Annotated in this window: 44 protein-coding genes and 1 pseudogene (1 of these 45 running past the window's edge); 24 read left to right on the forward strand and 21 right to left on the reverse strand. The window is 69.9% G+C overall.

Annotated elements, in window-relative coordinates; all coding sequences use genetic code 11:
- From YWW_RS0104695 to lpdA, 7 genes are all read right to left on the reverse strand, one after another.
- Positions 1 to 273 carry the start of an alpha/beta fold hydrolase gene (locus YWW_RS0104695; RefSeq protein ID WP_035697057.1) on the reverse strand. Its footprint begins 594 nt before the window's first position, so only the first 273 of its 867 coding nucleotides appear in the window; the start codon lies at positions 271 to 273; its stop codon lies off the left edge, out of view.
- 19 nt (positions 274 to 292) lie between these two features.
- Entirely contained in the window at positions 293 to 862 is a 570-nt protein-coding gene (locus YWW_RS0104700; RefSeq protein WP_026929194.1) for a TetR-like C-terminal domain-containing protein, read from the reverse strand.
- A 76-nt stretch (positions 863 to 938) separates the two neighbouring features.
- Positions 939 to 1754 carry a methyltransferase domain-containing protein gene (locus tag YWW_RS0104705; RefSeq protein WP_026929195.1) on the reverse strand — a complete coding sequence of 272 codons (816 nt, stop codon included), beginning with the start codon at positions 1752 to 1754 and terminating at the stop codon, positions 939 to 941.
- A gap of 62 nt (positions 1755 to 1816) precedes the next feature.
- Positions 1817 to 2785 (reverse strand): phosphotransferase family protein, encoded by a 969-nt coding sequence (locus tag YWW_RS0104710; RefSeq protein ID WP_026929196.1) that lies wholly within the window; start codon positions 2783 to 2785, stop codon positions 1817 to 1819.
- Between the two features lie 141 nt (positions 2786 to 2926).
- The gene (locus YWW_RS0104715; protein ID WP_026929197.1) at positions 2927 to 3358 is read right to left on the reverse strand and encodes a hypothetical protein; all 432 of its coding nucleotides are present in this window, start codon (positions 3356 to 3358) and stop codon (positions 2927 to 2929) included.
- A gap of 214 nt (positions 3359 to 3572) precedes the next feature.
- Positions 3573 to 5297 (reverse strand): 2-oxoglutarate dehydrogenase, E2 component, dihydrolipoamide succinyltransferase, encoded by a 1725-nt coding sequence (gene sucB, locus YWW_RS0104720; RefSeq protein ID WP_026929198.1) that lies wholly within the window; start codon positions 5295 to 5297, stop codon positions 3573 to 3575.
- 27 nt (positions 5298 to 5324) lie between these two features.
- Positions 5325 to 6713: a dihydrolipoyl dehydrogenase gene (gene lpdA, locus YWW_RS0104725; protein ID WP_035697056.1), complete on the reverse strand. Its 1389-nt coding sequence runs from the start codon at positions 6711 to 6713 to the stop codon at positions 5325 to 5327.
- A gap of 224 nt (positions 6714 to 6937) precedes the next feature.
- Between lpdA and YWW_RS0104730 the strand changes: the two genes are divergently transcribed.
- Positions 6938 to 7270: a hypothetical protein gene (locus tag YWW_RS0104730; RefSeq protein WP_026929200.1), complete on the forward strand. Its 333-nt coding sequence runs from the start codon at positions 6938 to 6940 to the stop codon at positions 7268 to 7270.
- 87 nt (positions 7271 to 7357) lie between these two features.
- Here YWW_RS0104730 and YWW_RS0104735 read toward each other — a convergent pair whose 3' ends face one another.
- Complete coding sequence (locus YWW_RS0104735) at positions 7358 to 8818, reverse strand: leucyl aminopeptidase (RefSeq protein ID WP_026929201.1); 1461 nt, start codon at positions 8816 to 8818, stop codon at positions 7358 to 7360.
- A gap of 74 nt (positions 8819 to 8892) precedes the next feature.
- Between YWW_RS0104735 and gcvT the strand changes: the two genes are divergently transcribed.
- The 8 genes from gcvT (at position 8893) to YWW_RS28365 (ending at position 18395) form a co-directional block, all read left to right on the forward strand.
- Complete coding sequence (gcvT, locus tag YWW_RS0104740) at positions 8893 to 9984, forward strand: glycine cleavage system aminomethyltransferase GcvT (protein ID WP_026929202.1); 1092 nt, start codon at positions 8893 to 8895, stop codon at positions 9982 to 9984.
- Between the two features lie 105 nt (positions 9985 to 10089).
- Complete coding sequence (locus YWW_RS0104745; RefSeq protein ID WP_026929203.1) at positions 10090 to 11400, forward strand: Gfo/Idh/MocA family oxidoreductase; 1311 nt, start codon at positions 10090 to 10092, stop codon at positions 11398 to 11400.
- A gap of 57 nt (positions 11401 to 11457) precedes the next feature.
- Entirely contained in the window at positions 11458 to 12891 is a 1434-nt protein-coding gene (uxaC, locus tag YWW_RS0104750) for a glucuronate isomerase (RefSeq protein ID WP_026929204.1), read from the forward strand.
- Positions 12891 to 14183, forward strand: a complete 1293-nt coding sequence (locus tag YWW_RS0104755) for an enolase C-terminal domain-like protein (protein ID WP_026929205.1) — start codon at positions 12891 to 12893, stop codon at positions 14181 to 14183. The genes uxaC and YWW_RS0104755 overlap by 1 nt, the downstream gene beginning before the upstream one ends.
- A gap of 20 nt (positions 14184 to 14203) precedes the next feature.
- On the forward strand, positions 14204 to 15529 hold the full coding sequence (locus YWW_RS0104760) for a mannitol dehydrogenase family protein (protein ID WP_162145918.1): 1326 nt from the start codon (positions 14204 to 14206) through the stop codon (positions 15527 to 15529).
- Positions 15529 to 16644: a Gfo/Idh/MocA family protein gene (locus YWW_RS0104765; RefSeq protein ID WP_026929207.1), complete on the forward strand. Its 1116-nt coding sequence runs from the start codon at positions 15529 to 15531 to the stop codon at positions 16642 to 16644. The genes YWW_RS0104760 and YWW_RS0104765 overlap by 1 nt, the downstream gene beginning before the upstream one ends.
- Before the next feature lie 269 nt (positions 16645 to 16913).
- Entirely contained in the window at positions 16914 to 17522 is a 609-nt protein-coding gene (locus YWW_RS0104770) for a gamma carbonic anhydrase family protein (RefSeq protein WP_026929208.1), read from the forward strand.
- Positions 17523 to 17576: 54 nt separating this feature from the next.
- Positions 17577 to 18395, forward strand: coding sequence for an alpha/beta fold hydrolase (locus YWW_RS28365; protein WP_051325377.1), 819 nt, complete (start codon positions 17577 to 17579; stop codon positions 18393 to 18395).
- Positions 18396 to 18670: 275 nt separating this feature from the next.
- Here YWW_RS28365 and YWW_RS28370 read toward each other — a convergent pair whose 3' ends face one another.
- Together YWW_RS28370 and YWW_RS28375 are read right to left on the reverse strand one after the other, a co-directional pair.
- Positions 18671 to 20092, reverse strand: a complete 1422-nt coding sequence (locus YWW_RS28370; RefSeq protein WP_081687190.1) for a pectate lyase family protein — start codon at positions 20090 to 20092, stop codon at positions 18671 to 18673.
- A 299-nt stretch (positions 20093 to 20391) separates the two neighbouring features.
- Positions 20392 to 21390: a pectate lyase family protein gene (locus YWW_RS28375; RefSeq protein WP_035697228.1), complete on the reverse strand. Its 999-nt coding sequence runs from the start codon at positions 21388 to 21390 to the stop codon at positions 20392 to 20394.
- Between the two features lie 461 nt (positions 21391 to 21851).
- Here YWW_RS28375 and YWW_RS0104790 point away from each other — a divergent pair, with 461 nt between their 5' ends.
- Positions 21852 to 22817, forward strand: coding sequence for an acetylxylan esterase (locus YWW_RS0104790; RefSeq protein ID WP_026929210.1), 966 nt, complete (start codon positions 21852 to 21854; stop codon positions 22815 to 22817).
- A gap of 18 nt (positions 22818 to 22835) precedes the next feature.
- Here the strand turns inward: YWW_RS0104790 and hisN are convergent, their stop codons facing one another.
- Genes hisN through aroA form a run of 3 tightly spaced genes read right to left on the reverse strand, consistent with a single transcriptional unit; the run spans position 22836 to position 25998 of the window.
- Positions 22836 to 23630: a histidinol-phosphatase gene (hisN, locus tag YWW_RS0104795; RefSeq protein ID WP_026929211.1), complete on the reverse strand. Its 795-nt coding sequence runs from the start codon at positions 23628 to 23630 to the stop codon at positions 22836 to 22838.
- Between the two features lie 53 nt (positions 23631 to 23683).
- Positions 23684 to 24676 (reverse strand): ribosome small subunit-dependent GTPase A, encoded by a 993-nt coding sequence (rsgA, locus tag YWW_RS0104800; protein WP_026929212.1) that lies wholly within the window; start codon positions 24674 to 24676, stop codon positions 23684 to 23686.
- Positions 24676 to 25998: a 3-phosphoshikimate 1-carboxyvinyltransferase gene (aroA, locus tag YWW_RS36790; RefSeq protein WP_026929213.1), complete on the reverse strand. Its 1323-nt coding sequence runs from the start codon at positions 25996 to 25998 to the stop codon at positions 24676 to 24678. The genes rsgA and aroA overlap by 1 nt, the downstream gene beginning before the upstream one ends.
- Positions 25999 to 26305: 307 nt before the next feature.
- Between aroA and YWW_RS0104810 the strand changes: the two genes are divergently transcribed.
- From YWW_RS0104810 to rsrA, 4 genes are all read left to right on the forward strand, one after another.
- A complete protein-coding gene (locus YWW_RS0104810; RefSeq protein ID WP_026929214.1) occupies positions 26306 to 27013 on the forward strand; it encodes an SOS response-associated peptidase in 708 nt (235 codons plus the stop codon).
- A 121-nt stretch (positions 27014 to 27134) separates the two neighbouring features.
- Positions 27135 to 27485 carry a WhiB family transcriptional regulator gene (locus YWW_RS0104815; RefSeq protein WP_026929215.1) on the forward strand — a complete coding sequence of 117 codons (351 nt, stop codon included), beginning with the start codon at positions 27135 to 27137 and terminating at the stop codon, positions 27483 to 27485.
- 677 nt (positions 27486 to 28162) lie between these two features.
- Complete coding sequence (locus tag YWW_RS0104820) at positions 28163 to 28990, forward strand: sigma-70 family RNA polymerase sigma factor (protein WP_281170975.1); 828 nt, start codon at positions 28163 to 28165, stop codon at positions 28988 to 28990.
- A complete protein-coding gene (gene rsrA, locus YWW_RS28380; RefSeq protein ID WP_035697048.1) occupies positions 28987 to 29286 on the forward strand; it encodes a mycothiol system anti-sigma-R factor in 300 nt (99 codons plus the stop codon). The genes YWW_RS0104820 and rsrA overlap by 4 nt, the downstream gene beginning before the upstream one ends.
- Before the next feature lie 202 nt (positions 29287 to 29488).
- Here the strand turns inward: rsrA and YWW_RS37685 are convergent, their stop codons facing one another.
- Both YWW_RS37685 and YWW_RS38200 read right to left on the reverse strand, forming a co-directional pair.
- Complete coding sequence (locus tag YWW_RS37685; RefSeq protein ID WP_035697047.1) at positions 29489 to 30097, reverse strand: TetR/AcrR family transcriptional regulator; 609 nt, start codon at positions 30095 to 30097, stop codon at positions 29489 to 29491.
- A 272-nt stretch (positions 30098 to 30369) separates the two neighbouring features.
- Positions 30370 to 30444 carry a 50S ribosomal protein bL37 gene (locus YWW_RS38200; protein ID WP_373897052.1) on the reverse strand — a complete coding sequence of 25 codons (75 nt, stop codon included), beginning with the start codon at positions 30442 to 30444 and terminating at the stop codon, positions 30370 to 30372.
- Positions 30445 to 30734: 290 nt separating this feature from the next.
- On the opposite strand from YWW_RS38200, the gene YWW_RS0104835 reads away from it, so the two are divergent.
- The gene (locus YWW_RS0104835) at positions 30735 to 31766 is read left to right on the forward strand and encodes an SIS domain-containing protein (protein WP_026929217.1); all 1032 of its coding nucleotides are present in this window, start codon (positions 30735 to 30737) and stop codon (positions 31764 to 31766) included.
- A gap of 251 nt (positions 31767 to 32017) precedes the next feature.
- Complete coding sequence (locus tag YWW_RS0104840) at positions 32018 to 33079, forward strand: hypothetical protein (RefSeq protein ID WP_155829910.1); 1062 nt, start codon at positions 32018 to 32020, stop codon at positions 33077 to 33079.
- Positions 33080 to 33252: 173 nt separating this feature from the next.
- On the opposite strand, the gene dprA is transcribed toward YWW_RS0104840, so the two are convergent.
- The 5 genes and pseudogenes from dprA to YWW_RS35725 all read right to left on the reverse strand — a co-directional run bounded on the left by dprA (position 33253) and on the right by YWW_RS35725 (position 37430).
- Complete coding sequence (gene dprA / locus YWW_RS0104845) at positions 33253 to 34416, reverse strand: DNA-processing protein DprA (RefSeq protein WP_051325379.1); 1164 nt, start codon at positions 34414 to 34416, stop codon at positions 33253 to 33255.
- A 196-nt stretch (positions 34417 to 34612) separates the two neighbouring features.
- The gene (locus YWW_RS0104850; protein ID WP_026929220.1) at positions 34613 to 36154 is read right to left on the reverse strand and encodes a YifB family Mg chelatase-like AAA ATPase; all 1542 of its coding nucleotides are present in this window, start codon (positions 36152 to 36154) and stop codon (positions 34613 to 34615) included.
- A gap of 64 nt (positions 36155 to 36218) precedes the next feature.
- Positions 36219 to 36440, reverse strand: a pseudogene (locus tag YWW_RS37940) (YraN family protein); the annotation flags it as partial.
- Positions 36441 to 36517: 77 nt separating this feature from the next.
- A complete protein-coding gene (locus YWW_RS28390; RefSeq protein ID WP_155829912.1) occupies positions 36518 to 37117 on the reverse strand; it encodes a M23 family metallopeptidase in 600 nt (199 codons plus the stop codon).
- A gap of 100 nt (positions 37118 to 37217) precedes the next feature.
- Entirely contained in the window at positions 37218 to 37430 is a 213-nt protein-coding gene (locus YWW_RS35725) for a hypothetical protein (RefSeq protein ID WP_155829914.1), read from the reverse strand.
- A 122-nt stretch (positions 37431 to 37552) separates the two neighbouring features.
- Between YWW_RS35725 and rpsB the strand changes: the two genes are divergently transcribed.
- The 7 genes from rpsB (at position 37553) to YWW_RS36795 (ending at position 44760) form a co-directional block, all read left to right on the forward strand.
- A complete protein-coding gene (rpsB, locus tag YWW_RS0104865) occupies positions 37553 to 38386 on the forward strand; it encodes a 30S ribosomal protein S2 (protein ID WP_026929222.1) in 834 nt (277 codons plus the stop codon).
- Positions 38387 to 38397: 11 nt separating this feature from the next.
- On the forward strand, positions 38398 to 39210 hold the full coding sequence (tsf, locus tag YWW_RS0104870; protein ID WP_026929223.1) for a translation elongation factor Ts: 813 nt from the start codon (positions 38398 to 38400) through the stop codon (positions 39208 to 39210).
- A 148-nt stretch (positions 39211 to 39358) separates the two neighbouring features.
- A complete protein-coding gene (pyrH, locus tag YWW_RS0104875) occupies positions 39359 to 40087 on the forward strand; it encodes a UMP kinase (RefSeq protein WP_026929224.1) in 729 nt (242 codons plus the stop codon).
- A 53-nt stretch (positions 40088 to 40140) separates the two neighbouring features.
- Positions 40141 to 40698 (forward strand): ribosome recycling factor, encoded by a 558-nt coding sequence (frr, locus tag YWW_RS0104880; RefSeq protein WP_026929225.1) that lies wholly within the window; start codon positions 40141 to 40143, stop codon positions 40696 to 40698.
- Entirely contained in the window at positions 40698 to 41657 is a 960-nt protein-coding gene (locus YWW_RS28395; protein WP_051325381.1) for a phosphatidate cytidylyltransferase, read from the forward strand. Before frr ends, YWW_RS28395 begins: the two co-directional genes overlap by 1 nt.
- Positions 41658 to 41757: 100 nt before the next feature.
- Positions 41758 to 42912: a dual-specificity RNA methyltransferase RlmN gene (rlmN, locus tag YWW_RS0104890; RefSeq protein ID WP_051325382.1), complete on the forward strand. Its 1155-nt coding sequence runs from the start codon at positions 41758 to 41760 to the stop codon at positions 42910 to 42912.
- 21 nt (positions 42913 to 42933) lie between these two features.
- Positions 42934 to 44760 carry a DivIVA domain-containing protein gene (locus tag YWW_RS36795; protein WP_281170976.1) on the forward strand — a complete coding sequence of 609 codons (1827 nt, stop codon included), beginning with the start codon at positions 42934 to 42936 and terminating at the stop codon, positions 44758 to 44760.
- Positions 44761 to 44841: 81 nt separating this feature from the next.
- On the opposite strand, the gene YWW_RS36405 is transcribed toward YWW_RS36795, so the two are convergent.
- Positions 44842 to 45060 (reverse strand): DUF2631 domain-containing protein, encoded by a 219-nt coding sequence (locus YWW_RS36405; RefSeq protein ID WP_051325383.1) that lies wholly within the window; start codon positions 45058 to 45060, stop codon positions 44842 to 44844.
- A 133-nt stretch (positions 45061 to 45193) separates the two neighbouring features.
- Between YWW_RS36405 and YWW_RS0104905 the strand changes: the two genes are divergently transcribed.
- Positions 45194 to 46744 carry a Rieske 2Fe-2S domain-containing protein gene (locus tag YWW_RS0104905; RefSeq protein ID WP_342673564.1) on the forward strand — a complete coding sequence of 517 codons (1551 nt, stop codon included), beginning with the start codon at positions 45194 to 45196 and terminating at the stop codon, positions 46742 to 46744.
- Positions 46745 to 47025 lie beyond the last annotated feature (281 nt).

Consider the following 47025-nt stretch of genomic DNA (forward strand, 5'->3'; position numbering starts at 1 on the left):
CACGATCGGCGGTTCGTCGAAGAGCGCCTCGATCAGCCCGAGCGCGTCCTCGGCGTGGACCGCCGGGTGCTGCTCGCCGGGCGCGGCGTCCGCCCGCGCCGCCGAGGCCACGCGGCTGGACATGGCGACGACGCGATAGCGGTCGGCCAGGTGCGAGGCGAATCGGTCGAAGACGCCGCCGTGCCCGGCGCCGCCGGGCAGGAGCAGCAGGGGCGGCCCTTCGCCGCGGTGGTCGTAGTCGACGGCGGTGCCGTTGAGTGTCGCGGTCGGCATGGGTTCCTCCAGTGCGGGTTCAGATCGTCGACCAGTCGGTGAGGGTGTGGTGGAGGGCGTCGACCGCTCGCCGCCATGAGGCGTCGAGACTGCGGCCGGCCGTGAATCCGCCGGTGGCCTCGAGGTCGCTGAAGCCGTGGAAGGTGCTGCGCAGCAGCCGGACCGCGTCGGTGGCGGCCGATTCGGACAGCTCGTAGCCGCGCAGGAGCGCGTAGCACAGTTCGATGATGCGGGCCGCGCCCGCCGATGCGGCGAGCCGTTCGGGTGAGACCGGGAAGCGGGTGGCGGCGTAGCGGCCGGGATGCTCGGTCGCGAAGGCCCGGTAGGCGTCGGCGAAGGCGCTCAAGGCGGCGCGGCCGGATCGCCCCGCCACGGCCGCGCCCAGGGCGTCGGCCCATTCGTCGAGCGCGAGCAGCGCCACGCGCTCGTGGAGGTCGGCCAGGCCCCGGATGTGGGTGTAGAGGCTGGCGTCGCGGACGCCGAACCGTTTGGCGAGCACCGCGAGCGTCAGATGGTCGAAGCCGATCTCGTCGGCGAGGTCGGCGGCGGCGGCCACCAGGGCCTCTGGGGTGAGTCCTGCGCGCGGCATACGAATTCCTAACATTCCTAGGTTGTTTCCTAATATGCCTAGGAATCGGGGCGGCGCGCAGATGCCGTCGCGGAGCTCACACTCTGCACAGCAGTTGGCCGTGGGGGATCATCAGCCAGGCGTCCGGCCGCCCGCTCCAGTCCTTCCAGGCTTCCGCGGCGGCCTCCAACTGCTCGCGCGTGGCATGGTCGCCCGCCGCGGCCTGCTCCGCGAACGCGGAGTGCAAGGCCCGGTCGGCCCACAGGCCGCCCCACCAGCGCCGGTCGTCGGGGGCCGCGAAGGTCCACGTCGACGAGCTCGCCTCGACGGCCTCCTCCTCGAACCCCGCTTCGAGCGCCCAGGACTTCAGGCGCCGCCCCGCATCGGGCTCGCCGCCGTTCGCGCGGGCGACGCGCTCGTACAAGTCCAGCCAGTCGCTCAAGCCCCGCGAGGCGGGGTACCAGGTGAACGCCCCGTAATCCGAGTCGCGCACCGCCACGAGGCCGCCGGGCCTCGTCACCCGGCGCATCTCCCGGAGCGCCTGTACCGGGTCCCCCACGTGCTGGAGCACCTGGTGGGCGTGGGCGACGTCGAAGGTGTCGTCCGCGAAGCGGAGCCCGTGGACGTCGGCCACCTCGAAGTCGATGTTCCCGGCGCCGCGCGCCGCGGCGTGCTCGGCGGCCTTCACCAGGACGCCTTCGGCGCGGTCGACCGCGGTCACGTGCCCTTCCGTGACGATCGCCGCCAGATCGGCCGTGATCGTCCCCGGCCCGCAGCCGATGTCGAGGATCTCGTGATCCGTCCGCAACTCGGGCAGCAGATAGGCCGCCGAGTTCTCCGCCGTCCGCCAGGTGTGCGAGCGCAGCACCGATTCGTGATGACCGTGGGTGTAGGTCGCCGTGTCCTTCGCCATGCGGCGACCGTACCCGGGTCATGTCATCTTGTGGGACGTATTTCCCGCGATGCGGAAAGAACTCACCAGCCTCGGCGCCTCGCCAGCCAGTCCGCCGCCGCCAGGCCGCTCCACCGCTGGTGCCTCCTGATGTACGGCGAGACGCCCTCGACCAGGTCCAGGCGCGCCTGCGCCAGGTAGTAGCCCGTGATCGCCGCCAAGGCCGTGTCCAGCTGCTCGTCGGAGACGCCGGCGGCCGTCGGATGGCCCCGGAACAGCGCCTCGGCATCGTGGCCGTCGCCGTGCGCGGTGACCAGGAAGCACACCGTGTCGAACCACGGGGCGTGAATGCCCATCCAGTTCCAGTCGCAGATCCACGCCCGGTCCGCGCCGACGATCATGTTGTCCGGCCGCAGGTCGAAGTGCATCGCCGCGTCGGCGCTGACCGCTTCGTCGATCCCGGCGTCCAGGGCCGCCAGCTCGTCGATGCGGCCCTCCAGCGGCGGCGGGACCTCGAAGGGCTCCTCCCGGCCGGCGGCCACGCCGGTGAACTTGCGGAGCATGTCGTCGATCGGGCGCCGCTCCACGCCCGCGTCCAGCAGCGACTGCGGCGCTGGCACCAGATGCTCGGCGGCCGCGGCCCAGGCGCGCAGCATCAGGTCGAGGTCCGCCGGTCTCAGTGGGAGATCCACCCCCCGGCCGTCCACGGCCTCGAAGCCCAGGACGACCCACTCGTCGACCTCATGGGCGAAGTGCAGCCTCGGTGCGGGGATCCCCTCGGGCAGGGCCGGGTTGATCTGTGCTTCTTTCCGGTAGGCGCCCAAGACGTACGGCAGGTGGGGCCCGGCGGCCTTGATGAACAGTTCGGCGCCCGATGCGGAGCGGACCTTCGCCGCGAAGCCCCCTGAGAAGCCGCCTCCCGCGAGTTCCACCGCCGTCGGCTCCGCGCCGAGCTCCTTCGCGATCCGCTCGCGTCCGGCGACGGGAAGCGCGTCGTAGGCGGGGCGCACCGCCGTGGCGGTGTAGGGAACCGGTGTGCCGAATCTGGACATGGCGCCAGTCTCGCCGGACATGGGAGCGGCCGCAACGGGTTTTGCCGGGTGGGATGCGAAAAGGCCCTTGTCACCAGGGCCTCGGGGGCTTTGAGTGGCCCTCGCCGCCGTGGTGGGGTCGGCGGCGGGGCCCAGTCCATTCTAGGTGTTCGGGAGCAAAGATGGAACCACTACGGGCAGAACATAATGGCCGATGTCTCCCACGGCGCTGTAATCCCTCGCCCATTTCGCGGTCGCGACGTCCCGGCACAGCACCACGAACGTCACCATGCAGCTCAGGGCGCGCTGCGCGTTGTCGATGAACTGGAGCCAGCATTCCGCCTGGTCGGCGTCGGGTTCGAGCACGGTGTCGAACAGCACCGCCACCACCTCCTCCTCGCCCTTGGAGTAGGCGGCCAGCGCGCAGACGCGGAACCGCTCGGTGCCGCGGGACGGGACGATCGTCTGGCGACTGATCGCGATGGCGTCGTATTCGGGCAGTTCGGGCCCGTCGGTCCAGTTGTAGAGCTCGGTCGCGAACTCGGGGCGGTCCTCCATCAACATAGCCAAGATCTCGTTGTACTCGATGAACATTCGAGTTCCTTACCTCCGTGCGGGGTCACATAAGGTGGGTTGTTGGAACAACGAGGACACGAGTGTGAAGGTTACGGGTCGCGGACCGTGGTTGACGAAGCCTCACGTGGTCGTGGAACCGAATCGTTGAAGCTTCATTCTTCTTGTGGGAGAACGGATGCGGGGCGCGGCGGGCAATGCCCGCCGCGCCCCGCACCGTGATGCCCTCCGGCCCTTAGAGACCCAGCTGGTGTTCGAAGTTCCCGTCCTCGATGCGCTTCGTGATCGCCGCCAGGAAGCGGGCGGCGTCGGCGCCGTCGATGAGCCGGTGGTCGTAGCTCAGTGTCAGGTTCATGACCGAGCGCACCGCGATGATCTCGCCCAGCTCGGGGTCGTTGATCACGCGCGGGCGCTTGACGATCGCGGCGGTGCCGAGGATCGCCGACTGGCCCAGCGGCACGATCGGCGTGTCGAACAGCGCGCCCACCGAACCGGTGTTGGTGATGGTGAAGGTCCCGCCGAACAGGTCGTCGGGCGCCAGCCCGCCGTTGCGGGCCTTGTCCGCGATCTCGGCGATCCGCTTGGCCAGGCCCGGGATGTTCAGGTCACCGGCGTTCTTGACGACCGGGACGATCAGGCCCTTGGGCGTGTCCACCGCGAACGCGACGTTCTCCGCGTCCGGGTAGGTGATCGTCTTCTCCTCCAGGTTCATGGAGGCGTTGACGATCGGGTACTGCTGGAGGGCCTCGATCGCGGCGACCGAGAAGAACGGCAGGAACGAGAGCTTCACGCCGTGGCGGGCGAGGAACTCGTCCTTCTTGGCCGCGCGGAGCTTCGCCACCTTCGTGACGTCCACCTCGCGCACGGTCGTCAGCTGGGCCGTGGTCTGCATCGACTGGAGCAGGGCCTTGGCCGCGGTCTGGCGCAGGCGCGACATCTTCTCGGTGCGTCCGCGCAGCGGGCTGACCTCGGCCGGCGCGGCGGGCGCGCTCGGCTTGGCTGCGGCGGGCTCGGGGGCGGCCTTCCGGTCGATGGCGGCCTGGACGTCTTGCTTGCGGATGCGCCCGCCCACGCCGGTGCCGGTGAGCGAGTCGAGGTCGACGTCGTTCTCGGCGGCGAGCTTGCGGACCAGCGGCGTGACGTACGAGCTCGACGGCTTCTCGGCGGTCGGCGCCGGGGCGGCGGCCGGAGCCTGCGCCTGCGGCGCGGGCTGCGCGGGCCGGGAGGGGGCCGACTCCGGCTCGGCCGGGACGCGGTCCTCCTCGGTGACGGCGGGAGTCTCCTCGGCGCGCGGCTCGGCGGCGGGCTGCGGCACCGGCGTGGCCGCCGGAGCGGCGGTGCCGGAGCCGATGATCGCCAGCACCGAACCGACCTCGGCCGTCTCGTCCTCGCCCACGCGGATCTCCAGCAGCGTGCCGGCGGCGGGGGAGGGGATCTCGGTGTCGACCTTGTCCGTCGAGATCTCCAGCAGCGGCTCGTCGACCTCGACGGTGTCGCCGACGGCCTTGAGCCAGGCCGTCACCGTGCCGTCGGTGACCGACTCGCCGAGTTCGGGCAGCAGCACCTCGGTGCCCTCGGCGGGGCCGGTCTGCGGAGCGTCGGCCTGCGGCTGCGCCTGGGCCGGAGCGGCCTGCTCAGTCGAGGGGGCCTCGGGCTCGGGAGCCGCGGGCTGCTCGGCGGCGGGTTCGGGGGCCGGGGCGGGCGCAGCGCCGCCGGCCTCGGACGGGTCGCCGATGACGGCGAGCTCGCCGCCGATCTCGACCTCGGAGTCCTCCGGGGCGACGATCTTGAGCACCACGCCGGCCACGGGGGAGGGCACCTCGGTGTCGACCTTGTCGGTGGACACCTCCAGCAAAGGCTCGTCCACCTCGACGGTGTCGCCTTCCTTCTTCAGCCACTGCGTCACCGTCCCCTCGGTGACGGACTCACCGAGGGCGGGCATCGTTACCGATGTCGGCATCGTTCTGTTCAGCTCCTGTGGTCGTGTTCAGTCGTGGACGTGCAGCGGCTTGCCGGCCAGCGCCATGGCGGCCTCGCCGATCGCTTCGTTCTGGGTCGGGTGCATGTGGATGAGCTGGGCGACGTCCGAGGCGTAGCCCTCCCAGTTGTAGATCAGCTCGGCCTCGCCGATCTGCTCGGAGATGCGCGCGCCGACCATGTGGACGCCGACGATCGGGCCGTCCTCGACGGCGACGAGCTTGACGAAGCCCTGCGTCTTGAGGATGTTCGACTTCCCGTTGCCAGCCAGGTTGTAGTTGACCGTCTTGATCTTGTCGGCCCCGTAGCGCTCCTTCGCCTTGTCCTCGTTGAGGCCCATGGAGGCGACCTCGGGCTCGGTGAAGGTGACGCGCGGGATGCCGGCCTCGTCGATGACCGGCGGGTTCAGGCCCGCGATGTGCTCGGCGACGAAGATGCCCTGGAGGAATCCGCGGTGCGCGAGCTGGACGCCGGGGACGATGTCGCCGACGGCGTAGACGTTCGGCAGGTTCGTCTGGAGGTGCTCGTTGGTGAGCACGAAGCCGCGGTCCATCTGGACGCCCTGCTCGGCGTAGCCGCAGCCGTCGGTGACCGGGCCGCGGCCGACGGCCACGAGCACCAGGTCGCCGTCGACGACGGTGCCGCCCTGGATGGTCACCTGGACGCCCGAGGCGGTCCTCTCGACCTTCTCGAAGAACTTGCCGGTGTGGAACTTGATGCCCCGCTTGCGGAAGGCGCGCTCGAGCTGCTTGGAGGAGTCGGCGTCCTCGGCGGCGATGAGGCGGGGGAGGCCCTCGATGATCTCGACCTCGACGCCCAGGGACTTCCAGGCGGAGGCGAATTCGGCGCCGATGACGCCGCCGCCGATGACGATGGCCTTGTTCGGCAGCTCGGTGAGGTTCAGGGCGTGCTCGGAGGTGATGATCCGCTCGCCGTCGATCTCCAGACCGGGGAGGGTCTTGGAGTAGGAGCCGGTGGCGAGGACGATGTTCCGGCCGGTGACGGTCTGCCCGTTGTCGACCTCGATCGTGTTCGGGCCGACGAGCTTGCCGGTGCCGTTGATGACCTCGACCTTGTTGGCCTTGAACAGGCCCTGGAGGCCCTTGTACATCTTGGCGACGACGCCATCCTTGTACTTGTTGACCGCCTCGATGTCGACGCCCTTGAACTCGGCCAGGATGCCGAAGTCCTCGGAGTCGCGGGCGGTGTCGGCGACCTCGCCGGCGTGGAGCAGCGCCTTGGTGGGGATGCAGCCACGGTGCAGGCAGGTGCCGCCGACCTTGTCCTTCTCGACCAGGGCCACGGACATGCCCAGCTCCGCCGCGCGGAATGCGCTGGCGTAGCCGCCGCTGCCGCCGCCCAGGATCACTACGTCGTATCCTGCGTTCGGGTCGCTCATCGATCTCCCCACTTAACGGTGCTTAAGGATGCTTGGGTACGCGTCCCATCCTTCCACCGATCCGGGCGCGCGGGCGACTAGACCCGGTGGATTGGAGTGTGCAACACCATTGAACTCCTCGGTGCGGCCCTCCGGAAGGCTCGCCCGTGTGCTGCTCGACACAGACGATGCCGCTCGTGTGTACGCTTGACAGTCGACACCTCAACGGTGCGGAAGGAGCCGCAGTGGGCTGGTTTGGACGCAAGAAGAAGAATGAGAAGGGCACGTTGGACCGGGCCTCCGACAACGTCGACCAGCGGCATTTGATCGATTTCATCAAGACCAGGACCGGTGTCGAGGCTTACGTCGAACCCCGCACGAACGTCACCGCGACCACGGTCATGCTCATCGCCCACGACGGGGAGTGGACGCGGCGGCGCGTCGACGGCCCTGAAGGGGCGTTCGCTCTGGGCCGCAAGTACAGCGTGCCGGTCTACGAGGTCGCCAAGACCGGATACCCCCAGCGCAAGCGCGATTACGACCAGCGGCGGAAGATGGAGCGGCAGCGCCGCCCCTGAGGCCGTGACAACGATTGCGCAACGGTTGCCGCACCGTCCCGCCACCTGGTCGTGAGACCCGGCGCGGGACGGTGCGGCCTCCGCTCGCTACTCGAATTCCTCGATGACCGCGACGAGCGTGCGCACCGGCACACCGGTGGCGCCCTTGGCGATGTACCCGTACGTCGAGTCCGATCCGGCCGGCCCGGCGATGTCGAGATGCGCCCAGGGGACCTCCTCGGGCACGAAGTGCGACAGGAAGATCCCGCCCTGGATCATGTGGGCGTCGCGCTTGAGGCCCGTCGCGCACTGCGAGACGTCGGCGATCGGCGACTCCATGAGCTTGACGACGTCCTCGGGGAACGGCATCGGCCAGCCCCGCTCGCCGACCTCTTCGCCGATGCGGCGCACCCGCTCGGTCTCGGCGTCGGTGCCCATCAGGCCCATGGTGCGGTGCCCGAGCGCCACGACCTGCCCGCCGGTGAGGGTGGCGACGTCGTAGATCGCGTCCGGCTCGTCCTCGATCGCGCGCGAGAGCGCGTCGGCCAGCACCAGGCGGCCCTCGGCGTCGGTGTTGAGGACCTCCACGGTCTTGCCGTTGCGGATCGTGATCACATCGGACGGCCGGTAGGAGGAGCCGGAGAGCATGTTCTCCGCCAGGGCCACCGTGCAGGTGACGTTGACCTCCAGGCCGAGGCGGGCCGCCGCGAGGGTGGCGCCGACCACGGCGGCGGCTCCGGCCATGTCGCCCTTCATGTCCCACATGCCCGCCGTCGGCTTGATCGACAGGCCGCCGGAGTCGAAGGTGATGCCCTTGCCGACCAGCGCGACGTGCTTGCTCGCGTCCTCGTGCCGGTAGCTGAGGCGCACCAGGCGCGGTGCGGCCGCGGAGCCGCCGCCCACGGCCAGGACGCCGCCGTAGCCGCCGGCCGAGAGCGCGTCGGCGTCGAGGATCTCGACCTCGATCCCCGCTCCGGCCTCGGCCGCGGCGCGTTCGATCTCGACGGCGAACGTCGGCGGGCGCAGCAGGTTCGCCGGGGTGTCCGACCAGTCCTTGACGAGAGCGACGCTCTCGGCCAGGATCGTGGCCCGCCGCACGGCCTCCTCGGTGGCGCCGTAGACGGTGATCGACTCCGGAGGGGCATCGCCGTTCCCGTCGGTCTTGTAGCCCTCGAACTTGTAGGCGCCCAGGGCGGCGCCGGTCGCGGTGGCCTCGGGGTCGCCCTCGAATGCGATGGCCACCGAGCCGTGGCCGAACGCGGCGCGCACCGCGGTCCCGGCCGCGCGGCGCAGCGTCTCGTCGTCGAGTTCGGCGGGGTCGCCGAGGCCGACGGCGAACACCAGCTTCGCGGCGAGTTCGACGGGGGCGGGGAGACGGGTGAGCGACGAGGCCGAGCCGGTGTTGTCGAGCGCGGCGAGGGCGTGTGCCAGACGGCCGCCGAAGGCGGCGTCGACGCCGGAGGCGCTCGCGGGGATGATCGGGGCCTCCTCGCCCTCGTGCACGCCGACGACGATCACGTCGGCGCGGGCGTCGGCGATATAGCCGGACGCGCTGATCAGCTCAGTCATATTCCGTCCTTACAGAATGCGTGTTCAAACGGACCGATCCTACGGGTTGGGATCGGCGCGATAGTGTCTAAGCCATGTCTGAGCCTGCATCGTCACCTCTGGTATCGCCGCTGCACGAGCGCCACCTCGAACTGGGTGCGAAGTTCGCCCCCTTCGCGGGCTGGGAGATGCCGCTGCACTACGGCAGCGGCGTGCTGGCCGAGCATGGGGCCGTGCGGACCTCGGTGGGCGTGTTCGACGTCTCCCACCTCGGGAAGGTGTGGGTGAACGGGCCCGGCGCCGTGGCCTTCGTCAACCGGTGCCTGACGAACGATCTGGACCGCATCGCCGCCGGCGGCGCCCAGTACACGCTGTGCTGCGACGCCGAGGGCGGGGTGGTGGACGACCTCATCGCCTACCGGCTCTCGGACGAGGAGGTCCTCCTGGTCCCCAACGCCGCCAACACCGCCGAGGTGGCGCGGCGCCTCGAGGAGGCCGCGCCCGACGGCGTGGAGGTCCGCAACGCCCACCACTCCTTGGCGGTGCTGGCCGTCCAGGGGCCGGAGTCGCCGCGGATCCTGGAGTACCTCGGGCTGCCGCACGACCACGGGTACATGACCTTCGCCGAGCGCTTCGTCGACGGCGCGGCCGTCATCGTCTGCCGCTCGGGCTACACCGGCGAGACCGGCTTCGAGCTCGTGGTGCCGAACGCGGCGGCCGGGGACCTGTGGGACGGGATGCTCGTGGCCGGTGCGCGCCCGTGCGGGCTCGGCGCGCGGGACACGCTGCGTCTGGAGATGGGCTATCCCCTCCACGGCCAGGATCTGAGTCTGGACGTCACGCCGGTGCAGGCCCGCCTGAGCTGGGCGATCGGCTGGGACAAGCCCGAGTTCTGGGGCAAGGGCGCTCTGGAGTCCGAGCGCGCCGCCGGTCCGAAGCGCCGCCTGTGGGGCCTGGAGGCCGCCGGGCGGGGCGTGCCGCGGGCGCGCATGAGCGTCCTGGACGGCGAGCGGCAGGTCGGCGAGACGACCTCGGGGACCTTCGCACCGTCGCTGAAGAAGGGCGTGGCGCTGGCGCTGCTCGACGCCGAGTACCGGCCGGGCGCCGAACTGGAGCTGGACGTGCGCGGGCGGCGCCTGCCGGTGCGGGTCGTCAAGCCGCCGTTCGTGGAGGCCGCGCCGAGCTGAGCGGTGCTCTCACCAGGCGGTACCGGTGTTGAAATCGGTGCCGGTCTTGTCTGCGCCGGACTTCTCCGATAGCGTTTACCAAAACCTCGCAGACGAAGGAGTCACATGTCAGGCACGCCGCATCGCTATGCCCTCGTCGGTACCGGCTCACGCGCCACGATGTACGTGGACGCAGTGGTCGAACGGAGCGACAAGGCACGGCTGGTCGCACTCGCCGACACCAATCCGCACCGGCTCGGCGTCCACCTCGCGGCCGTCGAGGAGGCCGGAGCGCCCGCCCCCGCCGCGTACGACGCCGCGGACTTCGAGCGGCTCCTCGACGAGACGAGACCGGACACCGTCATCGTCACCTGCGTCGACGCGTACCACCACGAGTACATCCTCGCCGCCCTCGCCAGGGACCTCGACGTCATCTGCGAGAAGCCGCTGACCACCACCGCCGAGCACGCCGCCGAGATCCTCGCGGCCGAGGAGCGGTCCGCCGGGAAGGTCACCGTCACCTTCAACTACCGCTACAACCCGCTCCACGAGAAGGTCGCCGAGCTGCTGCGCGAGGGCTCGATCGGCGAGATCGTCTCCGTGGGCTTCGACTGGCTGCTCGACACCCGCCACGGCGCCGACTACTTCCGCCGCTGGCACCGCCTCGCCGAGCGCTCGGGCGGGCTGCTCGTCCACAAGTCCGGCCACCACTTCGATCTCGTCAACTGGTGGCTCGACGCTGCGCCGATACAAGCGTTTGCAAAAGGCAAGCTCGCCTTCTACGGCGAGAACGGCAAGCGCACCGGCCACGACCGCGGCTACGCGCGCGCCGCAGGCTCCCCCAGCGCCGCCGACGACCCGTTCGCCCTGCACATGGCCGAGAGCGAGACGCTCAAGAAGCTGTACCTCGACGCCGAGGCCGAGGACGGCTACATCAGGGACCAGAACGTGTTCGCGCCCGGGACGACGATCTACGACGACATGATGGCCCTGGTCGACTACGACTCCGGCGTCACGCTGTCCTACCGGCTCACCGCCTACTCGCCCTGGGAGGGCTACCGGGTCCACTTCAACGGCACGCAGGGCCGCCTGGAGCTGCTCGTGGTCGAGAACGACCACGTCAACCCGGCGCTCAAGGGCCCCAACGGCGCCTCGATCCACGGCACGCACGCCGCGCCCGAGGAGGGCTGGTACGAGCTGACCCTCCACCCCTTCTGGACCAAGCCGACTAAAATCGATGTCGGTGAATATCAAAGGAAGGGCCACGGCGGCGGCGACCAGCGCATGCTCGGGGTCCTCTTCGACGGCGCGACCGACCCGCACGACCGCTCGGCCACGGCCCGGGACGGGGTCAACGCCCTGGCCGCGGGGCTGGCCTCCAATGAGTCGATCGCCAGTAGGCAAGCGGTTGCAGTAGCCGACCTCTTCAAGCGATAGGAGCACCGTGGCCCACGCCGTCACCCAACCGCCGTCCAGAACCGGAGCGAACGCACCATGACGCTGCACCCTGACCGCCTCTTCCCCGCCGACGAGCGCACCCGCGCCATCGCCAGGGAGATCCACCAGCGCACGACCGAGCTGCCGCTGGTGAGCCCGCACGGGCACGTCGACCCCAGGCTGATCTCGGAGAACCGGCCCTTCCCCGACCCGGCGCGGCTGTTCGTCGTCCCCGACCACTACCTCACCCGGATGCTCTACAGCCAGGGATACACCCCCGACCAGCTCGGCGTGCCCTCGGCGACGGGCGAGCCGTCCGAGGTCGACGGGCGCACGATCTGGCGGCGCTTCGCCGAGAACTACCACCTGTTCCGCGGCACCCCGTCGAAGCTGTGGCTCGACTACACCTTCGCCGAGGTCTTCGGGATCTACAAGAACCTCCGCGCCGAGACCGCCGACGAGTTCTACGACCACCTCTCGGCCCGCCTCACCGAACCGGCCTACCGGCCCCGGGCCCTGTTCGACCGGTTCAACATCGAGGTCCTCGCCACCACCGAGACGCCGGTCGACTCGCTCGAGCCGCACGCCGAACTCGAGGCCCTGCCGGTCGCCGACGGCCGCAAGTGGGGCGGCCGGGGCGGCAAGGTCGTCACCACCTTCCGGCCCGACAACCTCGTCGAACCCGACTGGCCCGGCTGGGCCGAGCGCGTCAAGCAGCTCGGCGAGATCACCGGGCGCGACACCACGACCTTCGACGGCTTCCTCGACGCCCTGCGCGCCCGCCGCCAGGACTTCATCGCCGCCGGGGCCACGTGCTCGGACCACGGCAACAGGACCGCCGCCGCCGTCGACGACCCGGCGAAGGCCGCCGAGATCTTCCACAAGGCGCTCAAAGGCGAGGCCGAAGAGTCCGAGATGCGGATGTTCCCCGCGCACATGCTGGTCGAGTTCGCCCGCATGAGCGTCGAGGACGGCCTGGTCATGCAGCTGCACCCCGGTTCGGACCGCAACCACAACAAGTGGCTCTACGAAGGATGGGGCCGCGACGTGGGCGGCGACATCCCTTCGGCCGGCGAGTACACCCTCGGCCTCAAGCCGCTGCTCGACGCCTTCGGCAACGACCCGCGTTTCCGCGTCGTCCTGTACACGCTCGACGAGACCGTCTTCAGCCGCGAGCTCGCGCCGCTCGCCGGCGGCTACGCTTCGGTGTTCATCGGCGCCCCGTGGTGGTTCCTCGACTCCCCCGAAGGCATGCGCCGCTTCAGGGAGGCCGTCCACGAGACCGCCGGCTTCTACAACACGGCCGGCTTCGTCGACGACACCCGCGCGTTCTGCTCCATCCCGGCCCGCCACGACCTGGCCCGCCGCGTCGACGCCGCCTTCCTCGCGCGCCTGGTCGCCGAGCACCGCATGACCGAGGACGAGGCCGCCGAAGTCGCGGTCGACCTGGCATACAACCTCCCTCGCAAGATCTACAGAATGGAACAGTGATGACGAAGATCGAACGCCTCGAAGTGCACGACGTCCGCTTCCCGACAGCGGCGGCGGCCGACGGCTCCGACTCGATCAACCGCGCCGACTACTCGGCCACGTACGTCGAACTGTTCACCGACGGCGGGCCGACCGGCACTGGGTTCACCTTCACCGGCGGCAGGGGCAACGAGATCACCTGCGCGGCGGTGCAAGCGCTTGCGCACCTGGTGGTCGGCCGGACGCTCGAAGACATCTTCGACAATCCGGTCGACTTCACCCGCTCCCTCGCCCAGGAGCCGCAGATCCGCTGGCTCGGCCCCGAGAAGGGCGCCACCCACATGGCCGTCGGCGCCATCGTCAACGCCGTGTGGGACCTGCGCGCCAAACTCGAGGGCAAGCCGATGTGGCGCCTCCTGGCCGAGATGGACTCCGCCGAGCTGGCCGCCCAGATCGACTACCGCCACATCGTCGACGAGCTCACCCCCGCCGAGGCCGAGGCCATCCTCGACGCCGGACGCCAGGGCTACGCCGAGCGCCTGGCCGTGCTCGAGAAGGACGGCTTCCCGTCCTACACGACCTCGGTCGGCTGGCTCGGCTACCCCGACGAGAAGGTCAAGGCCCTCACCGAGACCGCCGTCGCCGAAGGCTGGACGGCCGTCAAGATGAAGGTCGGCTCGCCCGACGTCGCCGACGACGTGCGCCGCGCCGGGATCATCCGCGACATCATCGGCCCCGACCGGCTGCTCATGATGGACGCCAACCAGATCTGGTCGGTCCCCGAGGCCGTCGAGAACATGGGGCGCCTGGCCGCCTACGACCCGTACTGGATCGAGGAGCCCACCCACCCCGACGACGTCCTCGGCCACGCCAGGATCGCCGCCTCGGTCGCCCCGATCCGCGTCGCCACCGGCGAGGTCGCCGCCAACCGCGTCATCTTCAAGCAGCTGCTCCAGGCCGAGGCCATCCGCGTCTGCCAGATCGACGCCTGCCGCGTCGGCGGCATCCCCGAGGTCCTCGCCACGCTCCTCATGGCCGCCAAGCGCGGCGTCGAGGTCTGCCCGCACGCCGGCGGCGTCGGACTGTGCGAATACGTCCAGCACCTGGGCATGTTCGAGTACCTCCGCGTCGGCAAGACCCTCGAGGGCCGCATGATCGAGTACGTCGACCACCTCCACGAGCACTACACCGACCCGGTCACCGTCGTCGACGGCCGCTACCGGCTGCCCACGCAGCCGGGCTACTCCGTCACGCTCAAAGACGAGTCGATCGCCGAGTACTCCTTCCCGAACGGACCCGCGTGGAAAGCCTGAACAGCAGAACGCTCGCGAGCGTGCCCGGAACCGTCCGCGTTCCGGGCGCGCGCCCCGCCCGCTCCGGCGTGCTCCACATCGGCGCCGGCGCCTTCCACCGCGCCCACCAGGCCGTCTACACCGACGACACCGACTGGGGCATCACGATCGCCGCGCCGCGCTCCCGCGAGGTCATCGACGCCCTCGCCGCCCAGGACGGGCTCTACACGGTCGCCACGCTCGGGCCCGACGGCGCCTCGGTGCGCGTGGTCGGCTCCATCGTCGACACGCTCCACCTCGCCACCGAGACCGAGCGCGCGATCGGCCTCGTCGCCGCCGAGGACACCCACGTCGTCACCCTCACCGTCACCGAGAAGGCCTACCGCGACCCCGACGGCGTCCCCGGCCTCCTCGCGAGAGGACTGGCGCGCCGGGCCGAGCAGAGCGGGGCCCCGGTGACGATCCTGTGCTGCGACAACCTGCCCGACAACGGCGAGACCACCCGAGCCGCCGTCGAACCGCTCCTCGACGACCGCACCCGCGCCTGGGCCGACAAGCACGTCACCTTCCCCTCGACCATGGTCGACCGGATCGTCCCGGCCTCCACACAGGCCACGTACGACCGCGCCGCCGAGGCGCTCGGCCTCGCCGACGCCGCCGCCGTCGAGGCCGAGCCGTTCTCCCAGTGGGTCATCGAGGACCGCTTCGCCGGGCCGAGGCCGGAGTGGGACGCGACCTTCACCGGCGACGTCGCCGGCTGGGAGCGCCTGAAACTGCGCACCCTCAACGGCGTCCACTCCACGCTCGCCTACCTCGGCGCGCTCGCGGGCGTCGAGACCATCGGCGACGCCCTCGCGCTCCCCGGCGCCCGCGGCTTCGCCGAGCGCCTCATCGCCGAGCAGATCGCGCCCAGCTTCACGCCGCCCGACGGGCAGAGCACCGTCGCCTACGGGCGGTCCGTGCTCGAACGCTTCGCCAACCCCGGCATCAGGCACCGGTGCCTCCAGGTCGCCATGGACGGCAGCCAGAAGCTCCCGCAGCGGCTCTTCGCGACCATCGCCGACCTCACCGCGGCCGGGGTGCGGCCCGAGCTCATCGCGCTGCCGCTGGCCGCTTGGATCCGCTTCTGCGCCGGGCGGGCCGACGACGGCGCGAGCCTGCCGCTGGACGACCCGCTCGCGCCCGTCCTGCGCCGGAGCCTGGCCGACGCCGGGGCCCGGCCCGCCGATCTGGTAGACGCTATCCTCAGAGTCCGGCAGGTCGTTCCCGAACCGGTCGCGTCCAACGACGAACTGCGACAGGCCACAGCGGCGTGGCTGGCCGATCTCGACCGGCACGGAGCGGCCCAGACTTTGGAGAGCCTCTGATGGACCTTCGCATCCCTCGCATCGCCCTGGTCGGTGCGAACGGCTACGGCCTGCACCACCGACGCACCATCGAACCGAGGCGGCGAGCGGGCGCTTTGGAGCTCGTCGGCCTGTGCGACACCGCCGAGATCGCCGAGAACGCCGACATCCCCATCGGCGACACCCCGGTCTTCGACGACTACGAGCGGATGCTGGAGGCCACCGAGCCCCACATCGTCATCATCGCCACGCCGCCGCCGACGCACCTGCCGATCGCCTCCGCCGCGATGCGCCACGGCGCCGACGTCTACCTCGAGAAGCCGCCGGTGGCCTCGCTCGAGGAGTACGGGCTGCTCTACGACGTCATGGTCGAGACCGGCCGGGCCGTCCAGGTCGGCTTCCAGGCGCTCGGCTCGCACGCGTTCACCGCGCTGCGCGACGCGATGGAGGCCGGGCGGCTCGGGCGGCTCGAGGCCGTCGGCGTCGCCGGGTCCTGGCGCAGACCCGACTCCTACTACCGCCGCTCCCCGTGGGCGGGCAAGCGGGAGGCGAACGGCGTCCTCATCGCGGACGGCGCGCTGGCGAACCCGTTCGCGCACGCCTCCCAGCAGGCGCTGGCGATCGCGGGGGACTGGCCGATGGACGGCGAGATCGAACTGGAGCGGCTGCGGTGCCGCCCGGCGGTCGAGGTCGACGACACCGCCGCCTGGCGCGGGCTCAACAAGGGCGGCGTCACCGTCACCGTCGCCGTGACCCTGTGCGGGGACCGCAAGATCGAGGGCGACATCTATGTGCGCGGCACCGAGGGCGAGGCGTGGCTCCAGTACCCCACCGACAGGCTGCGCCTGCCCGGGGAGGACGAGCCGAAGCAGTACGGCCGCACCGACCTGCTCGACAACCTGATCCTGCACCGCCAGCGGGGCGTCGGCCTCATCTCGGGGCTGCGGCGGGCCAAGACCTTCACGGGTGTTCTGGAGCGGGTCCTGAACGACCCGGTCCCGCGCCTGGTCGACGAGTCGCATCTGCGGCGCGTCGGCGATGACCCGGTGACGCTGCTCGACGACGCGGACACCGCGGTCGAGCGGGCCGCGAAGGACGGCAAGCTGTTCGGCGAGCTCGGGTTCCCCTGGGCCTAGACGATCGAGGGGCTCCCGGTTTCGACCGGGCGGCCTTCGGCCGCGTCCGCCCGACTGAGTCAAGCGGGATGATCGCGCGTGACAGCCATCACGGCAAGTCGGCGATTGCGTCGGGTCCGCCCGGGTAAGCACGGAAGAGCCGGGTGGAGGCGGTCGCGATTGCGGGCCGTTGCGGTGCCTGTCGGCTGAATCGCTCGACCCGGCGCACCAGGCGTGTGCCTCATTCACATTTCAGGCCAGTTCCCGGCCATACCGCCAGGGGGTTGCTCATGCTGATCGAACACCAAGGCAAACGACCCAGCATCGATCCGACCGCATATATCGCACCCACTGCGGTCATCTGCGGAGACGTGACGATCGGCGCGCGAACTCACGTCTCCTACGGGGCGGTGATCGAGGCTCATGGCATGCCGGTGCGCATCGGTACGCAGTGCGTGATTCGCGAGAACCTGAACATCCGCAGCACGGACAGCGACGCCGTCGAGATCGGCGACAACATCCTAATAGGACCGCATTCGTCGCTCAAGGGCTGCACTGTCGGGGACGAATGCTTCCTCGCCACGGGTGTCAAGATCTATCAGGCCGCGCGGGTCGGCCGACGCACAGAGGTCCGCATCGACGGTGTCGTCCACGTCCGCAGTGTCCTTCCGCCCGACTCGCTCGTCCCGATCATGTGGGTGGCCGTCGGCGACCCCGCCGAGATCCTCCCGCCTGACAAGCACGAGAAGATCGAGGCGATCCTGAGCCGGATGAACTTCTCCCAACAGGTCTATGGGCTGCAGCGCCAGACTGGCGGTGGCGTCGATATGGACATGATGGACGTCACACGCCGCGAGACGACCGGGCTCGCCGACCACCGCGATGACAAGGAGTTGTAGCACGCGGGTACCCCGTCGCGCCGACATGGCCCGCCTCGGCTTTCACGACGCCCGATGAGTGAGCGCACACCCGAACCCAGGCACATCGCCGTGAACGGCGTCCGCCTCGCCTATGACGATGTGGGCAAGGGGCCTGCGATTCTGTTCATTCACGGCTTCATGTTCGACCGCACGATGTGGCGGGGCCAGGTCGTCGGGCTCGAGGGTTGGCGGCGGATCGCGCCGGATCTGCGCGGCATGGGCCTCAGCGAGGCCGCCGAGGACGGCTACAGCATGAACGTCTATGCCGACGACCTCGCGGCCCTGCTCGACGCCCTCGACATCGGTCGCACCGTGCTGTGCGGGCTGAGCATGGGCGCTTACGTCGCTTTCGAATTCCTTCGCCGGCACCGCCGGCACGTGGCCGGGCTCATCGTCCTGGACGCGCGGACGGAGGCTGATTCGGCTGAGCGGAAGGCGAGCCGCAACGACATGATCGCCCGTGTGCGAAACGGCGATGCGAGCGGGCTCGCGGATGAACTGGCGTCGAAGTTCCTGGCAGAGGGCTCGCCCGCCGGAGTCAGGCGGCGGCTTGGGCAGATGATGGAGCGCCCGTCCGCGACAGGGATCATTGAAGCACTGGAGGCCATGCGCGACCGCGCCGACAGTACGCCTCTACTGCAATCGATCGTGGATCTTCCAACCCTGCTTCTCATCGGAACGGATGACACACGCACCCCACGCGCCTCGATGCAGGCGATGGCCGATGAGATTCCGGAGGCGACGTTCAACCTGGTCTCGAACGCAGGTCACCTCCCTCCGCTGGAAAACCCCGAGGAGACCACGGCTGGGATCCTGCGATTCTTGAATCAGCTCGGGGCCGTTGGGCTATGAGGGGGGCCCGCCCGTCGCCCACCACCACCCGAACCGGACGCCGCTGCGCGGCCACAAGCCGTGTGCCCGTCGCCCACCACCACCCGACATCGTGCTCGCTGCGCTCGCCCTGAAAGGAAGGCCGCGTTTTCGGGACGCCCAGATCCCGGTGCTGAATCTGGACGCCCCTTCGCCTTGCTCGCGAGCCATGACCTGGCACTGCGAGCGAACAAACGGACTCGGATACCGCCTCGCCGGGCTTGGGGGCCAGGCCCTCGGCGTTTCGTGTTCCTCCTTTAACGGGCGCCGGCACCGCCGCTGACGATCGAGGCGATCTGCGAGGGCGTGTCGAGGGAGTAGCCGTAGGGCACTCCCTGCACCGAGCCGCTCGATGCCGGGGTCGGCGAGCCCACCAGGTGGTTGTTCCTGGAGACGCAGCGCCCGGGGTCGGAGTCGGCGTAGCCGATCTCGACGGGGTTGTCGGTGTTCTCGATGTAGTTGCCTTCGAAGATGACACCGGCGTCCATCGTGGTGGCGCAGCCGTAGCCGCTGACGTTCCGGTAGTAGTTGTTGTAGACGTGGACCGGGTCGCCGAAGCGCACGCGCGGGTTGCGCGAGTTGGTGCCGTTGAAGTAGTTGTGGTGATAGGTCACCCGCAGGTGGCCGCGGTCGGCGGTGTGGCCGTCGGAGTGGCCGAGCAGCATGTTCTTCTCGCTGCCGTTGAAGCGGTTCCACGACACGGTGACGAAGTCCGACTCTCGCTTGACGTCGCACGAGCCGTCATAACCGGTCCCGAAGGTGTTGTGGTCGACCCAGATGTTCGTCGAGCCGTCCTGGATGTTGATGGCGTCGTCGTCCCAGTCGTCGAACGTCAGGTTGGTGATGATGACGTTGTGCGAGCCGCTGAGGTGGAAGCCGCCCCCGGTGATCCTGGCGCCGGAGGCGCCGATGATCGTGACGTTGGAGCCGACGTCGGTCATGTCGCCCAGGTTGATGGTACCGCTCACACGGACAACCCTCGACGAGCTGCCGCTCACCGCGTCCGCCAGCGCCCCGGCGGAGGAGACGTTGATCGGCGAAGCGCTGCCGCCGCCGGTGGTGCCGCCGTTCTGGGTGGCCCAGCCGACCAGGCCGCCGGGCGGGTCGGGGTCCGGGTCGCCGCCGTCGCCGACTTCGACGAGCTGCCACTGCTGGTTCCAGCCGCCGGTGTCGTCGTACTGGGAGATGCGGGAGCCGGGTTCGGTCGACCACTCCCAGACGTCGAGGGCCTTGCCGGAGAAGCGGTTGACGAAGCCGGCGTAGCCGCCGCTCTCGCGGACCTGCCACTGCTGGTTGGTGCCGCCCAGGTCGTCGAACTGCACGATGGTCGCGCCGTTGTCGGGGTTCCACTCCCACACGTCGAGGACCAGACCGGAGTGCCTGGCCTGGATGCGGTAGTAGCCGCCGCCCGCGTCGATGAAGCGGAACTGCTGGTTCTGGGTGCCGGTGTCGTTCCACTGGATGAGCTCGGCGCCCGCCGCGGTGGAGATGTCGAGGATGTCGAGGACGAGGCCGGAGTGGCGGCTGACGAGCTTGTACCAGGTGTCCGTCTGCACCGCCTGTGCCGGGTTGGCGAGCAGGAGGCCCGAGGAGGCGGCCACCGGTACGGCCGCCGTGAGCCCGGCGACCTTCCAGAAGCGGCGGCGCGAGTATCTGCTGCCGAGGAGGTTGTTGTCCATGTCGTTATGACCTTTTCGGGTTGAGAGGAAGTGCAAGCGATTGCTTGCGGGGTTATGGATCTGCCTCCCGATCCGGTTCCGCCGGATCGGGGTCGAGGTTGAACGGGAGGCCGGAGCGGCCGGCTGCGCGGACCCTCCGGAGGCGAGGTGATCTATATATTTAGAGACCTCGATATACAAGGGATCGTAGCGGCAGGCGGATAACGTTTGCAAGTCCTGCGTCCGAATTAGATGCTGAAGACGCCGAAAGGGGCCGACGGCATGCCGTCGGCCCCGAGATGCGGTTGTGCTTGGAGGGACTAGCTCGCGCCCGCTCCGCCGCTCACGATGGAGGCGATCTGGTCGGCCGGGTCCACCGGGAACGAGTACGGCAGGTCCGTCGAGACGCTGCCGTTCTGCTCCGGCTCGCTGGAGTTGTCGAGGTAGTTGTCGATCGCCACCAGGCGGCCGGGATCGGAGTCGCCCGTCCCGATCTCGACCGGGGTGTCGACGTTCTCGAAGTAGTTGGCCTCCAGGATGACTCCGGCGTCCATGGTGGTCGCGACGCCGTACGAGCCGATGTCGCGGTAGTAGTTGTTCACCACGTGGACGCCCTCGCCGAAGCGCACCCGCGGGTTGCGCTGGTTGGTGCCGTTGAAGTAGTTGTGGTGGTAGGTCACCCGCAGGTGGCCCCGGTCGGCGGTGTGGTCGTCGGAGTGCCCGAGGAGCATGTTCTTGTCGTGCCCGTCGAACAGGTTCCACGCCACGGTGATGAAGTCCGACTCGCGCTTGATGTCGAGGCAGCCGTCGTTGCCGACGCCGAAGGTGTTGTGGTGGATCCAGATGTTCGTCGAGCTCTCCTGGACGTTGATCGCGTCATCGCCCCAGTCGTCGAAGGTCAGATTCGTGATGATGATGTTGCTCTGGCCGCTCATGTCGAGGCCGCCGCCGGTGATCGTGGCGCCCGAGTCGCCGATGATCGTCGTGTCCGAGGCGACGTCGTTCATGCCGTCGATGGAGATCGACCCGCTCAGGCGGACGATGAGGCCGCCTTCGCTGATGGCGGAGAGAAACTCGTCGGCGCTCGAGACGGGGGTCTCCTGGGAGCCGCCCGTGACGCCGCCGTTCTGGCTCGCCCATCCCTGGACGCTGCCCTGGAACGGGGCGGCGTCGCCGCCCGAGGCGGGCCGCGGGTTGCTCTCGGCGCCCGCGCTCTGGGTCGCCCAGACGCCGATGCCGCTGGCGGCCGCGGCGGCCCCAGCGGTGGAAGCGAGGAGCACGCGCCGCTTGACTCGCGGAACTGCCGGGTTGGTGCTCACGTTTTCGTCCTCTCGGTCGATGGATTTGCGCCCCTTGGCGGTGAGGCTCGCGAAGCCGTGGCCCGCGGGCGCCGTCGTCACAGGGCATTCAAATGTGTCAATGTATGTTATCGCTACCCCTATCGGAATGCAAGCGTTTGCGCTATGCAATCCAGATCAGAAGGGGTATAAGCGTTGTGCTTGCGCAGCCGTCCCGACCTCGTGTCGGCGGCCACCTGCGGCCCGAGGTCGCGAGGGCGGCCCGGCGGGTCCTTCGGCGGCGCTCGAGGGAGCGTCGCCGCGCGCCGGGTCCGGACGTCCGCTCGCGAAGGAGCGTTCTGACTTTCTATCACATTAGGGGTGTAAGGGAAAAATACACAATCTGTAACAGCAATATGGACGATACGGCGATGCCTCTGCCGAGATGTTCGATGCTGTTCGAGCATGTGGCCTTTCTCGTGCCCCTGTGCTAGAAACATGCCATGGCACTTTTCGACCTACCGCTCGACCAGCTCCGCGACTACCGGCCCGACGTCCCCGAACCGGCCGATTTCGACGAGTTCTGGAAGCGCACCCTCGGCGAGGCGGCCGAGCACGACCTCGACGTCCGGCTCGAGGCGATCGACGCGGGACTGACCGCCGTCGAGGTCTTCGACCTCACCTTCGCCGGCTTCGGCGGCCACCCCATCAAGGGCTGGCTCGTGCTCCCCAAGGGCGTCGAGCGTCCACTGCCGTGCGTCGTGGAGTACATCGGCTACTCCGGCGGCCGCTCGGTGCCCTGGGCCCACACCATGTACCCCTCCGCGGGCTGGGCCCACCTGGTCATGGACACCCGCGGCCAGGGCTACGGCAACTGGCAGCCCGGCGACACCGGCGACCCCTACGGCGGCACCGGCCCCACCCGCGGCGGCTGGATGACCCAGGGCCTCGAATCGCCCGAGCACTACTACTACCGGCGCGTCTTCACCGACGCCGTCCGCGCCGTCGACGTCGCCAAGGGCCACGAGGCCGTCGACCCCGACCGCATCGTCGTCCTCGGCGGCAGCCAGGGCGGCGGCATCACCCAAGCGGTTGCCGGCCTGCGCGACGACGTGGCCGGCGCGGTCGTCGACGTGCCGTTCCTGACCCACTTCCGCCGCGCCGTCGAGATCACCGACGGCTTCCCCTACCAGGAGCTCGTCGAGTTCCTCGCCGGGCAGCGGCTGCGCGAGGACGAGGTCTTCGGGACGCTGTCGTACTTCGACGGCGTGCACTTCGCGGCCCGGGGCACCGCCCCGGCGCTGTACTCGGTGGGCCTCATGGACGACATCTGCCCGCCCTCGACGGTCTTCGCCGCCTACAACCGCTGGCAGGGCGAGAAGCGGATCACCGTGTGGCCGTGGAACAAGCACGAAGGCGGCGGCGTCCACCAACGCGGCGAGCACCTGAAGTTCCTCGCCGGCAGGTGAAGCGGGCCGGGGGCCGGCTCAGCGGATCCCGAGGCGCTCCATCGCATGCTCGTGCAGCAGGCCGTTGGTCGCCAGAGCGGAGCCGCCGTCCGGCCCCGGACGGCCCTTGAGGTCGGTGAAGGCGCCCCCGGCCTCCTCGACGATCAGCGCCAGCGGCGCCAGATCCCACAGCGCCACTTCCGGTTCGGCCGCGATGTCGACACTGCCCTCGGCGAGCAGCACGTAGGAGTAGAAGTCGCCGAAGCCGCGCTCGCGCCAGGCCTCGTGCAGCATCGCCAGCATCGCGCCCTCGCGGCCCACCTTCGTCCAGCCCGTGATCGAGGAGATGCTCACCGAGGCGTCGGAGAGCTTCGCGACCTGCGAGACCTGGATCCGCTTGCCGGCGCGCTGGTCGCGCCCGGCGAAGGCGCCCGCGCCCTTCATGGCCCACCAGCGCCGCCCGAGCGCGGGGGCGCTGACGACCCCGACGACCGGCTCGCCGCGGTCGAACAGGGCGATGAGCGTAGCCCAGATCGGCACGCCGCGAACGTAGTTGCGGGTGGCGTCGATCGGGTCGACGACCCACTTGCGGCCCGAGGCGCCCGGGTTGTCGCCGAACTCTTCGCCGTAGACGCCGTCCCTGGGCCTGGCACGGGAGAGGGTCGAGCGGATGACCTCCTCGATGGTGGTGTCCGCGTCCGAGACCTCGGTCATGTCCGGTTTGGTGGAGATGCGCAGGTCCGAGGAGCGGAACCGCTCCGAGCCGATCCGGGCGGCGCTGTCCGCGAGGAGGTGCGCGAGGCCGAGATCGTCGTTGTAGCTCGAGGTGGGCATGCGCTCATCCTACAGTCGCGGCCGATCCGGGCCCCGGCTCGATTGCGCGCCGCTCAGTTCTTGCCGTCGGCCTCGGCCAGCGAGGCGAGCATCCGCCGGAACGAGGCCAGGCGGCCGGCCGCCTGATCGTCCGGTCCGATCGCCGCGTCGAGCGCGCAGTCGCCGATCTCGGGCGTGTGCGTGCACCCGCGCGGGCAGTCGGCGGCGATCGCCTCGAGCTCGGGGAAGGCCTTGAGAATCGAATCGGGGGTGACGTGGGCGAGCCCGAAGGAGCGGACGCCGGGGGTGTCGATGACCCAGCCGCCGCCGGGCAGTTCGAGCGCCACGGTGCTGGTCGAGGTGTGGCTGCCCTTGCCGATCGAGCGGACCTCGCCGACGGCGCGCCCGGCGCCGGGCACGAGCCGGTTGATGAGGGTGGACTTGCCGACCCCCGAATGCCCGAAGAACACGTTCTCCTTGCCGGCCAGGAGGCCTTGGAGGTCCTCCAGCGGCTCCTCGGGCCTGGTGGTGACCGTCGTCAGCTCGAGCTGGGAGTAGTAGGCCTCGACTTCGGCGACGAGTTCGGGCGCGAGGTCGGTCTTGGTCAGGCACAGCACCGGGGCGACGTCGGCGTCGTAGGCGGCCACCAGGCAGCGGTCGACGAAGCCGTAGCGCAGCGGCGGGTCGACGAGGCTCGCGACGATCACCAGCTGGTCGACGTTGGCGACCACGACGCGCTCGTTCGAGTTCTCGTCGTCGGCCGAGCGGCGCAGCTCGCCGTGCCTGGGGGCGATGCGGACGACTCTGGCGAGCGTGCCCTCGCGGCCGGTCAGATCGCCGACCAGGGCGGCGCGGTCGCCGACGACGATCGACTGCCTGCCCAGCTCGCGGGCCTTCATCGCGGTGACGGCGGTGTCGTCGACCAGGCAGGTGTAGCGGCCCCGGTCGACGGCGGTGACGAAGCCTTCCTTCGCGTCGTCGTGCTTGGGGCGGATCTTGGTCCGGGGGCGGGAGCGCCGCGCGGGGCGGACCCGCACGTCGTCCTCGTCGTACTCCCGGGGCGGCACTAGGCGCCCGAGCCTTCCGCGTTGCCGTCTCGCAGGATCGCCCGCTCCCAGGCTTCGGCGAAGTCGGGCCAGGTCTTGGAGGTGCAGGCGACGTCGGAGACCTTGAAGCCCGGCGTGACCAGGCCGACGATGGCGCCCGCGTGGGCCATCCGGTGGTCGGCGTAGGTCTCCCAGGTCATCGGGCGGGTAGCCCGGCCGGAGATCTTGAGGCCGTCGTCGTACTCGAGGACCTCGGCGCCGAGCTTGGTGAGCTCCTTGGTCAGCGCGGCGATGCGGTCGGTCTCGTGGCCTCTGATGTGGGCGACGCCGCGGATCGAGGACGGCCCGCGGTTGAGGCCGAACAGGGCCGCCAAGGAGGGGGTGAGCTCGGAGGCGTCCGACAGGTCGAGGTCGACCGGCAGGGTCGAGGGGGCGCCGATGACGGTGAGGCCGCCGCGGCTCCATTCGACGCGGGAGCCCAGGTCGACGAGGATGTCGCGGATGCGATCGCCGGCCTGGGTGGTCTCGGTGGGCCAGTCCAGGACGGTGATGCGGCCGCCGACGGCGACGGCGGCGCACAGGAACGGGGCGGCGTTCTGGAGGTCGGGTTCGATGGACCATTCGCGGCCGTTCAGCTCGCCGGGCGCGACGCGCCAGCGGTTCTCCTCGGAGTCGTCGACCTCGGCGCCGGCCTGGCGCAGCATCTGGACGACCATGTCGAGGTAGGGGCGACTGGGGACGGGCCGGTCGCCGACGTGGCGCAGGTCGAGGCCGTGCTCGAAGCGGGGCGCGGCCATGAGCAGGGCGCTGACCAGCTGGGACGTCTTGGAGGCGTCGACGGCCAGTTCGCCTCCCGCGACGCGGCCGGTGGCGTTCACGGTGAACGGCAGGGCGGCGCGGCCGCCGTCGTCGACTCGGACGCCGAGGTCGCGCAGGGCCTTGATGACGCCGTCGTTGGGGCGTTCGCGGGCGTGGGGGTCGCCGTCGAAGGACACCGGGCCGTCGGCGAGGGCCGCCACGGGCGGCAGGAAGCGCATGACGGTGCCGGCGAGGCCGCAGTCGACGTCGACGCCGCCGCGGAGCGGGGCGGGGGTGACGGTCCACAGCTCCTCGTCGGCGGTGTCGACGTCGACGCCGAGCGAGCGCAGGGCGTCGACCATGAGCAGGGTGTCGCGGGAGTAGAGGGGGCGTCGGATCGTCGAAGGGCCGCTCGCCAGGCTCGCGAGGACGAGCGCGCGGGCGGTCATCGATTTCGAGCCGGGCACGCGGACGACGGCGTCGAGCTCGGACTCGGCGTACGGCGGCGTCCATCGGCGTTGCTTGGGTGCGGCGGTTCCTGTCACGGCCCCATTCTAGTGGCCCGGCGGTGCGGGAGCCGCCCTGTGGATCGGACCGGTCGGCCCCGTGCGCGGCGACCGGCGGTGTGCCCGCTCGCCGCGCTGACGGGAAGCCCGGTCACCACCCCGGCAGCCGGTCTTTCCTTCGCCGAGGGCGCTCGCGGGCATGGCTCGGCACCGCGATCGAACGAATGGACTCAGATGCGATCCCGCCCGAGTCGTGAAGCACGGCCCAGGCGTGTCGCCGCCCGTCTCCGGGATCCGAACCGGGCGGTCCTGCACGGCTGTCGGTGGTCGGCGCTAGCGTGGGGTCATGTGTGGTAGGTACGCCAACAGCAAATCCGGCGGCGACATGGCCGCCCTGTTCGACGCCGAAGATCTGCTCGCGGGCGCGTGGCAGCCGAATTTCAACATCGCGCCCACGGTGTCGGCGCCGGTGGTGCGCCGCTCGAAGAGCCGCGATGAACGCGTTGTTGAGGCGGCGCGGTGGGGCCTGGTGCCGCCGTGGGCCTCGGATCCGTCGATCGGCGGCAGGATGTTCAACGCCCGCATCGAGACCGTGTCCACCTCGAAGGCCTACCGGCGGCCGTTCGCCTCGCGGCGGGCACTGGTTCCGGCCGACGGCTGGTACGAGTGGCGCAAGCTCCCGGGCGGCGGCAAGCAGCCGTACTTCTTCACCCGTCCGGGTGGAGTCGTCTTCGCGGGACTGTGGGAAAGCTGGAAACAGGGCGAGACGAGCCTGTTGAGCTTCACGGTGTTGACGTGCCCGGCGATGGGGGAGGCGTTCGAGACCGTGCACGATCGGATGCCGTACGTCCTTCCGCCCGAACGGTTCGGAGCCTGGCTGGGGGAGGAGGACGCCGACGAGGGCGAACTCCTGGCCGGCCCGCACCCCGGCCTGCCCGAGGAGATCGAGATCCGGAAGGTCGGCCGCGCGGTGGGGCGGACGAGCAACAACGGCCCTGAGCTGGTTCGTCCCGTCGATGCCGAAGAAGGGCATTCACCGCTTCCCGGAATGTGAAATCAATCACGTTCGTTGGGCGGTATCTGTACCCCCGAGCGTCGTTCTTTGGTGTACAAGCCACCGCCGACGGTGTGATTGCCCTTCGTGAGGCGGTGGCGGACGGCAAAGGGAGGCAGAGATGCGGCGGATCCGCCCGGAAGAGGTAGCGCGAGCACGAACGGACCCCAGGCTGCTCGACGCGGCCGAATACCGCAATGAGATCAAAGGTGAATACCGGATGAGCGCGGCCCACTGGCTGCGCCAGGGCAACTGCGCCGACGCTGAGCCGGACGTCATGTTCCCCGAGCCGCGCGAGCCCGTCGACGACGCGCTCAAGCTGTGCGCCTCATGCCCCGTGAGGACGCCGTGCCTGGTGCGGGCACTCGAGGCTCGCGACCGGCACGGCATCTGGGGGGCCACGGCTCCCAGGGAGCGCCGGGCGATGATCGAGGCCTGGAAGGACATCAACCCCCTCGCGGTGGGGGCGTGACAGGAGGAACCGGCCGCGGCGCATCCCTCAGGCGCCGCGGCTTTCGTGTGGGCGGCCGAGCGGAGGGCCGACAAGCGGACATGCGCCGTGGCTCCTGCGATGACGGCCGCATGAGGCGAACGGGATCGCGGCGGTGAGGCGGCCGCGGGATCGGACGACCGGCCGCGGCGCTTCGGCTCGGCCTCGGTGAGGATCGACGGCCGGTCGACCGCAGCACCCGCTCGGCGCGGTCTGTCGGCGGCCGGAGGGGCGAATTGACCTCCCCGGGTCGGCGGCGGTGTCAGTCCACCGACCCGGGGCAGGCACTGGGAGAGCACGCGCCGAATCATCGGACGCGTCAGGGCCCGGCTGGGCCCATTCACGATAACGACCGAGAGCACGCAAAGTTATGTATTAGCTACATATTAGAATCAATCAGGTTATTTCCCGCCACAGGCCTCCTGAAGCCCAATGGACGTGCTAGTGCCCATCGGCCCCGTTCGACGCCGTGATCACCGCGGTCTCCCAGCCGGGACTCGTCGAGGACGCCGACGGGACGAACGGAGACGCTCGGCCGTCGCCACGAAGGCGTGAGGCGAGTGTGGCGATCGCGACTGTCCGGATTCCGCTCGTCGCGGAATGAACGGGGGCCCTGCGGCGTTGTGCGGTTCGAGTCTCTCAGGAAGGAGAGGACCCGCATGATGATGACTGTTCGGCCGCAGCCTCGGCGCAGCCCGCGAGTCGACGGCTCGCTCAGCGACGACGAGCGCGTGGCCGCACTCCTGCGCGGACCCGAATGGACCCCCGACATGGAGGGCGACCAGGCTTCCGAACGCGGGGTCGACGTCACTGCCGCCCCCATTTCCTCCGCCTCCCCTGACCTCGCTGCCGTAGGCTCGGAAGCGATGCCCGATGAGAGGGAGACGGTGACCGAGCCAGGCAACGAGACCGCCCAAGAGCGGCGCACTCGCTTCGAACGCGACGCGATGCCGCTGCTCGACCAGCTTTACGGCGCCGCGCTGCGCATGACGCGCAACCCGGCCGACGCCGAGGACCTGGTGCAGGAGACCTATCTCAAGGCCTACTCGAAGTTCCACCAGTTCCGCGAGGGAACGAACCTCAAGGCCTGGCTGTACCGGATCCTCACCAACACGTACATCAACTCCTACCGGAAGAAGAAGCGCCAGCCGCAGACCTCGCCCACCGACGAGATCACCGACTGGCAGCTCGCCGACGCCGAGTCGCACAGCGCGACCGGGCTGCGCTCGGCCGAGACGGAGGCGCTCGACCGCCTGCCCGACTCCGACGTCAAGGAGGCTCTCCAGAGCCTCGGCGAGGACTTCCGGCTGACGGTCTACCTCGCCGACGTCGAAGGCTTCTCCTACAAGGAGATCGCCGACATCATGGGCACCCCCATCGGGACCGTCATGTCGCGGCTTCACCGAGGCCGCCGCCAACTGCGCCAGATGTTGAGCGCCTACGCCGCGGACCGCGGCCTCTCGGCCGCACGGGAGGGACAACGGTGACCAGCCCTGAATCGGAGAAGCCCGAGCTCGACTGTCGCGAGGTCCTCGAAGAGGTCTACCTCTACATCGACGACGAGTGCTCCGAAGTCCGCCGCTCGGTGATCCGGGCTCATCTCGACGAGTGCTCGCCGTGCCTCGCCGAATACGGCATCGAGCAGGAAGTGCGCACGATCGTCCACCGGTGCTGCAGCAAGGAGCAGGCGCCTCAGGAGGTCAAGGAGCGCCTGCGTCGGAAGCTGAGCGCGATCGAGCAGGTCGGCGAGGTGTTCACCGAGGTCGCCGAGCGCGAGCGCTGACGCGCGAGCGGCCGCGCCGAACCGCGATCGCAGCTCGTCTCTCGCCGCCGGTGTGCTCCACCGAGGCGGTCCAGCGAGCGGCCGTGATGCCGCCCCGTACTCGGAAGCCCGGTCGCCCTCCATGTCGAGGGCCCATTCGGGTCCGCGCCGGAGCGCGGCCACGCGCTCGCCGTCGACCGCGGCTTTCCTCTCGCCGCCGGGTTCAGTCCTCGGACCGCTCCTCGGCCCCGCGCGCGTGGTTCGCTTCGAGCAGGCCGATCGAGATCTTCAGCGAGGCCTCGCGCAGATCCTCCTCGGAGTCGATCGTCCCGCGGTAGGTGATCCACGCGCTGTACAGCGTCGCCAGCGCGTCCCAAGCCCGCAGGCGGTCGATCAGCTCGTCGTTCTCGTCCACCAGCAGCGCGTGCAGCCGCTGCCGCCGCTTCTGGAAGATCGAGCCGCGGTCCAGTCGCGACAGTGCGGCCTGATTGTGCTGCATGAACTTCAACACAGGGACATGTGAGCGGATGACCTCGGCGTAGCGGCGCAGCAGTTCCCGGCGGGTGTCGAGATTCCGCGGCTGCGATTCTCCCCATTCGCAGATGCGGTCGACGTCCTCGGCGTACGAGTCGAAGAAGCTCGCCGCGATGTCCTCTTTGGTCTTGAAATGATAGTAGAGGGCCGCCTTGGTCACGCCGAGCTGCTCGGCGATCTCCCGAAGAGACGTGTGTTCGTAGCCGTGCTCGCTGAACAGCGCGATCGCGGTCTGCTGGATCCGCTCGCGGGTGCTCGGCTGGTTCGGGTCGCGCTCGTCGCGCGGCGATGCGGTCATCTGGTCCCTCGGATAGGTTCAGCGCTGCTCATGAGGCGGGCACCGAGCCGATCTGGCCTACCGACGGGCCGGCGGGACGTGACGCCCGTGGTAAGACCGAAACGCCTGTGCGGTGTCGCGGCAGTCGCCATTGAAGCGGGGATCCCACCCGCATGGCCGGTTGGAGCCCCTCGTCTCTTCGCAGAGGAGGGGAAGTCGAAAGGGCAAGTCTCGTTCACGGTCTGATTCGAGTTCGTCCGTTCGCGGGGCGGCCCTGGCCACCCCGCGAAGCGTCAGCTGTTCGGCCGCTTTCCGTGGTTCGCGGACTTCTTCTTGCGCGACTTGCGCTTGCGTGCGGCTTTTGCCATCGCTCCTCCTTGGTCGGTCGGGATGCAGGGATCCACCATACCGGCATCATCCTGGCTGCTCCTAGGGCGTTGACTGTAAACATGGAGCTAGGGGACGTCACCGGGCGGGTGGTGGACGCGGTGAGCCGGGGTCGACTAGGCTCATTATGAAGGTTTATTTAATATTTAACGGGAAAGCGCACAAGGAGCGTCACGTGAACGAGCCAAGGGTCGGCGCAGCCGACGCAACCGCACCGGCTGACCAGGAGGGCCGGGGCGCCGATGCCGAACCTCGGCGCGAGGGTCAGGGCATGGCCGCCGACATCGCCGAGCAGCCCGCGGTACTGGCCGGCCTGCTCGACCACGGCCGCGACGACATCGCCGCCGTCGCCGCCCGCGTCGCCGAGCACCGCCCGCGCTCCATCGTCTTCACCGCCCGCGGCACCTCCGACCACGCCGCCCTCTACGCCGCCTACCTCACCGAGATCCGCCTCGGCCTGCCGGCGAGCCTCGCCAGCCCGTCGGTCGTCACCGTCTACGACTCGCGCCCCGACTGGTCGGACAGCCTCGTCATAGCCGTGAGCCAGTCCGGCGGCTCACCCGACCTCGCGCAGGTCGTCGCCGCCGCCCGCGCCTCCGGCGCGCTCACCCTCGCCGTCACCAACAACTCCGGATCGCGCCTGGCCGACGAGGCCGAGCTCCACCTCGACATCCGCGCCGGCCACGAGCGGGCCGTCGCCGCCACCAAGACCTACACCGCCGAGCTCCTCACGCTCCTGCTGCTCATCGAGGGCATCCGCACCGGCACCGGGCAGGTCGACCCCACCGAGGCCGCCGCCCTCGACAAGCTCCCCGAACTGGCGCACGACGTCCTCGACGGCTCCGGCGCCGACGAGCTGGCCGGGCGCTACCGCTTCGCCGACCGCTTCGTGACCACCGGCCGCGGCTACGCCTACCCGACCGCGCGCGAGACCGCCCTCAAGCTCATGGAGACCTCGTACCTGCCGTCGCTGGCGTTCTCCGGCGCCGACCTCCTGCACGGGCCGCTGGCGATGACCGACCCCGGCGTGCCGGTGCTCGCCGTCGTCGGCTCCGGCCCCGGCGGCCACGCGATGTGGAACGTGCTGACCCAGCTGGGCCGCCAGCGGGCGGACGTGGTGGTGGTCGGGGCCGCCGATCTGCCAGGTCAGACGGCTCGGCTCAGGACCCCCGCCGTCGACGAGAGGCTGGCGGCTATTCTGGACATTCTTCCCCTGCAACAACTCGCACTCCATCTGGCGATCGAGCGCGGCGAAAACCCTGACGCGCCACGAGGTCTCAAGAAAGTCACCGAGACCACGTGAGCGCGTCCCGTGCTGCCCGGGAAGTACTTGTTCACGTTCGGTTAACCTCAGCTTTCCCCGATTTCTGTAGGCTCCGCAATATGCAAGCCCCAGCTACCTCGACGTCTACCACCGAGATTGTCTGGCATGACCGGCGCTATACGGCGCGCGCCATCGCCGGAGGGGCGGCGTTCGAGCTTTATTCGGACACCCACGAAAACGGGTTCCAGCCGAGCGGCAGGTCCTTTCACCGGTATGTCCATGCCTCCGAAGTGTCCAGTACGGGAGGGGAACTGCTGCAGGCCGGCGTGGCTCCGGTGTCCGTCCCGATGATGCCGGGGGCCGATTTCCGGACTGTTCACCAGTACAGCCAGAACCCGCGCATCGAGGCCGCCGAACGGGCCTTGGTCTCGGCGGTGCGGGCGACGGCGTTCGTCACGGTCGGCACCCGCATGATCAAGCCGCTGAACCGGCACCAGGTGGCGCGGCAGTTGACCACGGCACCGCTGGTGAGCGGCGTGTGCTTCCGCGAGTTCGACGTGGCGCACCTGCGCACGCCGGGCGATCGCGTGGTGCTGGCCGGCGACCCCGACAACGTCGGCGACGCCGCCTACGCGCTGCGGTGGCGCGCGATCTGCGCGTGCGACTACGTCAGCACCGAGGCGTCCAATTTTCCCGGCCTGGTGACCATGCCCGGACGCGAGCGGCGCGGCTCGATGATCCTGGGCACGGGCTTCCTGCCGAGCGGGAACCACCTCATTCCCGAGTTCGCGACGGCGGACCTCGCCGACCTGCCGCTGACGGCGCGGGCCGAGATCCTGGCCTACACGCCGGAAGGCACCGAGATCGCGCTGTTCCAGTACCAGCCGCAGACGAACGTGTGGGACCGCGTGGCCGGTGCGAGGCACCGCGACCTGATCAGCCGCATTCCCGGCTCGGAGAACGGGCGCGCGCTGTTCAGGTCCGACCCGGCCGTGCACGCCGGTCTGACGGGCGAGCACGAGGGCGAGCGGGTGCCGGTCACGGCCGACCCGGGGCACGGCTTCAGCGCCTATGTGCGGGGAGCGGCGAGTCGCAATCCGGTGACGAACGCGACGCGGTTCTACACGAAGGCGCGCTGGCGGGACGTCGACGTGCTGGTGTTGAGCCGGAACGAGGACTGGGTGCGGTTGCGGCTGGAGTACCCGGACGTCGAGTCGGCGATGACCACGGGAGCGGCGTGCGTGGAGCGCGCGGTCTACGAGTGCTGGGCGCCGCGGGCCGAGCTCGAGGACCCGCGGACGGTGACGGTGGCCTACCCCCCTGCGGCAAGCGGAGACTGCCGGCGGCCGTAGCGGTTGCGGTGGAGGTGCCGGGAGGGCGACATCATGTCGGTGCGCGGATGCGCGCTCCCCGGTGCGGTGCAGCGGATGCAGGGCGTCTGTCGGTGCGCGGGTGCGCTCTCCCGCCCCGCCCTCTCCTCCCTTCTCTCTCTTCCCCTCTTCCCTGCCTCCCTTCCTCTATGCCGCTATGCCGTCTCGATTCTCGCCAGCCGCCACCTCCCGTCGAGCAGCTCCACCCAGCCCAGTTCCCTGAGCCGATCCAGCGTCTCCGCCGCCGTCACGACCGGCACCCCCGCCGCGGCCGCCAGCCTCCCTTCGTCGATCACATAGCCCCGCGGCAGTGCCTCGACCAGCCGCGCCTGCACTTCGGTCAGGCGGTCGAACGCCTTCCTCTGCGTCGGCGGCGACGGCGCCATCGGCCCTCCGATCCCCGTCACGTCCTCGATGACCTCCTCGGCTCTGGTCACGAGCCGCGCCTCCCACGGCCCTCTCGCGAGCTCGTGCGTCCCGATCGATGCCGACGACGTCACCGGCCCCGGTGTGAACATCAGCACCCGGTCCAGCTCGGCCGCGTGGCGGGCCGTATTGCGCGCGCCCGAACGCACCCCGGCCTCGATGACGACCGTCCCCGCCGCCAGCGCCGCGATCACGCGGTTGCGAGTCAGGAACCGGTGCCGCATCGGCGATGAACAGGGCGGCCACTCGCTCACCAGCAGACCCTTTTGTGCGATGAGGTCGAACATCGGCCGATTGCCCTGTGGATACAGCTGCTCGACCCCCGAGGCCAGCACCGCGACCGTCGGGCCGCCGCGAGCCAGCGAGCCCAGGTGCGCCGCCCGGTCGATGCCGACCGCGCCTCCGGAGATGACCGTCCACCCCGCCTCCGCCAGGTCGGCGGCGATGCCGTCCGCGACATGCCTGCCGTAGTCGCTCGCCGCCCGCGCCCCGACGATGGCGACCGATCGGCGGCACATCGCCCCGAGGTCGCCCTCGCCGCGCACCCACAGGCAGCGGGGCGGGCGCATGTGCGGCTCATCGGTGTCGCAGACCAGGAGCAGATCGCGCAACTGCTCCGGCCATTCCCGGTCACCGGGCACCAGGACCCGCGAGTCGCACGCCGCAGTGGCGCTGACGAGCGCTTCGCACCGCTCGCGCGGGTCGCGGGTGCAGGCCACGGCCGCGCTCGTGATGCGTTGAAGCCGTTCGGGCACCTCACGCTCCCAGACGCATCTGACCGCCTCGATCGGTCCGACCTCGCCGAGGAGGTCGTCGAGTTCGGCGTCGCCGGGTTCGACTATCGAAGACAGCAGCATCAGCGCGTGGCGCGGATCCTCGGGAAGATTGGTCACGACTCCTCCAAATGCGATCGATGCGGTGGTGCGGCGGAGATGATCCGTCGTTGCGGGTTGCGGGTTGCGGGTTGCGGGTTGCGGGTCGCGGGTTGCGGGTTGCGGGTTGCGGGTTGCGGGTTGCGGGTTGCGGGTCGCGGGTTGCGGGTCGCCTTCTTCTTCCTTTTCCTCCTTCCTGCCCGAGCCGGCCTGGCGTTCAGGTGATCGTGTAGCCCAGGCGCAGCTCGCTCGCCGCCGTCACGTCCTCCGCCGTCGGCATGCCGTGCTGCCGCAGATCGGCGATGGTCCAGGCGAGCTTCAAGATCCGGTCGTAGCCCCTCGCCGTGATGCGCTCTTTCATCAGCAGCTCGTCGGCGGTCCGGCTCGTCTTCGGCGGCAGCCGCCACTTCGCCGACCGCAGCGCCGGACCGGGCACCTCGCTGTTGAGCTTCCATGCCTCGCCCGCTTCGGCCCATCTCGCCGCAGCCGCCTCCCTCGCCGTCGCGACCCGTTTCGCCACCGGCTCCGAGGGCTCGGCGTCGACCTGGTCCGCCAGGATCGCCGAGGCCGGCACCGCCGGCAGGTCGACTCTCAGGTCGATACGGTCGATCAACGGCCTCGAGATCCGGCTCAGATACCGGTGCTTGTTCCGCGCCGGACACGTGCAGTCGTGCGGCTTGCTCGGCGCGCACGGGCACGGATTCGCGGCCAGCACCAGCATCACCTTCGCCGGATAGCGGATTGACACGTTCGCGCGGCGGATCTGCACCTCCCCGCTCTCCAGCGGCTGGCGGAGCGAGTCCAGCACCGTCCTCTTCCATTCGGGCGCTTCGTCTATGAACAACACCCCTCGGTGCGCCAACGCCAATGAGCCCGGGCCGACGTGTCCGTGGCCGCCGCCGACCAGCGCCTGCATCGTCATCGAGTGGTGCGGGGCCTCGAACGGCGCGTGGCGGATCAGCTCCGCCGAGCCGCCGGTGAAGCGGCCGCGCAGCGAGTGCAGCGACGTCACCTCCACTGCCTCGGTGTCCGACAGCGGCGGCAGGATCGACGGAAGGCGCTCGGCCAGCATCGTCTTCCCGGCTCCCGGAGGGCCCAAAAGGAACATGTGGTGGCCGCCCGCCGCGGCGATCTCCAGTGCCCGCCGCGCCGTCGGCTGCCCCCGGAGCTCCGCCAGGTCGGGGATCTTCGGCACCGATGCCGGCTCGGCCGGGACCGCCGGCTCCAGCTCGGTCTGGCCGTACAACCAGGCGACCAGCGTCGCCAGGTTCCGCGGCGCCAGCACCGTCATGCCGTCGACCAGCGCCGCCTCACTCGCGTTCTCGGGTGAGACGATCGCGGTCGTCAATCCGGCCTGCCGGGCGGCCATGAGCGCCGGCAGCGTCCCCGGCACCGAGCGCAGGCTCCCGTCCAGACCGAGCTCGGCCAGCAGGACGGCGCCGTCGAGCCGGTGGCCGGGGACCATGTCGTCGGCGCACATGATCGTCACCGCCAGAGCGAGGTCCGCGGCCGAGCCGGTGGTCGGCAGCGACGCCGGGCCGAAGTTGACGGAGACCGATTTGTCGGGAAAGCTCAGTGCCGAGTTGGCCATCGCCGAGCGGACCCTGGTCTGCGCCTGGTTGACGACGCTGTCCGGCAGGCCCGACATGCGCACCGCCTCGCTGCCTTTGGAGGCGGATTTGAAGACCGAGGCCTCGACGGTGACGACGATGCCGGTGGTGCCGATCATGCAGATCGTGCTGGTGCGGCTGTAACCCATGCCTGATCCCCCAGAGATGCTCGAGTTCGATGCGGCGGGTGTCGGCGACGGTCAGGGCCACTCGGTCGATCCGCCACGGCTGGTCGGGGCGGCAGTGCTCGCGCAGCCAGGCGCGGGCCAGCCGCGTGACGCGCCGGAGCTTCTCGCCGTCGACCGCGTCCAGCGGGCCGCCGTAGCGCCGCGAGCGGCGGGTCTTGACCTCGCAGAAGACGACGACGTCGGCTTGGCGGGCGATGAGGTCGAGCTCGCCTTGGCGGTGGCGCCAGTTGCGGTCCAGCACCTGCATCCGGTCGCGCCGCAGGTGGGCGGCGGCGAAGCGTTCGCCGAGGCGGCCCAGCTCGTGGGGGCTGACCTCGCTGATGTTCACGGCGCCTCCCCGTCGGGCCGGGGGAGGAGCCGCACCTGGCCGAAGCCGAAGAGCAGGAGCGGGTCGAGGTAGGCCGGCCCGCGTTTGAGGCCGAGGTGGAGGCAGGCGGCGGTGGGGCACGAGGCGTGGCCCGCCGCGAGATGCCCGATGACCTGGCCCGCCGCGACGGCCTCGCCCCGGGAGACGACCGGATCGACGGGTTCATAGGTGGTGCGAAGGCCACCGGAGTGTTCGATGCTCACCACGCCTCGCCCGGCCAGGTTCCCCGCGAACACGACGGTGCCGGAGCCGGCGGCGACCACGGCATGGCCTGCCGAGGAGGCGAGGTCGACCCCGCGATGACCGGGCAGCCAGGGGAGCGGCGGCGGGTCGAAGCGGGTGGCCGGGTCGATCGCTCCGACCGGTGCCTCCCAGCGTTCGCTCCGCTCGGAGGACGGCCGCGCTGGCGAGCCTGGCGGGGCAGTGTCGGCCGTGACCGTCGCCGCGGTGGGGAGGATCTCGGCCGCCGCGGCGAGCGTCGGCCAGAGGTTCGCCCAGGCCGCCAGCAGGGAGCCGGTGATCGCGATCAAGACCATTGCTTTGTGTAGTCGAGACATAACGCAATGGTGAGGCTGTTGTCCAGAGTTGGCAAGAAAAAGTTTTTCGTCTGTGGATAACCTTGTTCGTCACCCTGTGGATAACTTGAGAATTCACATGTCATTCAAGGTTTTCAGCACCGTTCAGACGGTTCGCGAGGAACGCTCGATCGTGCCTGTCACTGTGGTCCACCGGCCTCGCTGTGGTGCTCGGCGCCCGCGTACACTGATCGGAGCGGTACAGCGCCGGCTTCATCGTGCGCAGTGCCGACTTCGCGCGCTCGTCGCGGTCGACCACACCATTGCCATGCAGCGGTGGAAGAGGTCTGGCCATAGCGATCTCCCAGGTCCGGGGTCATCCCGGTTGCATGATCGCCGCAGGCGGACGCCAGGCGCGGGGCACTCGGACTTCGAGCACCGCCCCGCAAGAAACCAGGGAAAGAAAGGAATACAACCGTGTCGGTTGTCACCATGAGGCAGCTGCTGGAAAGCGGCGTGCACTTCGGGCACCAGACCCGTCGCTGGAACCCGAAGATGAAGCGGTACATCCTCACCGACCGCAACGGCATCTACGTCATCGACCTGCGTCAGACGGTGGACTACGCCGAGAAGGCCCACGACTTCGCCAAGAACGTCGTCGCCGAAGGCGGCGAGGTCCTCTTCGTCGGCACCAAGAAGCAGGCCCAGGAAGCGGTCGCCGAGCAGGCCGCCCGCGTCGGCATGCCCTTCGTCAACCACCGTTGGCTCGGCGGCATGCTCACCAACTTCCAGACGATCCAGAAGCGCCTGATGCGTCTCAAGGAACTCGAGATCATCGAGGCCAACGGTGCGGCCAACCGCACCAAGAAGGAAATGCTCCAGCTCATGCGCGAGAAGGACAAGCTCGAGCGCACGCTCGGCGGCCTCCGCGACATGGAGAAGACCCCGCAGGCGATCTGGATCGTCGACACCAAGAAAGAGCACATCGCCGTCGACGAGGCCCGCAAGCTCGGCATCCCCGTCGTCGCGATCCTCGACACCAACTGCGACCCCGACGAGGTCGACTACCCGGTCCCCGGCAACGACGACGCGATCCGCTCCGTCGCCCTGCTGACCAAGGTCATCGCCGACGGCGTGGCCGAGGGCCTCATGGCCCGCTCCGGCGGCGGCGACGCCGAGGCCGGCAAGGCCGAGGGCGAGCCGCTGGCCGAGTGGGAGAAGGACCTCCTCGCGGCCGAGAAGACCCAGGACACCGAGAAGGTCGTCGAGCCGTCAGGCGAGACGGTCGCCGAAGAAGCCGACAACAAGTAAGAAGGGGAGCAATGGCCAACTTCACGATGGCTGACGTCAAGAAGCTCCGGGAAGCCACCGGCTCCGGGATGATGGACGTCAAGAAGGCCCTTGAAGAGGCAGACGGCGACTACGACGCCGCGCTCGAGGCGCTGCGCATCAAGGGCGCCAAGGACGTCGGCAAGCGCGCCGAGCGCACCACGGCCCAGGGCCTGGTCGCCCAGTCCGGCAACACGCTGCTGGAACTGCTCTGCGAGACCGACTTCGTCGCCAAGAGCGGCTCCTTCATCGAGCTCGCCCAGAGTCTGGTCGAGCACGCCGACGAGGTCCGCGCCGCGGACGGCTCCGCCTTCGCGAACGCCGACTTCAACGGCAAGACCGTCGCCGAGGTCGTCGCCGAGGAGTCGGTCAAGCTCGGCGAGAAGATCGTCGTCGGCCGCGTCGGCTCGCTCGACGGCGACGTCGCGGTCTACATGCACCGCAAGGCCGCCGACCTGCCTCCGGCCGTCGGCATCCTCGTCGGCTACACCGGCGACGCCGAGGCCGCCCGCCAGGTCGGCATGCAGGCCGCCGCGATGCGCCCGAAGTACCTCGCCCGCGACGAGGTCCCGGCCGACGTCATCGAGGCCGAGAAGCGCGTCGCGCTGGAGACCGCCAAGGAGGAGGGCAAGCCCGAGCGCGCCTGGGACAAGATCGTCGAAGGCAAGGTGAACGCCTACTTCCGCGACTTCTGCCTGCTCGAGCAGAACTCGGTCATCGAGAACAAGAAGACCGTCAAGCAGGTCCTCGCCGAGGCGGGCACCGAGGTGACGGGCTTCATCCGCTTCGAGGTCGGTCAGGAGTAGGCTCCGGTCTGAGACGGCCGACTACACTGGCTCAAGCCGTAAAGCATTTGGAGCGAGGCGGCGGCGCTGGCCGCCGCCTCGTCCCATGTCCGGAGCCGAGCAACCGTACGACTCGCGAATCAGTCGTGAGGGACAACAGGGGAACGTCATGAGTGAAGCCACTGACCGCCGCGTCGTCTTGAAACTGTCCGGTGAGGCCTTCGGCGGCGGCCGAGTCGGCGTCGACCCCGACATAGTCCAGGGCGTCGCCCGCCAGATCGCCGCCGGCGTCCGGGCGGGCGTGCAGGTCGCGGTGGTCGTCGGCGGCGGCAACTTCTTCCGCGGTGCCGAACTCCAGCGGCGCGGCATGGACCGCGCCAGGGCCGACTACATGGGCATGCTCGGCACCGTCATGAACTGCCTGGCCCTCCAGGACTTCCTCGAGAAGGAAGGCGTCGACACCCGCGTCCAGACGGCCATCTCCATGGCCCAGGTCGCCGAGGCCTACCTTCCCCTGCGCGCCATCCGCCACCTCGAGAAGGGCCGCGTGGTCATCTTCGGCGCCGGCGCCGGCCTCCCCTACTTCTCCACCGACACCGTCGCCGCCCAGCGGGCCCTGGAGATCCGCGCGCAGGTCGTCCTCGTCTCGAAGAACGGCGTCGACGCGGTCTACACCGCCGACCCGCGCGTCGACCCGGCCGCCCAGCGTCTCGAGGACCTCACCTTCGACGAGGCCCTGAAACGCGAGCTCATGGTGGTCGACCAGACCGCCTTCAGCCTCTGCAAGGACAACGCCCTGCCGATGCTGGTCTTCGGCGTCGAAGGCGACGACAACCTCCGCCGCGCGATCGTCGGCGAACGGCTCGGCACCCTGATCCACGCCGCCACCGGCGAATAGCGGACGGTACGGTCAGAAGTGCTGTCAGGCTGCAAGAGAATGTGAGAAAAGCCGTGATTGACGACACCCTCCTCGAAGCCGAGGAGAAGATGGAGCGGGCCATCGAGCACGCCAAAGAGGAATTCGGGGTCATCCGCACCGGCCGCGCCTCCTCCGCCATGTTCAACCGGATCACCGTCGACTACTACGGCGCCCCGACGCCGCTCCCGCAGGTGGCCTCGATCGCCATCCCCGAGCCGCGCATGGTGCTGGTCAAACCATTCGACACTTCGCAGATCAACGACATCGAGAACGCCATCCGCAACTCCGACCTCGGCGTCAACCCCTCCAACGAGGGGACCCAGCTGCGGCTCAACCTGCCTCCCATGACCGAGGAGCGCCGCCGCGAGATGATCAAGGTCGCCCGCGCCAAGGGCGAGGACGCCAAGATCGCGATCCGCAACATCCGCCGCAAGGCCAAGGACGAGATCGGCAAGTTCGTCAAGGACGGGGAGGCCTCCGAGGACGAGGGACGCTCCGCCGAGAAGGAGCTCGACGACCTCACCGGCCGCTTCACCGGCACCGTCGACGAGCTCATGAGCTCCAAAGAGTCCGAGCTGCTCGAGATCTGATGAGCGTAATCCCCGACGGCCCGCCCGGCCGTCGCCCGCGCCCGTCGCCCGATGACGGGAGCGGGCGGGACCCCGACGACGCCCAGCCCGGGCCCGAGGCGCCGCAGGGCCGCCGCAAGGCCTCGGCCGGGCGCAACCTGCCCGTCGCCATCGGCGTCGGGCTCGGCCTGGCCGCCGTCGTCCTGGCCTCGCTGTTGATCCGCCCGATCGCGTTCCTGGCCCTCGCCGTCATCGCGGTCGGCGTCGCCTGCTGGGAGACCGGCGCCGCGATGCGCAAGGGCGGCAAGAACGTCCCGGTGATCCCGCTGGCCGTGGCCGGCGCGCTCATCGTGGTCCTGGCCTGGTACGGCGGCGCGACCGGTCTGCTGCTGGGGACCGCCGTGGGAGTGGCCGCGCTGTTCGTGTGGCGCCTCTCCGAAGGCGCCACCGGCTACCGGGCCGACGTCCCGGCGGCCTCGCTGGTGCTCGTCCAGATCCCGTTCCTGGCCGGCTTCGTCATGCTCCTGGCGACCTCCGAGGCGGGCTCGGCGAACCTGTTCGGATACGACCTCGAGACCGGCGCGGCGCAGGTGCTGATCATGCTGTTCACCGTGGTGCTCTCCGACACCGGCGGCTACACCGCCGGGGTCCTGTTCGGGCGCCACCAGATGACGCCGAGGATCAGCCCCAAGAAGTCCTGGGAGGGCCTCGGCGGCTCGATCGCGGCGGCGGCCCTGGGCGGGGCGCTGACGCTGTGGCTCATCTTCGAGGTTCCGTTCCCGCTGGGCGTGGCGTTCGGCGTCTGCGTGGCCCTGGCCGCTACGTTGGGGGATCTGTCGGTCTCGTTGCTGAAGCGGGACCTGGGCATCAAGGACATGAGCAATCTCATCCCGGGACACGGAGGAGTGATGGACCGTCTCGACTCCATCCTCATGGTGGCGCCGGTGGCCTATGTGTGGTTCCGGTACCTCCTCGGGTGATGCGTGCTGATTGCCGTAAGCGATGAAGGAGAGATCCGGGTGAAAACCGCGATCTGGGGTTGGCGGCGCCCCCGCGTCGCATGCGAGACTAGGTCGTGACATGTCTGTAGCACTCACGTTGACCGAGCCGCGCCCCCGCAAGGCCGCGCCGCGACACCTCGCCGACCTCGACTTGGCCGGGTGCCGGGCGGTGTTGTCCGATATCGGGCAGCCCGCCTTCCGCGCCAAGCAATTGCGCCACCAGTACTTCGGACGCCACGTCGGCGACGCGAAGCTGATGACCGACCTGCCCGCCTCCGCGCGGGAGGCCATCGGCGAGGCGCTGCTGCCGCGCCTGCTCGATCCGGTCCGCGTGGACGACTGCGACGGCGGACGGACCGTCAAGGCCGTCTGGAGGCTCCACGACGGCGCGCTGGTCGAGAGCGTCATCATGGCCTACCCCGACCGGGTCACCGCGTGCGTCTCCTCGCAGGCCGGCTGCGGCATGGCCTGCCCCTTCTGCGCCACGGGCCAGGGCGGCCTGACGCGCAATCTGACCACGGCCGAGATCGTCGACCAGGTCGTCAACTGCGCCCGCATCGCCGCCGAACGCGGACTGGGGCGCCTGTCCCACATCGTGTTCATGGGCATGGGCGAGCCGCTGGCGAACTGGGCGCGGCTCAAGGCCGCGCTGCGTCTGATCACCGACCCGGTGCCCGACGGCGTCGGGCTCTCGGCGCGGCACGTGACGGTCTCCACTGTGGGATTGGTCCCGGCGATCGGAAAACTCGCCGCGGAGGGCCTGCCTGTGACTCTGGCGGTGTCGCTGCACGCTCCCGACGACGAGTTGCGTGACGAACTCGTCCCGATCAACACGCGCTGGAAGGTCGCCGAGGTTCTGGACGCGGCCTGGGAGTACGCTTCAGTGACGAAGCGTCGTGTTTCCATCGAGTACGCGATGATCAGGGATGTCAACGACCAGCCTTGGCGGGCAGACCTGCTCGGTGAGCTACTGGCGGGTAAGTTGGTTCATGTGAACCTCATCCCGCTCAACCCCACGCCGGGGAGCCGCTGGGACGCCAGTCCCAAGGCGGTGGAGGCGGAATTCGTGCGGCGGCTGCGCGCCGCGGGCGTGTCCACGACCGTCCGCGACACGCGCGGCCAAGAGATCGACGGCGCCTGCGGGCAGCTGGCCGCTTCGGTTCGGGAGTCTGGTTCGTCCAGCGCTGCCGGCGAGAAGCCAGGCGAGCGGTCCGCGGTCGGCGCTGCGAGTTAGGCGGAGAAGGGTGGCTTGGTAGTGGCGAGTCATGGGGATCGATTCCGGCGCCGTGCGTTGAGCCGGGGCTACAAGGTCGACGAAGTGGACGCGTTCCTCGACCGCGTGGAGGCCACGCTCGCCGGTGAACCCGTCGGCAGCCCCGTGACGGCCGACGAGGTCGACGACGTCGTCTTCCGCGTCCGGTTCGGCGGCTACGACGAGTGGCAGGTGGACGTCTACCTCGACCGGGTGGCGCGCCAGCTCGCCGAGCTCGAGGAGAGGGGCGTGCTCGGCACCGCCCCGGCTCCCGACTACGGCAAGCCGGAGACCGCCGCCGCGGCGGCGGTGCCTCCCGCGCAACCGGGGCCGGGCCAGCGACGCAATCCCGACCCCGCTCCGACGCAGGCGATCCCGGCCAGGGAGATGATGGCGGCCCGCGAGGTCGCCCCGCCTCCGCCGGTGCGCGAGCCTGCGGCCCGCAGTGCCCGCGCGGCCGCCCCGCCGCCCGACAACGAGGGCTTCGGCGATCTGCGCGGCGACGATGACGAGGGCTTCGGTTTCCTCGCCGGCCCGCCCGGCGACGACTACGACGACCCGTTCGCGGCGCCCAGGGGAGGCGGTGGCGGACGTGAACAGGCCATGCCGCCGCCCGGCGACTTCGGGCCGCCCCGCGGTCCGGAACCGGCCCCCCCGCGCGGCCCCGAGCCGGCCGCCCCGCGAGGCGGCGAATACGGCCAGCCCAGGCGCGACCCCGTCCCGCCGCCGCAGCGCGGCCCGGCCCCGATGCACGACGGCCCCCAGGCGGGCTCCTCGCCGCACGGCGCCACCGAGCAGCTCCCGATTCAGTCCGACCCAAGACGCGGCGGCTTCCAGCCCGAGGGTCCCTCGGCCGGCGGCTTCGGCCCGCCGATGGGCGACGACACCCAGGTTCAGCCCGCCATGGGCGCGATGCCTCCGGGCCGCCGTCCGGGCCGGGACCCCGCGCCGGGATTCGGCGCGGCCTACGACGACGAACTCGAGGACACCGGCCGCCGACCGGCCATGCCGCACGGCCAGTCCTCGCAGCCGCCCATGCCGCCGTCGCAGCCGGGCGCCCCGACCGGGCCGATCCCGCAGGCCGGCGCCCCGCGTCAGTCGAGGGCGCAGGACCCGAGGTCGCAGGGGGTGCCGCCCGCGCCGCCGACCGCCCCTATCCCGCAGCAGAGCGAGCCCTACGGCTCTCGGGGGCGCACGTACGGCGGTGGCTATCCGCCTGAGCCTCCGGTCCAGCAGCATGACGGCTTCGCGCCCGAAGGCCCCGGCCCCGAGGACACCGGTTTCGGCCGCCGCGGCGCGGCGCCGAGCCCGCCTCCCGCCGCTCCCGGGGGGGGCTTCGCCCCGCCCGCTCCCATGCCGGGCTCGCCGCCCGCGGGGGGCCACGGCCCGAGCGACAACGGTGCGTACGGGCAGGGAGCGCCGCCACCGCAGTCGAGGGGCCCGGTCTCGCCTCCGGACTTCGCGCGCCGCAACCCCTATGAGGGCCGCGGCTCGTTCGAGGCGCCCGGCCGTCACGGCCGCGAGGAGATGACCACCGAGATGCGGGCGACGGACTCGCCGTTCACGCCCGACGACGTCCAGCGGCTCGAGCAGCTGCGCCGGGCGTTCCAGCCGCGGCGGTTCGGCTCGGGCTACGACCCGGGCCAGGTCGACCAGATGTTCGACGCGGTCTCGGCGGCGATGACGGGCCGCAACCCCATGCCGCTGTCGGACCGCGAGCTGGACACGAGCCAGTTCTCACTGGTGCAGGGCGGCTACTTCGAAGCCGAGGTCGACTCGGCGCTGCGCGAGGTCAGAGAGCTGTTCGCCAGAAGAGGCATGATGCACTAGGGTCTCGACCCGCAGAGGGCATGGAGAACGGGGCTGCGCGATCGCGCAGCCCCGTTCTCGTCGTTTCGGGCGGCCGCGCCGCTAACGCAGGCCGTTCTTGCGCAGCCAGGCGTCGACGGCCACGATGGCGACCAAGGAAGCGGCGGCCAGGACGATGAAGACGTCCTCGACGCGGCCGAGGTGGTTGCCGAACAGGAACGACAGAGTGATGGCCGCACCGATCAGCAGGGCGCTGTACATGGCCTTGCGGCTGGTGGGCTTGCGCTGATCGGGCGAGACGATCTGCTCTTCGGCTGCCATGTGGGTTCCTCCAACCATTCCGTTGATCGGTGACAGTCTCGCACGCCACAAGGACCGGCGTCGCGGCCCCGCCACGGGTGTGAGCTGTAAAGTTGAGGCACTGTCGACTGACTCCGGAAGGGTACCCGTGCGCATCACCGGCACCGGCCACGCCAGCATGTTCATCGAGACGGCCGCAGGTTCGATCCTCTGCGACCCGTGGGTCAATCCCGCGTACTTCGCCTCCTGGTTCCCCTTCCCGGACAACTCGCAGCTGGACTGGGACACCCTCGGACAGGCCGACTACCTCTACGTCTCGCACCTGCACCGGGACCACTTCGACGAGGAGAACCTCTCCGAGCACATCAGCAAGGACACGACGGTCCTGCTGCCGGAGTACCCCACCTCCGAGCTGGAGACGGAGCTGCGCGCGCTGGGCTTCCACAAGTTCATCAAGACCGTCTCCGAGGAGATCGTCGAGCTGCCCGGCGGGGTCAAGGTGATGATCCAGGCGCTGACCAGCCCCACCGACGGCCCGATCGGGGACTCGTCGCTGTGGGTCGAGGACGCCGACGGCACCCGCCTGCTCAACCAGAACGACGCCCGGCCCACGGACATGAGCGTCTTCCTCAAGCACGGCAAGATCCACGCCCACCTGCTCCAGTTCTCCGGCGCGATCTGGTTCCCGATGGTCTACGAGCTGCCCGACAACGCGAAGCGGGCGTTCGGCAAGCAGAAGCGCGAGCGCGGCTTCGACCGTTCACTGCGATACATCGACGACGTCGCCGGCGACTGGGTCTTCCCCATCGCCGGGCCGCCGTGCTTCCTCGACGACGAGCTGTACCAGTTCAACGACGTCTTCGGCGACGAGGGCAACATCTTCCCCGACCAGCTCGCCTACACCGACTGGCTCGAAGAGCAGGGCCGCAAGCAGAACATCATCCTGCTGCCCGGCTCGGTCGCCGAGGTCGGCGTCGACGGCTCGGCGAGCGTCACGCACCCGGTCGATGACCTGCGCGAATGGTTCGCGAACAAGAAGGGGCACCTCGACGCCTACAAGGAGCGCCAGCAGGGCCGCCTCGCCGCCGAGAAGGCCTCGTGGTCGCACCCCGAGATCGACGTTCTCGAGACGCTGCGCGAGCGCATCGAGCCGCTGATGAAGTCGGCCGAGCACATCGCCACGGGCATCGGCGGCCCGGTCCGGTTCGACCTGACGGCGCCGGATTCCGACGAGGTCGTCGAGTCGATCGTCTTCGACTTCCTGGAGCGCGAGATCTACCCCGACGACGGGACGAAGGTCCGCTACCGCTTCCGCACCGAGCGGCGCCTGATCGAGCACCTGCTGCACATCCGCGAGGTCGACTGGGTCAACTCGCTGTTCCTGTCGTGCCGCTTCACCGCCGCCCGCATCGGCCAGTACAACGAGTACGTCTACGCGTTCTTCAAGTGCCTCTCCGAGGAGCGGCTCCAGTACGCCGAGGGCTGGTACGCCGAGCAGCGCCCCGACGACGAGGACATCACGATGCAGGGCTGGACGATGCAGCGCCGCTGCCCGCACCTGAAGGCCGACCTGTCGGTCTTCGGGAAGATCGAGGACGGCGTGCTGACCTGCCAGATGCACGGCTGGAAGTGGAACTTGAAGTCGGGCAAGTGCATGACGAGCGTAGGGCACGACATCCGAAGCGCTTGCGCTGAGGATGCGTGAGTCCAGTCGAAGTGCTTGCGCTGAGGATGCGTGAGTCCAGTCGAAGTGCTTGCGCTGAGGGTGCGTGAGTCCAGTCGAAGTGCTTGCGCTGAGGGTGCGTGAGTCCAGTCGAAGTGCTTGCGCTGAGGATGCGTGAGTCCAGTCGAAGCGCTTGCGCTGAGGATGCGTGAGTCCAGTCGAAGTGCTTGCGCTGAGGATGCGTGAGTCCAGTCGAAGCGCTCGCGCTGAGGATGCGTGAGTCCAGTCGAAGTGCTCGCGCCGAGGACGACTGAGCGGCGGTT

The organism is Glycomyces tenuis DSM 44171 (genome assembly GCF_000427885.1).
Classification (GTDB): domain Bacteria; phylum Actinomycetota; class Actinomycetes; order Mycobacteriales; family Micromonosporaceae; genus Glycomyces; species Glycomyces tenuis.

Excerpts from the sequence above, each read along its gene's own strand:
- YWW_RS0104700 (WP_026929194.1), bottom strand. The coding sequence starts at position 862 with ATGCCGCGCGCAGGACTCACCCCAGAGGCCCTGGTGGCCGCCGCCGCC.
- YWW_RS0104705 (WP_026929195.1), bottom strand. The coding sequence starts at position 1,754 with ATGGCGAAGGACACGGCGACCTACACCCACGGTCATCACGAATCGGTG.
- YWW_RS0104710 (WP_026929196.1), bottom strand. The coding sequence starts at position 2,785 with ATGTCCAGATTCGGCACACCGGTTCCCTACACCGCCACGGCGGTGCGC.
- YWW_RS0104715 (WP_026929197.1), bottom strand. The coding sequence starts at position 3,358 with ATGTTCATCGAGTACAACGAGATCTTGGCTATGTTGATGGAGGACCGC.
- sucB (WP_026929198.1), bottom strand. The coding sequence starts at position 5,297 with ATGCCGACATCGGTAACGATGCCCGCCCTCGGTGAGTCCGTCACCGAG.
- lpdA (WP_035697056.1), bottom strand. The coding sequence starts at position 6,713 with ATGAGCGACCCGAACGCAGGATACGACGTAGTGATCCTGGGCGGCGGC.
- YWW_RS0104735 (WP_026929201.1), bottom strand. The coding sequence starts at position 8,818 with ATGACTGAGCTGATCAGCGCGTCCGGCTATATCGCCGACGCCCGCGCC.
- gcvT (WP_026929202.1), top strand. The coding sequence starts at position 8,893 with ATGTCTGAGCCTGCATCGTCACCTCTGGTATCGCCGCTGCACGAGCGC.
- YWW_RS0104745 (WP_026929203.1), top strand. The coding sequence starts at position 10,090 with ATGTCAGGCACGCCGCATCGCTATGCCCTCGTCGGTACCGGCTCACGC.
- uxaC (WP_026929204.1), top strand. The coding sequence starts at position 11,458 with ATGACGCTGCACCCTGACCGCCTCTTCCCCGCCGACGAGCGCACCCGC.
- YWW_RS0104755 (WP_026929205.1), top strand. The coding sequence starts at position 12,891 with ATGACGAAGATCGAACGCCTCGAAGTGCACGACGTCCGCTTCCCGACA.
- YWW_RS0104765 (WP_026929207.1), top strand. The coding sequence starts at position 15,529 with ATGGACCTTCGCATCCCTCGCATCGCCCTGGTCGGTGCGAACGGCTAC.
- YWW_RS0104770 (WP_026929208.1), top strand. The coding sequence starts at position 16,914 with ATGCTGATCGAACACCAAGGCAAACGACCCAGCATCGATCCGACCGCA.
- YWW_RS28365 (WP_051325377.1), top strand. The coding sequence starts at position 17,577 with ATGAGTGAGCGCACACCCGAACCCAGGCACATCGCCGTGAACGGCGTC.
- YWW_RS28370 (WP_081687190.1), bottom strand. The coding sequence starts at position 20,092 with ATGGACAACAACCTCCTCGGCAGCAGATACTCGCGCCGCCGCTTCTGG.
- YWW_RS0104790 (WP_026929210.1), top strand. The coding sequence starts at position 21,852 with ATGGCACTTTTCGACCTACCGCTCGACCAGCTCCGCGACTACCGGCCC.
- hisN (WP_026929211.1), bottom strand. The coding sequence starts at position 23,630 with ATGCCCACCTCGAGCTACAACGACGATCTCGGCCTCGCGCACCTCCTC.
- YWW_RS0104810 (WP_026929214.1), top strand. The coding sequence starts at position 26,306 with ATGTGTGGTAGGTACGCCAACAGCAAATCCGGCGGCGACATGGCCGCC.
- YWW_RS0104815 (WP_026929215.1), top strand. The coding sequence starts at position 27,135 with ATGCGGCGGATCCGCCCGGAAGAGGTAGCGCGAGCACGAACGGACCCC.
- YWW_RS0104820 (WP_281170975.1), top strand. The coding sequence starts at position 28,163 with ATGATGATGACTGTTCGGCCGCAGCCTCGGCGCAGCCCGCGAGTCGAC.
- YWW_RS37685 (WP_035697047.1), bottom strand. The coding sequence starts at position 30,097 with ATGACCGCATCGCCGCGCGACGAGCGCGACCCGAACCAGCCGAGCACC.
- YWW_RS0104835 (WP_026929217.1), top strand. The coding sequence starts at position 30,735 with ATGGCCGCCGACATCGCCGAGCAGCCCGCGGTACTGGCCGGCCTGCTC.
- YWW_RS0104850 (WP_026929220.1), bottom strand. The coding sequence starts at position 36,154 with ATGGGTTACAGCCGCACCAGCACGATCTGCATGATCGGCACCACCGGC.
- YWW_RS28390 (WP_155829912.1), bottom strand. The coding sequence starts at position 37,117 with ATGTCTCGACTACACAAAGCAATGGTCTTGATCGCGATCACCGGCTCC.
- YWW_RS35725 (WP_155829914.1), bottom strand. The coding sequence starts at position 37,430 with ATGGCCAGACCTCTTCCACCGCTGCATGGCAATGGTGTGGTCGACCGC.
- tsf (WP_026929223.1), top strand. The coding sequence starts at position 38,398 with ATGGCCAACTTCACGATGGCTGACGTCAAGAAGCTCCGGGAAGCCACC.
- pyrH (WP_026929224.1), top strand. The coding sequence starts at position 39,359 with ATGAGTGAAGCCACTGACCGCCGCGTCGTCTTGAAACTGTCCGGTGAG.
- YWW_RS28395 (WP_051325381.1), top strand. The coding sequence starts at position 40,698 with ATGAGCGTAATCCCCGACGGCCCGCCCGGCCGTCGCCCGCGCCCGTCG.
- rlmN (WP_051325382.1), top strand. The coding sequence starts at position 41,758 with ATGTCTGTAGCACTCACGTTGACCGAGCCGCGCCCCCGCAAGGCCGCG.
- YWW_RS36405 (WP_051325383.1), bottom strand. The coding sequence starts at position 45,060 with ATGGCAGCCGAAGAGCAGATCGTCTCGCCCGATCAGCGCAAGCCCACC.